Source organism: Micromonospora sp. Mcm103, assembly GCF_024519755.1.
In the GTDB taxonomy this organism is placed as follows: Bacteria; Actinomycetota; Actinomycetes; order Mycobacteriales; family Micromonosporaceae; genus Micromonospora; species Micromonospora aurantiaca.
In genome coordinates this window covers 1-57671 of record NZ_JALJRJ010000027.1, presented here as the reverse complement: position 1 = coordinate 57671, position 57671 = coordinate 1, and the positions used below count along the sequence as shown (strand labels likewise).

Annotated in this window: 51 protein-coding genes (1 of these 51 running past the window's edge); 25 read left to right on the top strand and 26 right to left on the bottom strand. The window is 72.5% G+C overall.

What is annotated here, in order from left to right; genetic code table 11:
- The 5 genes from OC439_RS26825 to valS all read left to right on the top strand — a co-directional run.
- A protein-coding gene (locus OC439_RS26825) for a DNA-3-methyladenine glycosylase 2 family protein (protein ID WP_262015853.1) crosses the window boundary here: on the top strand, positions 1-485 show its 3' portion. Its footprint begins 967 nt before the window's first position; the window shows 485 of its 1452 coding nt (coding positions 968-1452); its start codon lies beyond the left edge, outside the window; the stop codon is at positions 483-485.
- Positions 482-994: a methylated-DNA--[protein]-cysteine S-methyltransferase gene (locus tag OC439_RS26820; protein WP_262015852.1), complete on the top strand. Its 513-nt coding sequence runs from the start codon at positions 482-484 to the stop codon at positions 992-994. Before OC439_RS26825 ends, OC439_RS26820 begins: the two co-directional genes overlap by 4 nt.
- Before the next feature lie 37 nt (positions 995-1031).
- Positions 1032-2852, top strand: a complete 1821-nt coding sequence (locus tag OC439_RS26815; RefSeq protein ID WP_262015851.1) for an ABC transporter ATP-binding protein — start codon at positions 1032-1034, stop codon at positions 2850-2852.
- A complete protein-coding gene (locus OC439_RS26810; protein ID WP_410054962.1) occupies positions 2849-4771 on the top strand; it encodes an ABC transporter ATP-binding protein in 1923 nt (640 codons plus the stop codon). The genes OC439_RS26815 and OC439_RS26810 overlap by 4 nt, the downstream gene beginning before the upstream one ends.
- A gap of 169 nt (positions 4772-4940) precedes the next feature.
- On the top strand, positions 4941-7505 hold the full coding sequence (gene valS, locus OC439_RS26805) for a valine--tRNA ligase (RefSeq protein ID WP_262015850.1): 2565 nt from the start codon (positions 4941-4943) through the stop codon (positions 7503-7505).
- Positions 7506-7566: 61 nt separating this feature from the next.
- On the opposite strand, the gene OC439_RS26800 is transcribed toward valS, so the two are convergent.
- The 5 genes from OC439_RS26800 to OC439_RS26780 form a co-directional block, all read right to left on the bottom strand.
- Positions 7567-7995 (bottom strand): hypothetical protein, encoded by a 429-nt coding sequence (locus OC439_RS26800; protein WP_315985950.1) that lies wholly within the window; start codon positions 7993-7995, stop codon positions 7567-7569.
- A 158-nt stretch (positions 7996-8153) separates the two neighbouring features.
- Positions 8154-8864: an ABC transporter permease subunit gene (locus OC439_RS26795; protein WP_262015876.1), complete on the bottom strand. Its 711-nt coding sequence runs from the start codon at positions 8862-8864 to the stop codon at positions 8154-8156.
- Positions 8864-9823: an ABC transporter ATP-binding protein gene (locus OC439_RS26790; protein ID WP_262015848.1), complete on the bottom strand. Its 960-nt coding sequence runs from the start codon at positions 9821-9823 to the stop codon at positions 8864-8866. The genes OC439_RS26795 and OC439_RS26790 overlap by 1 nt, the downstream gene beginning before the upstream one ends.
- On the bottom strand, positions 9820-10698 hold the full coding sequence (locus tag OC439_RS26785) for an ABC transporter permease (protein ID WP_262015847.1): 879 nt from the start codon (positions 10696-10698) through the stop codon (positions 9820-9822). Before OC439_RS26785 ends, OC439_RS26790 begins: the two co-directional genes overlap by 4 nt.
- Positions 10691-11605, bottom strand: coding sequence for an ABC transporter ATP-binding protein (locus OC439_RS26780; RefSeq protein WP_013288493.1), 915 nt, complete (start codon positions 11603-11605; stop codon positions 10691-10693). Before OC439_RS26780 ends, OC439_RS26785 begins: the two co-directional genes overlap by 8 nt.
- 162 nt (positions 11606-11767) lie before the next feature.
- Between OC439_RS26780 and OC439_RS26775 the strand changes: the two genes are divergently transcribed.
- The 4 genes from OC439_RS26775 (at position 11768) to galT (ending at position 17007) form a co-directional block, all read left to right on the top strand.
- Complete coding sequence (locus tag OC439_RS26775) at positions 11768-13315, top strand: glycosyltransferase family 2 protein (RefSeq protein ID WP_262015846.1); 1548 nt, start codon at positions 11768-11770, stop codon at positions 13313-13315.
- A gap of 128 nt (positions 13316-13443) precedes the next feature.
- Positions 13444-14973, top strand: coding sequence for an adenylyl-sulfate kinase (gene cysC, locus OC439_RS26770; protein WP_194801334.1), 1530 nt, complete (start codon positions 13444-13446; stop codon positions 14971-14973).
- A gap of 175 nt (positions 14974-15148) precedes the next feature.
- The gene (locus tag OC439_RS26765; RefSeq protein WP_262015845.1) at positions 15149-15937 is read left to right on the top strand and encodes a DeoR/GlpR family DNA-binding transcription regulator; all 789 of its coding nucleotides are present in this window, start codon (positions 15149-15151) and stop codon (positions 15935-15937) included.
- Positions 15934-17007 carry a galactose-1-phosphate uridylyltransferase gene (galT, locus tag OC439_RS26760; protein ID WP_262015844.1) on the top strand — a complete coding sequence of 358 codons (1074 nt, stop codon included), beginning with the start codon at positions 15934-15936 and terminating at the stop codon, positions 17005-17007. Before OC439_RS26765 ends, galT begins: the two co-directional genes overlap by 4 nt.
- A gap of 312 nt (positions 17008-17319) precedes the next feature.
- Here the strand turns inward: galT and OC439_RS26755 are convergent, their stop codons facing one another.
- Positions 17320-18537, bottom strand: a complete 1218-nt coding sequence (locus OC439_RS26755; protein ID WP_120573189.1) for an NADP-dependent isocitrate dehydrogenase — start codon at positions 18535-18537, stop codon at positions 17320-17322.
- 138 nt (positions 18538-18675) lie between these two features.
- Here OC439_RS26755 and OC439_RS26750 point away from each other — a divergent pair, with 138 nt between their 5' ends.
- Positions 18676-19473, top strand: a complete 798-nt coding sequence (locus tag OC439_RS26750) for an MBL fold metallo-hydrolase (RefSeq protein WP_262015843.1) — start codon at positions 18676-18678, stop codon at positions 19471-19473.
- Positions 19474-19613: 140 nt separating this feature from the next.
- On the opposite strand, the gene mdh is transcribed toward OC439_RS26750, so the two are convergent.
- Both mdh and OC439_RS26740 read right to left on the bottom strand, forming a co-directional pair.
- The gene (mdh, locus tag OC439_RS26745) at positions 19614-20564 is read right to left on the bottom strand and encodes a malate dehydrogenase (protein ID WP_013288499.1); all 951 of its coding nucleotides are present in this window, start codon (positions 20562-20564) and stop codon (positions 19614-19616) included.
- 98 nt (positions 20565-20662) lie between these two features.
- A complete protein-coding gene (locus OC439_RS26740; protein WP_047894341.1) occupies positions 20663-21526 on the bottom strand; it encodes a bifunctional methylenetetrahydrofolate dehydrogenase/methenyltetrahydrofolate cyclohydrolase in 864 nt (287 codons plus the stop codon).
- Positions 21527-21918: 392 nt separating this feature from the next.
- On the opposite strand from OC439_RS26740, the gene OC439_RS26735 reads away from it, so the two are divergent.
- From OC439_RS26735 to OC439_RS26715, 5 genes are all read left to right on the top strand, one after another.
- Positions 21919-23517 (top strand): ABC transporter substrate-binding protein, encoded by a 1599-nt coding sequence (locus OC439_RS26735; RefSeq protein ID WP_262015842.1) that lies wholly within the window; start codon positions 21919-21921, stop codon positions 23515-23517.
- Between the two features lie 89 nt (positions 23518-23606).
- Complete coding sequence (locus tag OC439_RS26730) at positions 23607-24545, top strand: ABC transporter permease (protein WP_262015841.1); 939 nt, start codon at positions 23607-23609, stop codon at positions 24543-24545.
- Positions 24538-25494 (top strand): ABC transporter permease, encoded by a 957-nt coding sequence (locus OC439_RS26725; protein ID WP_030269431.1) that lies wholly within the window; start codon positions 24538-24540, stop codon positions 25492-25494. Before OC439_RS26730 ends, OC439_RS26725 begins: the two co-directional genes overlap by 8 nt.
- Positions 25495-25557: 63 nt before the next feature.
- A complete protein-coding gene (locus tag OC439_RS26720; RefSeq protein ID WP_262015840.1) occupies positions 25558-26595 on the top strand; it encodes an ABC transporter ATP-binding protein in 1038 nt (345 codons plus the stop codon).
- Positions 26579-27607, top strand: coding sequence for an ABC transporter ATP-binding protein (locus OC439_RS26715; protein WP_120573182.1), 1029 nt, complete (start codon positions 26579-26581; stop codon positions 27605-27607). The genes OC439_RS26720 and OC439_RS26715 overlap by 17 nt, the downstream gene beginning before the upstream one ends.
- Positions 27608-27830: 223 nt before the next feature.
- On the opposite strand, the gene OC439_RS26710 is transcribed toward OC439_RS26715, so the two are convergent.
- From OC439_RS26710 to purN, 3 genes are all read right to left on the bottom strand, one after another.
- On the bottom strand, positions 27831-28208 hold the full coding sequence (locus OC439_RS26710; RefSeq protein ID WP_262015839.1) for a hypothetical protein: 378 nt from the start codon (positions 28206-28208) through the stop codon (positions 27831-27833).
- 152 nt (positions 28209-28360) lie between these two features.
- Positions 28361-29935, bottom strand: coding sequence for a bifunctional phosphoribosylaminoimidazolecarboxamide formyltransferase/IMP cyclohydrolase (gene purH / locus OC439_RS26705; protein WP_262015838.1), 1575 nt, complete (start codon positions 29933-29935; stop codon positions 28361-28363).
- Entirely contained in the window at positions 29932-30552 is a 621-nt protein-coding gene (gene purN, locus OC439_RS26700) for a phosphoribosylglycinamide formyltransferase (RefSeq protein WP_262015837.1), read from the bottom strand. The genes purH and purN overlap by 4 nt, the downstream gene beginning before the upstream one ends.
- 179 nt (positions 30553-30731) lie before the next feature.
- Between purN and OC439_RS26695 the strand changes: the two genes are divergently transcribed.
- Together OC439_RS26695 and OC439_RS26690 are read left to right on the top strand one after the other, a co-directional pair.
- The gene (locus OC439_RS26695; RefSeq protein ID WP_194801347.1) at positions 30732-31025 is read left to right on the top strand and encodes a CD225/dispanin family protein; all 294 of its coding nucleotides are present in this window, start codon (positions 30732-30734) and stop codon (positions 31023-31025) included.
- A gap of 35 nt (positions 31026-31060) precedes the next feature.
- Complete coding sequence (locus OC439_RS26690) at positions 31061-31615, top strand: DUF4190 domain-containing protein (protein WP_262015836.1); 555 nt, start codon at positions 31061-31063, stop codon at positions 31613-31615.
- Positions 31616-31688: 73 nt separating this feature from the next.
- On the opposite strand, the gene OC439_RS26685 is transcribed toward OC439_RS26690, so the two are convergent.
- Positions 31689-32981, bottom strand: coding sequence for a DUF6350 family protein (locus OC439_RS26685; protein ID WP_262015835.1), 1293 nt, complete (start codon positions 32979-32981; stop codon positions 31689-31691).
- Positions 32982-33139: 158 nt separating this feature from the next.
- Here OC439_RS26685 and OC439_RS26680 point away from each other — a divergent pair, with 158 nt between their 5' ends.
- Positions 33140-33409, top strand: coding sequence for a DUF4190 domain-containing protein (locus OC439_RS26680; RefSeq protein WP_135241993.1), 270 nt, complete (start codon positions 33140-33142; stop codon positions 33407-33409).
- A gap of 53 nt (positions 33410-33462) precedes the next feature.
- On the opposite strand, the gene sucD is transcribed toward OC439_RS26680, so the two are convergent.
- From sucD to OC439_RS26665, 3 genes are all read right to left on the bottom strand, one after another.
- Positions 33463-34350 carry a succinate--CoA ligase subunit alpha gene (gene sucD, locus OC439_RS26675; RefSeq protein ID WP_262015834.1) on the bottom strand — a complete coding sequence of 296 codons (888 nt, stop codon included), beginning with the start codon at positions 34348-34350 and terminating at the stop codon, positions 33463-33465.
- A gap of 2 nt (positions 34351-34352) precedes the next feature.
- The gene (gene sucC / locus OC439_RS26670; protein WP_135241995.1) at positions 34353-35531 is read right to left on the bottom strand and encodes an ADP-forming succinate--CoA ligase subunit beta; all 1179 of its coding nucleotides are present in this window, start codon (positions 35529-35531) and stop codon (positions 34353-34355) included.
- A 453-nt stretch (positions 35532-35984) separates the two neighbouring features.
- Positions 35985-36389: a cobalamin B12-binding domain-containing protein gene (locus tag OC439_RS26665; RefSeq protein WP_013288515.1), complete on the bottom strand. Its 405-nt coding sequence runs from the start codon at positions 36387-36389 to the stop codon at positions 35985-35987.
- 403 nt (positions 36390-36792) lie between these two features.
- On the opposite strand from OC439_RS26665, the gene OC439_RS26660 reads away from it, so the two are divergent.
- Together OC439_RS26660 and OC439_RS26655 are read left to right on the top strand one after the other, a co-directional pair.
- Positions 36793-37503, top strand: coding sequence for a M23 family metallopeptidase (locus OC439_RS26660; RefSeq protein ID WP_262015833.1), 711 nt, complete (start codon positions 36793-36795; stop codon positions 37501-37503).
- 251 nt (positions 37504-37754) lie between these two features.
- On the top strand, positions 37755-38522 hold the full coding sequence (locus OC439_RS26655; RefSeq protein ID WP_262015832.1) for a M23 family metallopeptidase: 768 nt from the start codon (positions 37755-37757) through the stop codon (positions 38520-38522).
- Between the two features lie 61 nt (positions 38523-38583).
- Here OC439_RS26655 and pcrA read toward each other — a convergent pair whose 3' ends face one another.
- On the bottom strand, positions 38584-41031 hold the full coding sequence (pcrA, locus tag OC439_RS26650; protein ID WP_262015831.1) for a DNA helicase PcrA: 2448 nt from the start codon (positions 41029-41031) through the stop codon (positions 38584-38586).
- Positions 41032-41320: 289 nt separating this feature from the next.
- Here pcrA and OC439_RS26645 point away from each other — a divergent pair, with 289 nt between their 5' ends.
- Positions 41321-41674, top strand: coding sequence for a chorismate mutase (locus tag OC439_RS26645; protein ID WP_135242001.1), 354 nt, complete (start codon positions 41321-41323; stop codon positions 41672-41674).
- 73 nt (positions 41675-41747) lie between these two features.
- Here OC439_RS26645 and OC439_RS26640 read toward each other — a convergent pair whose 3' ends face one another.
- The 7 genes from OC439_RS26640 to OC439_RS26610 form a co-directional block, all read right to left on the bottom strand.
- A complete protein-coding gene (locus OC439_RS26640; protein WP_135242002.1) occupies positions 41748-42764 on the bottom strand; it encodes an ABC transporter ATP-binding protein in 1017 nt (338 codons plus the stop codon).
- Entirely contained in the window at positions 42757-43785 is a 1029-nt protein-coding gene (locus tag OC439_RS26635) for an ABC transporter ATP-binding protein (RefSeq protein ID WP_262015875.1), read from the bottom strand. The genes OC439_RS26640 and OC439_RS26635 overlap by 8 nt, the downstream gene beginning before the upstream one ends.
- 25 nt (positions 43786-43810) lie before the next feature.
- On the bottom strand, positions 43811-44794 hold the full coding sequence (locus OC439_RS26630) for an ABC transporter permease (protein ID WP_262015830.1): 984 nt from the start codon (positions 44792-44794) through the stop codon (positions 43811-43813).
- Between the two features lie 75 nt (positions 44795-44869).
- On the bottom strand, positions 44870-45796 hold the full coding sequence (locus OC439_RS26625) for an ABC transporter permease (RefSeq protein WP_252449641.1): 927 nt from the start codon (positions 45794-45796) through the stop codon (positions 44870-44872).
- A 144-nt stretch (positions 45797-45940) separates the two neighbouring features.
- Positions 45941-47584, bottom strand: a complete 1644-nt coding sequence (locus tag OC439_RS26620; RefSeq protein WP_262015829.1) for an ABC transporter substrate-binding protein — start codon at positions 47582-47584, stop codon at positions 45941-45943.
- Positions 47585-48169: 585 nt separating this feature from the next.
- Complete coding sequence (locus OC439_RS26615) at positions 48170-48847, bottom strand: response regulator (RefSeq protein WP_030501521.1); 678 nt, start codon at positions 48845-48847, stop codon at positions 48170-48172.
- Between the two features lies 1 nt (position 48848).
- A complete protein-coding gene (locus tag OC439_RS26610) occupies positions 48849-50099 on the bottom strand; it encodes an ATP-binding protein (protein WP_262015874.1) in 1251 nt (416 codons plus the stop codon).
- A 178-nt stretch (positions 50100-50277) separates the two neighbouring features.
- Here OC439_RS26610 and OC439_RS26605 point away from each other — a divergent pair, with 178 nt between their 5' ends.
- The 3 genes from OC439_RS26605 to OC439_RS26595 all read left to right on the top strand — a co-directional run bounded on the left by OC439_RS26605 (position 50278) and on the right by OC439_RS26595 (position 53997).
- On the top strand, positions 50278-52179 hold the full coding sequence (locus tag OC439_RS26605; RefSeq protein WP_262015828.1) for a PspC domain-containing protein: 1902 nt from the start codon (positions 50278-50280) through the stop codon (positions 52177-52179).
- Positions 52176-52595: a hypothetical protein gene (locus OC439_RS26600; protein WP_262015827.1), complete on the top strand. Its 420-nt coding sequence runs from the start codon at positions 52176-52178 to the stop codon at positions 52593-52595. The genes OC439_RS26605 and OC439_RS26600 overlap by 4 nt, the downstream gene beginning before the upstream one ends.
- A gap of 154 nt (positions 52596-52749) precedes the next feature.
- Positions 52750-53997: a phosphatidylserine decarboxylase gene (locus OC439_RS26595; protein WP_262015826.1), complete on the top strand. Its 1248-nt coding sequence runs from the start codon at positions 52750-52752 to the stop codon at positions 53995-53997.
- Between the two features lie 57 nt (positions 53998-54054).
- On the opposite strand, the gene OC439_RS26590 is transcribed toward OC439_RS26595, so the two are convergent.
- The 3 genes from OC439_RS26590 to OC439_RS26580 form a co-directional block, all read right to left on the bottom strand.
- Complete coding sequence (locus OC439_RS26590; RefSeq protein ID WP_262015825.1) at positions 54055-54969, bottom strand: CDP-alcohol phosphatidyltransferase family protein; 915 nt, start codon at positions 54967-54969, stop codon at positions 54055-54057.
- A gap of 345 nt (positions 54970-55314) precedes the next feature.
- Positions 55315-56226 (bottom strand): NUDIX hydrolase, encoded by a 912-nt coding sequence (locus OC439_RS26585; RefSeq protein ID WP_262015824.1) that lies wholly within the window; start codon positions 56224-56226, stop codon positions 55315-55317.
- A gap of 120 nt (positions 56227-56346) precedes the next feature.
- On the bottom strand, positions 56347-57294 hold the full coding sequence (locus OC439_RS26580; protein ID WP_091426217.1) for an NUDIX domain-containing protein: 948 nt from the start codon (positions 57292-57294) through the stop codon (positions 56347-56349).
- A gap of 144 nt (positions 57295-57438) precedes the next feature.
- Here OC439_RS26580 and OC439_RS26575 point away from each other — a divergent pair.
- Positions 57439-57671, top strand: a 233-nt coding sequence (locus OC439_RS26575) for a PspC domain-containing protein (RefSeq protein ID WP_262015823.1), incomplete at its 3' end; no start/stop codon positions are given.

The following is a 57671-nucleotide window of genomic DNA, read 5'->3' as shown; positions in this document are numbered from 1 at the left end:
TCGCCACCCAGCAGGTCTCGCTGGCCTCGGCGCGGACCACGCTCACCCGCCTGCTCTCCGCCACCCGGGCGGCGAGCGGGGCGGCCGCCGACGACCCGGCGGACGGCCTGGTGGCGTTCCCCGGTCCGGCGGAGGTGCTCGCGGCGCCGGACACGGCGTTCCGGATGCCGGCGGCACGCCGGGAGACGCTCCGCGCGCTGGCCCGCGCGGTCGCCGACGGCGAACTCGACCTGGAACCCGGAGGCGACCGGGAGGAGACGGTCCGGCTCCTGGCCGCGGTGCCCGGCATCGGCCCGTGGACCACCGGCTACCTGGCCATGCGCGCACTCGGCGACCCCGATGTCGCACTCACCACCGACCTGGGCGTACGCCGTGGCGCAGCAGCGCTCGGCCTGTCCGACGACCCGAAGACCCTGTCCGCGTACGCCGACCGCTGGCGCCCCTGGCGGTCGTACGCGACCATCCGACTCTGGAGAGCAGCATGAGCACTGTGGACAGCACCGTCATCGACACTCCCGCCGGCCCGTTGAGCGTGCTCGCCGGCCCCGGCGGGGCGGTACGCGCGGCGGGCTTCACCGCCGACCCGGCGGTCCTGCTGCCGCTGATCCACCCGAGCCTGCGCGGCGAGCTGCGGGAACGGGCCGACCTCGGTCCGGTGACCGCCGCTGTTCGGGCCTATCTGGACGGTGACCTGGCCGCCATCGATGCGGTAGCTGTGGAGCAGCACACCGGCGGCGCATTCCTGACGCACGCCTGGCAGGTGCTGCGCGACGTCAAGCCCGGTGATCCGGTCACCTACACGGGGTTCGCCGCGCTGGCCGGACGACCGGCGGCGATCCGGGCCGCCGCGGCGGCCTGCGCGCGCAACGCCGCCGCGCTGTTCGTGCCCTGCCACCGGGTGCTGCGCACCGACGGCACGCTGGGTGGATACCGCTGGGGGCTGGACGTGAAGAAGTGGCTTCTCGGGCATGAGGGACGGGTGACGGCTAGCTGACAGCCGGACTGTCACCCCCGGCGGCTACCGTCGGGTAGTGCCCGCGTCCAGCGACGGCAACCCCGCGGCGCATACCGGCGCCCGGTCCCAGCCGCTGCGCAACCTCTGGCGGCTGCGACCCTACCTGCGCCCGTACGCGATGGAGTTCGCCTGGCTGCTGATCGCGGCGCTTGCGGCCACCGCGGCGAGCCTGGCCGTTCCGCTCGTGGTGCAGCGGGTGGTCGACGGACCGGTGGCCCGGCACGACGAGGCCGGGCTGCTCCGGCTCGGCGCGCTGGCGCTGCTGCTCGGCGTGGCCGAGGCGGTCCTCATCTTCATCCGCCGCTGGACGCAGTCGTCGTCCTCGGTCGGCATGGAGGCCGCCATCCGCGCCGACATCTACGCCCACCTGCAACGGCTTCCGGCCGGCTTCCACGACCGCTGGCAGTCCGGCCAGTTGCTGTCCCGGATCACCAGCGATCTCTCGGTGATCCGGCGGTTCCTCTCCTTCGGGCTGCTGTTCCTGGTGCTCAACCTGGTCACCTACGCGGCGGTGGTGGCGCTGCTGATCCGGCTGCACCAGTGGCTGGGGCTGCTGGTGGCAGCCAGCGCCGTACCGCTGTTCCTGATCAGCCGCCGCTTCGCACGCCACTACCACGCGGCGTCGCGTCGCATGCAGGACCAGCAGGGCGATGTCGCCACACTGGTCGAGGAGACCGCGCTGGGGTTGCGCACCATGCGGGCGTACGGGCGCGGGCCGGAACTGGCGGCCCGGTTCGCCGTCGGCGCGCGCCGGCTGCACGACACCGGGATCGGCAAGGCGCGGCTACTCGCCCGGACCTCCGCGCTGTTCGACCTGGTGCCCAACCTGACGCTCGGCGCGGTGCTGGTGGCCGGCGCCGCGGCGGTCGCCGGCGGCGCGCTGTCCATCGGGGAGCTGGTCGCGTTCGTCAGTCTCCAGCTCATGCTGATCTGGCCGGTGCAGTCGCTGGGCTGGATCATCGCCAACGGCCAGGAGGCCGCGACCGCCGCCGACCGGATCCAGGAGGTGCTGGACACACCTCCGACCATCGTGGATGCCCCGCACGCCCGGTCGCTCGACCGGGGCGAGGTGCGCGGCCGGCTCCGCTTCGAGGCGGTCGGCTTCCGCTACCCCGGCACGTCCGGCCCGGTGCTGCGCGACCTCGACCTGACAGCCGAGCCGGGCGAGACGATGGCGCTGGTCGGCGCCACCGGCTGCGGCAAGAGCACGCTGCTGTCGCTGGTCCCCCGGCTGCACGAGGTGACCGGCGGCCGGATCACGCTCGACGGGTACGACGTGCGTGACCTGCGGCTGGACTCGTTGCGCCGGCTCGTCGCCGTGGCGTTCGAGGAGCCGACGCTGTTCTCCATGTCGATCTGGGAGAACCTCACGCTGGGCCGGCCGGACGCGAGCGAGGACGAGGTCCGCGCCGCGCTGACGCTCGCCCAGGCGGACTTCGCGTACGAGCTGCCGTGGGGGCTCGCCACCCGGGTCGGTGAGCAGGGGCTGTCGCTGTCCGGCGGCCAGCGGCAGCGCCTCGCGCTGGCGCGTGCGGTGCTCGGCCGGCCCGCGGTGCTGGTGCTCGACGACCCGCTCTCCGCGCTCGACGTGCACACCGAGGCGCTCGTCGAGGCGGCTCTGCGCCGAGTGCTGCGGGACACCGCGACCACGACCCTGCTGGTGGCGCACCGTCCGTCGACGGTGGCGCTGGCGGACCGGGTGGCGTTGCTCGACGACGGCCGGATCGTCGCCGTCGGCACCCACTCGGAGCTGCTGGCCCGGGTGCCCGCCTACCGGGCGGTGTTGTCCGCCGAGCCCGAGCGCCGGAGCGACGGCGTCGGCCTGGTGCGCTCGTGACCGGCCGCGCGCCGCGGGTACCCAGGCCCCGCGACGCGCGGAGCGGTGACGGGTCGACCGGCGCGCGGCACGGCGACGGTGACGACCTGTCGCGCTGGCGCGGGCGGGCCACCGACCCGGACGCCGACCGCAGCCGGGCCGAGGACTCGTCCCCGGAGGCGGTGACCCGGCTGCGTGCCCGCAGCCGGCTGCTGCTGCGCCGGCTGCTGCGCCCGCACCGGCGGGCGCTCGGGCTGGCGGTGGCACTGCTGCTGGCGCAGAACGCCGCCGCGATGTCCGGGCCGTACCTGGTCATGCTCGGCATCGACAGGGGTATCGGGCCGCTGCGGGCCGGTGATCCCGGCCCGCTGATCGCCGTCGCCGCCGCGTTCGTGGTCGCCACCGCTGTCGAGTACGCGGCCCGGCGCGCGTTCCTCACCCTCGCCGCCCGGATCGGCCAGGCCGTCCTGCTGGACCTGCGGCGCCGGGTGTACGGGCACTTCCTTCGCCTCGACGTCGGGTTCCACGAGCGCTACACGTCCGGGCGGATGGTGTCCCGGCTGACCAGCGACCTGGAGTCGATCGCCGAGCTGGTCGACGGCGGCATCGACAAGCTGGTGATGGCCGGGCTGTCAGTGCTGTCGGTGGCGGGCATCCTGCTCTGGCTGGACCTGCCGCTGGCGGCGGTGACGCTGCTCGCCTTCCCGTTCCTGTTCGTGCTGTCGCGCTGGTTCGCCCGCGCGTCGGCCGGGGCGTACCGGCGCACCCGGGAGGCGGTGGCGCTCGTCATCGTGCACTTCGTCGAGTCGCTGCGCGGCATCCGGGCCGTGCAGGCGTACCGACGGGAGGACCGCAACGACCACATCTTCGGCGCGGTGAACGACGACTACCGGCGCTCCAGCCTGAGCGCGTTCCGGCTGATCGCGATCTACTCGCCGGGCATCCGGCTGATCGGCAACCTCACCGCGGCGGTGGTGCTCGGGTACGGCGGCTGGCGGGTGCTGGGCGGCGGCGTGGAGGTGGGCGTGCTCGCCGCGTTTCTGCTCTACCTGCGCCGGTTCTTCGAGCCGATGGAGGAGCTGAGCCAGTTCTACAACTCGCTCCAGTCGGCGACCGCCGCACTGGAGAAGCTGGCCGGGGTACTCGACGAGCGCCCGGCGGTGGGCGAACCGGCGCAGCCGGTGCCGCTGCCGGCCGGGCCGCCGCGCGGGGCGGTGACCTTCCGTGCCGTCGACTTCGGCTACCGCCGCCGGACGCCGATCCTGTCCGGCCTCGACCTGACCGTGCCGCCGGGGCAGACAGTGGCGCTGATCGGGCCGACCGGCGCCGGGAAGTCGACAGTCGCGAAGCTGGTGGCCCGCTTCCACGACCCGGACGCGGGCGCGGTCCGGCTGGACGGGGTGGACCTGCGCGACCTGGCCGACGCCGAGCTGCGCCGGGCGGTGGTACTGGTGACCCAGGAGACCCACCTGTTCAGCGGTTCCGTCGCCGACAACATCAGGTTCGGCCGTCCCGACGCCGACGACGAGGCGGTGGTCGCGGCCGCGCGGGCGATCGGCGCGCACGACTTCATCGCGGCGCTGCCCGACGGGTACGCCACGGACGTGCACCGGCGCGGCGGCCGGCTCTCCGCCGGGCAGCGGCAGCTCGTGGCGTTCGCCCGGGCGTTCCTCGCCGATCCCCGGGTGCTGATCCTCGACGAGGCGACCTCGTCGCTCGACGTGCCGACCGAACGCCTGGTGCAGCGGGCCCTGCACAACGTGCTGCGCGACCGCACAGCGCTGGTGATCGCCCATCGCCTCTCCACGGTGGAGACCGCGGACCGGGTCCTGGTGCTCGACGACGGACGGATCGTGGAGGACGGCCCACCGGCCGAGCTGATCGCCGCCGACGGCCGCTACGCCGCCCTGCACCGCCAGTGGCGCGACTCCCTCCTCTAGCCCGTTCGCCCCCGCCGATCTTGCACTTGGCGCCCACGGGATACCCGATAAGCGGCTTACGCCGGGGCAGCAAGCGCAAGATCGACGGGGACAGGGGCGGGGACAGGCGAGGACGCGCGGGGTGGGGAAAGTCGTGGAGTGCGGCAGCCGGGCTGCCTACCATCGGCTGATGACCGACACCACGAGGAGCGCCCGCGGCGGCGTCCCCGAGCGTCCGAGCCTGGACGGCCTCGAGGAGACCTGGGCCCGCCGCTGGCAGTCCGACGGCACGTACGCGTTCGACCGCACGAAGGAGCGGTCGGACGTATACGCGATCGACACTCCCCCGCCGACCGTGTCGGGCGAGCTGCACATGGGACACGTCTTCTCGTACACCCACACCGACACGGTGGCCCGGTTCCAGCGGATGCGCGGGCGCACGGTCTTCTACCCGATGGGCTGGGACGACAACGGGCTGCCCACCGAACGCCGGGTGCAGAACGTGTACGGCGTGCGTCCCGACCCGGCGTTGCCGTACGACGAGGACTGGCGTCCGCCGGCCGCCCCCGTGGACGACGCGGCCCGGAAGAACCCGACGGCGATCTCCCGGCGCAACTTCATCGAGCTGTGCGAACTGCTCACTGTGGAGGACGAGAAGGCGTTCGAGGCGCTGTGGCGGCGGCTCGGGCTGTCGGTGGACTGGTCGCTGACGTACACCACGATCGGGTCGGCGGCCCGCGCGGCCAGCCAGCGCGCGTTCCTGCGCAACCTGGCCCGGGGCGAGGCGTACCAGGCCGAGGCGCCGACGCTGTGGGACGTCGGGTTCGGCACCGCCGTCGCGCAGGCGGAGCTGGAGGACCGGGAGCGGCCCGGCGCGTACCACCGGCTGCGGTTCACCGGCCCGGACGGCCGCGAGGTGCTGATCGACACCACCCGGCCGGAGCTGCTGCCGGCCTGCGTGGCGCTCGTCTGCCACCCCGACGACGAGCGGTACGCGGACCTGGTCGGCGCCGCTGCGCGTACCCCGGTGTTCGGGGTCGAGGTGCCGGTGCGCGCGCACCCGCTGGCGGACCCGGCCAAGGGCACGGGCATCGCGATGGTCTGCACGTTCGGTGACCTGACCGACGTGACCTGGTGGCGTGAGCTGCGGCTGGACACCCGCGTGGTGATCGGCCGGGACGGACGCCTGCTGCCGGAGCCGCCGGCCGGCGTGCCGGCGGAGCCCTACGCGGCGCTGGCCGGGCAGACGGTGAACGGCGCCCGGCGGACGCTGGTGGAGCTACTCGCGGACGCGGGCGACCTGGTCGGCGAGCCGCGGCCGATCACCCACCCGGTGAAGTTCTACGAGCGCGGCGACCGGCCGCTGGAGATCGTCTCGACCCGGCAGTGGTACCTGCGCAACGGCGGCCGGGACACCGACCTGCGGGAGGAACTGCTGGCCCGGGGGCGGGAGCTGCGCTGGGTGCCGGAGCACATGCGGCACCGGTACGAGCACTGGGTGGGTGGTCTCACCGGTGACTGGCTGGTCAGCCGGCAGCGGTTCTTCGGCGTGCCGGTGCCGGTGTGGTACCGGCTCGACGACACTGGCGAGCCGGACTGGTCCCACCCTCTCACGCCGGACGAGGCGGCGCTCCCGATCGACCCGAGCAGCGAGCCGCCGCCCGGATTCGAGGAGTCGCAGCGCGGCGTGCCGGGCGGATTCACCGGTGACCCGGACGTGCTGGACACCTGGGCCACCTCGTCGCTGACCCCGCAGATCGTCGGCGGCTGGGAGACCGACCCGGACCTGTTCGCCCGGGTCTTCCCGATGGACCTGCGCCCGCAGGGGCACGACATCATCCGGACCTGGCTGTTCGCCACGGTGGCCCGCTCCCACCTGGAGCACGGCGCGCTGCCGTGGCACACCGCCGTGCTCTCCGGCTGGATCCTCGACCCGGACCGCAAGAAGATGTCGAAGTCCAAGGGCAACGTGGTCACGCCGATGGCGCTGCTGGAGCAGAACGGGTCCGACGCGGTCCGCTACTGGGCCGCGAACGGCAAGCCGGGCATGGACCTCGCCTTCGACCCGGCCCAGGTCAAGGTGGGGCGCCGGCTGGCCACCAAGCTGCTCAACGCGTCGCGGTTCGCGCTCGGGCTGGGCGCCGCCGACGCGCTGCGGGCCGCGGCGACCCAACCGCTGGACACCGCGATGCTCGCCGAACTGTCCGGCGTGGTCGCGACCGCGACCACCGCCTTCGACGGGTACGACCACACGGCCGCCCTGATGGCGACGGAGGCGTTCTTCTGGCGGTTCTGCGACGACTACATCGAGTTGGTGAAGGAGCGCGCCTACGGCACCGGGCCGGCGGCCGACTCGGCCCGGGCGGCGCTGGCGACCGCGTTGTCGGTGCAGTTGCGCCTGTTCGCGCCGGTGCTGCCGTTCGTCACCGAGGAGGTCTGGTCGTGGTGGCGGTACGGGTCGGTGCACCGCGCGCCGTGGCCGACCACGTACGAGGTGGGCCGCGCGATGGAGGCGCCGGGTGACCCGGAGCTGCTGCGGCTGGCCGCTGACGCGCTGGGCCAGGTGCGACGCGCCAAGTCGGAGCGGAAGCTGTCGATGAAGGCGGACGTGCCGCTGGCCGAGGCGCTCGGACCGGCAGCCGTGCTGGACCAGCTCGGCACGGTCGCCGACGACCTGCGCGCGGCGGGCCGGATCGCGAAGCTGGACCTGCTGCCCGACCGCACCACCGAACTGGTCATCGCCTGCGCGTTCTGATCCGTCAGGTACGCCGAGGGGCGGCCGGCGTGACGCCGGCCGCCCCTCGGCGGTGCATGCCTCAGTCGGCCGCGCAGGCCGCCTTGAGCTTGTCCCGGGCGGTGGTCAGATCCGCCTTGCTCGGCGACTTGCCCGGCGCCTTGGCCCACGTGTCGGCGAGGTCGGTCATCGCGGTGGCGACCCCCTTCACCGCGGCGTTCACCTCATCGCTGCTGGTGAAGGCGTGCGTGTAGAGCGTGGCCGCGCCCGCCGAGTACTGGGCGCTGACCGCCGAGTGGCCGGCCGGCGGGCCGATCTTCTCCGCCTCGGCCACCTCCTTCAGGGCGGCCGTGATGTCCTTCTCCGCCGTCGCGCAGGTCTTCCGGGTGGCCTCGTCGAGGCCCGCCGGCGCCGGGGTCACCGGCGGCACGGAGGTGGCGGCGGGGGCGGAGGGCGCCGCCGGTCCGGCCGAGGGCTTGTCGTCGTCGCCGCAGCCGGACATGACGATCATCGCGACCGCGGCCGGAGCCAGCAGGGCGAGGCGAGCTGAACGCAAGGTGTTCTCCCCGTGTCGGTGTGCGTAGCCGCCGCAAACTAACAGACCGGACACGGCAGGGCAGAACCCGTTTTCCGCCGCTCGTGCCGGAAAACGGGTTCCGCCCCGAGGGTTCAGCTCGTCTCGCCGGCCACGCTGAACGAGCGCAGGCGGTCGATCGCCAGCACGGTGAACCCGACCGCCACCAGCCCGGTGAGCACCGCCGCGACCGGCACCGAGACGGTGGTGCCGAGCAGCGGCGTCGGCGCCATCCGGTCGGCCAGGGCGATCACCCACTGCTGGATCGACAGCACCCGGGTGCCGCCGACGAACCGGCCCAGCAGCCCTTCCCAGATCAGCACGTAGACCAGGCCGAGCAGCACCGGCCGCCGGGTCACCAGGCTGAGCGCCAGGAACAGCGCCGAGTACGCCAGCGCGCCCGCCGCCGAGGCGGCCACCAGCGCGAGTCCGAGGCGTACCGAATCGGCGAGCACGCCCGCGACGTAGATCGGGACGCCGACGGTGACCGCTGTGACGCCGGCCGCGACCGCCAGCTTCGGCAGCACGATCTGCCAGCGCGGCAGCGGCTTGGTGAGGATGTGCACGACGGTGCCGTCGTCGATCTCCGCGCCGAGCACGCCGGTGCCCACGATCAGCGCCACCACCGGCAGCACCACCGCGAGGCCGAGGCCGACGAGCACCGGCGGACCCCACTGGCCCGGGTCGACGCCGAGCGACCGGCAGAGCACCGCCAGGCCGATCAGGACCAGCGGCAACGGCAGCAGCATGAGGAACCGGCTCCGGCCGAACAGCCCGCGCGCGGTGATCCAGGTGACTGTCGACATCATGCCTCCACCAGATACGAGAAGACGCTCTCCAGCGACTCGTCCTCCGGCAGGAGCTGCCGGACCCGGATGCCGTGCCGGAGCGCGATCCGGGGCAGTGCCCGGGTGAACGCGCCGTAGTCGCCGGCCTTGACGGTCAGGCCGGTACGGTCCAGCTCGACGCCGGAGACCGACGCCTCGCCCATCAGCGCCACCGCCAGCGCACGGTCGTCGGTGGAGCGGACCGCGAACACGTGCGGCCGGTTGGTCATCAGGCGGCGGATGGTCCGGTAGTCGCCGGAGGCGGCGAGCCGGCCGGCCACCATCACCTGGACCGTGCCGGAGACCTGCTCGACCTCCTCCAGGATGTGCGAGCTGAACAGGATGGTCCGTCCCGCGTCGCCGAGCCGGTGCAGCAGCGCCATCATGTGCAGCCGCTGGCGCGGGTCCATCCCGTTGAACGGCTCGTCGAGCAGCAGCACCTGCGGGTCGTGCACGAGCGCGGCGGCGACCCGGGTGCGCTGCCGCATGCCCTTTGAGTAGGTGCCGATCCGCCGGGTCTGCGCGTCCTCCATCTCGACCAGCTCGATCGCCCGCTTCGTGGCGACCTCCGGGTCGGGCAGCCGGTGCAGCTTCGCGCTGGCGAGCACGAACTCGTACGCGCTGAGGAACGTGTGCACCGCCTCGCGCTCGCTGACCAGGCCGAGCCGCCGGTAGACGGCGGGGTTGCGCCAGGTCGGCTCCCCGTCCAGCGTCACGGTCCCCCGCGACGGGGACAGGAAGCCCGCCATCATGTGCAGCAGCGTGGTCTTGCCGGCGCCGTTGGGGCCGAGCAGGCCGGTCACGCCGGGGCCGAGCCGCATGGTGACGTCGTTGACCGCCACCACGTTGCCGTACCAGCGGGAGACACCGGCCAGGTCGAGCGTGCTCGTCGCGGCGGCGGGCGTACCGGCCGTCGACTGGGTGCTGATCGCCGTCATCGGGCGGCCACCTTCCGGTATCGCAGGAGCAGCAGGCTGACGCAGGCGGCGACCAGCAGCACGGCGACCACGGCGTAGACCGGCCCGAAGTCTCCGATCGGCATGCCGCCGCGTCCCTGGGTCAGCCGGTCGCCGAGCGCCCAGTTGCCCACGCCGCCGACGAGCGTCGGCGGGGAGGCGAGGAAGGCCAGCTCGTTGACAGTGGACGACGGCAGGATGGACAGCACGCCGACCACCGGCGTGGTCATCAGGAAGACCGCCACGATGCCGCCGGCGGCGAACGCGCGCTTGCCGGTGAGCGAGGCGACCAGCAGGGCGATCGAGGCGAACACCACCGCCCAGAGCCCGGCATAGAGCAGCCCGGGCAGCAGGTCGAGCAGTTCGTCCCACACCCCGCGTACGCCCCGGTTCGTGGTGAACGCGGCGCCGAGGAACATCACCAGCTGCGGGCCGCCGAGCAGCAGCCAGAGCGCGGTCACCAGCGCCAGCAGCTTGGACAGGGCGTAGTCGCCGCGCGGCAGCGGGCGGGAGAAGTACAGCGGCAGCACGCCGCTGCGCAGGTCGCGGGAGACCAGCTCGGGCGCGGCCACCGCGGCGAAGAAGATGACCAGCCAGCTCATCGCGTCGGCGAACTGGGCGTACGTCATCACCACCTCGCCGATCTGGCTGCGCACCGCGGTCACCCCGGCGGCCACCACGGTCACCACGGAGACGACGAGCCACGGGAAGATCTTGGCCTTGGCGCTGCGGCCCAGCCCGAAGACGGTACGCACGCCGTGCAGGTAGAGCGCGCCGAAGACCTGCCGGCGGCCGAGCCGCGGGCCGGTGTAGCGCTGGTAGCCGATGTCGTGGATGACCCCGGTCGCGTCAGACATGGCTGGGCTCCCTCGCGGCGAAGAGTTCGGCCACCCGGTGCCGTCGCTGGTCCAGCCGGTGCAGCGGCAGGTCCAGCTCGGCGACCGCGCCGAGGATCTGGTCGTAGGTGGCGTCGTCGGCGAGCGGGACGAGCAGCAGCCGCCCGTCGCGGGTCACCGGCAGGTCGAGCGCGGTGAGCCGGGCAGCCAGTTCCTCGGTGCCCTCGCTCACCTCGACGGCGAGCACGTCGGTGGCGGTGGTCATGGCGGACACCCGGTCGGCGCGCAGCAGCCGCCCGCCGTCGATGGCGACGAGCGTGTCGCAGATCCGCTCCACCTCGCCGAGCAGGTGCGAGCAGACCACCACCGAGATGCCGAACTCGGTGCCGATCCGGTGGATCAGCGCGAGCATGGCGTCCCGGCCGGCCGGGTCGAGGCCGTTCGTCGGCTCGTCGAGCAACAGCAGATCGGGATCGTGTACGAGCGCCTGGGCGAGCTTGACCCGCTGCTTCATGCCGGTGGAGTAGCCACCGACGGCCCGGTGCCGCTCCTCGTGCAGACCGACGTGGCGCAGCGCCTCGGAGGCCCGTTCCCGGGCGACGGTGCGCGGCAGCCCGCTGATCCGGCCCAGGTGGGTGACCAGCTCGGCGGCGGACAGGTCGGGCGGGAGGGCGTCGTGCTCGGGCATGTAGCCGACCCGGGCACGGACCGCGGCGGGGTCGGTGGTGGGGTCGAGGCCGAGCACCTGCACCCGGCCGCTGGTCGGCGGGAGCAGACCCAGCAGGATCTTGATCAGAGTGGACTTGCCGGCGCCGTTCGCGCCCACCAGCCCGATGATCCCCGGCTCGACCGACACGGTGAGGTCGGCCAACGCGGTGACCCGGCCTCCGTACGTCTTGGTCAGCGACTCGGTCGCGAGCAGTGTCACGCCGTTCAGCGTAGAACTCCGGCGCCTCGCCGGAGCCGCTCCTGACCCCTGCGATCCCCTGATCCTCGGCCCTCGCAGCCCCTAGGTGGCGGGAACGGGGTAGCGGGGTGGCGACCGCTCCGGGATGCTGCCACCGGGTGAGGCGACTCGACGGGGGGCGGCATGACCGACGGTACGGACCGCACGATGGTGAGCGTGGTGGTGCCCACGTACAACTGCGGCGCGAACCTCGATCCGCTCGTCGCGTCGCTGCCGAAGCAGGGGCTGCCGCCCGGTTCGTACGAGGTGATCTTCGCCGACGACGGGTCGACCGACGGCACCCCGCAGCGCCTGGACGAGCTGGCCGCCGCCGACCCGCACGTACGGGTCCTGCACCTGGAGCACTCGGGCTGGCCGTCGCACCCACGCAACCGAGGGCTGGAGCAGGCGCGCGGCGAGTACGTCTTCTTCGCCGACGACGACGACTGGTTCGGCGACGAGGCGCTGGCCCGCCTGCACGCCTGCGCCCGGGAACACGACGCGGACATCGTCATCGGGCGGATGATCGGGCACCGGCGGGGCGTACCGCGGGAGCTGTTCCGGGAGAACCGGTTCGGCGTCACGCTGGCGAACGCGCCGCTGGCCGACAGCATGACCTGCCACAAGCTGTTCCGGCGGTCCTTCCTGGACCGCCACGGGCTGCGGTTCCCGGAGGGCCACCCGCGCCGCCTGGAGGACCACCGGCTGATGGCGGCGGCCTACCTGCTGGCCGGGCGCGTCTGCGTGCTGGCCGATCACCCCTGCTACCACCACATCCGCCGGGCGGACGCGGGCAACGTCACCGCCACCCGGATGGACCCGGCCGAGTACTACGCGGCGCTGCGGGAGGCGCTGGACATCGTGGACGCGAACCGGTCGCCCGCCGCGACCCGCCTCCGCCTGCAGCGGCGCTGGCTGCGCAAGGAGATGCTGAGCCGGCTGCGCGGGCAGACCCTGCTGAGCGCGCCGGAGCAGTGGGCCGACCAGGTGGCCGGCGAGGTCGGCCGGCTCGTCGAGGAGCGCTTCACGCCGGAGGCGGTCGCCGGGTTGCCGCCGATGTTCCAGGTGATCGCGCACCTCGCCGCGCGGGGCCGGGTGGCGGACCTGCGCCGGCTGGCGGAGTGGGAGGTGAGCGTCCGGGCCCACGCCTCGGTCGGCGGATGGCGGGTCCAGGGGCGGACGCTGACCGTCACCGTCGACGCCCACCTGCGCGCCGGTGACGAGCCGCTGCGCTTCGACGAACAGGGGCTACCGGTGCTCCCGGTGGCCGACGCGGCACCGGCCGGGGTCGTGATGCGGGCCGGCGGGGCGCGGACCGACGTCGTCGTCCGCCGCCGGGAGACCCGGGAGGAGTTCTTCCTGCCGGTGGCCGCCACCACCGAGCAGGTCGACACCGGCGAGGTGCGCCACCGCAGCACCGCCACCGTCGACTTCGCGGAACTCAACGGTGGCCGGACCCGGGGCACCTGGGAGGTCCGGGCCCGGGTGATCCAGGCCGGCTGGGCGCCGGACGTCCGCCTGCCGCTCGTGGTGCGCTGCGCAGCCGACGGCGGCCCGCCCCGGGTGGAGGACTCGCGCCGGCTCCCGTCCCGGATCCGTCGCGCGGTCCGTCGGATCCGGGACCGCGCGCTCGGCCGGTCGGCGCGCTCCGGCAGCCGTTCGCACGATCGACCGGCGGCGGCACACCGGTAAGGATTCGGTGACCCCGGTTCGTCCTCGGCGCGGTCGCCGGACACGCGATCACCGGGAGGCGGGTGGCGCTCTCGACCGATCGCCGGTGGGCTGCGAAACTGTGTGCCGACCGGCGAGTTGGGGGTTCGATGAGCAACGGGTGGCTGCTGCCCGAGGACGTTCTGCGGGATGCGCCGTCGTACGCGCCCAGACCCGCTGAGCTGGCCGATCTCCAGTTGTTGCTGAGTGGGGCGTACGCACCGCTCACCGGTTTCATGAGCCGGGCCGACCTGGCCTCGCTGAACCGGCGCGGCCGACTGGCCGACGGCACGCCGTGGCCGGTGCCGGTGACGCTCCAGGTGCCGGCGGCGCTCGCCGACGGGCTGGACCCGGCCGACCCGGCCCGCCGGGCGGTGGTGCTCACCGACGGTGAGGGCGCACCGGTGGCGGCGATGGACGTGACCGACGTCTGGCCGGGCCGCGAGGGCATGGTGGGTGTCGGTGGCGCGGTGCGCCGCCTGGGCGACGGCGGCCACGGGCCGTTCCAGCGGCTCCGGCGCGGCCCCGACGAGGTACGCGGACTGCTGCCGCCGGGCCGGGTGCTCGGCGTGTTCGCCGACCGTCCGCTGCACCGGCCGCAGCTGGCGCAGATCGCGCATGCGGCCCGTACGCTCGGCGCGCACCTGCTGGTGATGATCCCGATCGGCGAGGAGTCGATCGCCGGACTGCCGGCCGAGGCGCTGGTGCGCAGCGTGTTCGCCGCGCGCGACCGGATGCCCCCGGCGACGCTGGTGGCGGTGCCGCTGGCCCGGCGGCGCGACGAGATCAGCGACGCGCTGCTGCGGGCCCGGGTCGCCGCCGCCTACGGGGTGACCCACCTGCTGTCCACCGAGGGCATGCTCTCCGGCGCCGGCCTGCGCGTGCTGGTGCCCCGCGAGCTGGCCTACGACAACCGGGACGGGCAGTGGCGCTGGCGTGAGGACATCCCGCCGCGCAACCGGCGGCTGGCGCTGAGCACGCGGGAGATCGACGACCTGCTGGACCGGGGATTCCCGCTGCCCGAGTGGCACACGCCGCCGGCGGTGGCGAAGGAACTGTCCCGGGCACGCCCGCCGCGGCGGCACCGGGGCCTGGTGATCTTCCTGACCGGCCTGTCCGGCTCGGGCAAGTCGACCATCGCCCGCGGGCTGGCCGACGTGCTCCGCGAGCAGGGCGACCGCACCATCACGCTGCTCGACGGCGACGTGGTGCGGCGGGAACTCTCCGCCGGGCTGGGGTTCAGCAAGGCCGACCGGGATCTCAACGTACGCCGGATCGGCTGGGTGGCGGCGGAGATCGCCCGGCACCGGGGCGTCGGCATCTGCTGCCCGATCGCGCCGTACGCGGCGGCTCGCGCCACCGCCCGGGAGATGGCCGAGACGGCCGGGGCGGGGTTCCTGCTGGTCCACGTGGCGACGCCGCTGGCGGTCTGCGAGCAGCGCGACCGCAAGGGCCTGTACGCCCGCGCCCGGGCCGGCCTGATCACCGGGATGACCGGCATCGACGACCCGTACGAGGAGCCCACCGACGCCGACCTGGTGGTGGACACCTCGGATCTCAGCGTCGAGGAGGCCATCGGGAAGGTGATGGAGCACCTTACCGAGACCGGCTGGGTGGAGCCCCGCCTCCAGCCCGCCTGACCTCCGGCCGCCGGACGTGTCCGGCCCTGCGCGCACCTCGACCGCCGTCGTCCGGCCTTCCGGACGGCGGCGGTTTCGCATCGCCGTCGCTGCGCGGTAGTGTTCGTCTTTGTTGGAACACGTTCGACCGCGTGGAGTGTCCGCGCGGTCGGTGAGGCGCGGAGGTGAGCCGGGGATGCTGGCGCGGCAGCGGCAGACGGCCATCCTGGAACGACTGCGCCGCGCCGGTGGCGTCCGGGTCACCGAGCTGGCGGCCGAGTTCGGCGTCTCCGACATGACCATCCGGCGCGACCTGGACACGCTGCACGAGGCGGGCCTGCTCGCCAAGGTGCACGGCGGCGCGACACCGGCCGGTCCCGGCTCGACCGACGAGCCCGGCTTCCACGCCAAATCCGTCCGCCAGTCCGCCGAGAAGGCCGCGATCGCCGAGCACGCCGCGGGACTGGTCCGGCCCGGCGCCGCCATCGCGCTCTCCGCCGGCACCACCACCGCCGAGCTGGCCCGGCGGCTGGTCGACGTGCCCGGCCTCACTGTGGTCACCAACTCGCTGCCGGTGGCGGAGGCCCTGCACGTCGGCGGCCGGCCGGACCAGACCGTGGTGCTCACCGGCGGCGTCCGCACACCGTCGGACGCGCTCGTCGGTCCGCTCGCCGTGGCCGCGATCGCCGCGCTGCACCTGGACCTGCTCTTCCTGGGCGTGCACGGGATCAGCGAACGGGCCGGTTTCACCACACCCAATCTGATGGAGGCGGACACGAACCGGGCGCTCGTGGCCGCGGCGGACCGGCTCGTGGTGCTCGCCGACCACACCAAGTGGGGCACCGTCGGCATCTCGTCGATCGTGCCGCTGGAGGCGGCGGACGTGCTGGTCACCGACGACCGGTTGGCACCCGAGGCCCGACGGGTACTCGACGACAGGGTGGGTGAGCTGGTGACGGTGCCCACGACGAGGGGGGCGGAGTGAAGCGTACGCAGATCGCGCTGGCCGACGGCCGCGAGCTGATCTACTTCGACGAGCGGGACGACGCGGTCCGCGACCAGCCGGACCGGCGGGATCTGCCCCCTCCCCCGCCCGCCTCGCAGCTGCGGTACGACCCGCTGACCGACGAGTGGGTGGCGGTGGCGGTGCACCGGCAGACCCGCACGTTCCTGCCCCCGGCCGACCAGTGCCCGCTGTGCCCGTCGCGGGGTGAGCGGCACAGCGAGATCCCCGCGTCCGACTACGACGTGGTGGTGTTCGAGAACCGGTTCCCGTCGCTGAGCCAGCGGGTGGCCGACGAGCCGGCCGAGATCACGCCGTTCACCCCGGTACGCCCCGGGCGCGGCAGGTGCGAGGTGGTCTGCTTCACCGACGACCACAACGCCTCGTTCGCCCGGCTCTCCCCGCGCAGGGTACGGACGGTGCTCGACGCGCTCGCCGACCGCACCACGGCGCTGAGCGCGCTACCCGGCGTGGAGCAGGTCTTCCCGTTCGAGAACCGGGGCGTGGAGATCGGGGTGACGCTGCACCACCCGCACGGGCAGATCTACGCGTACCCGTTCGTCACGCCGCGCACCCGGAGCATGCTGGCCGCCGCCCGGCGGTACGCCGACCGCACCGGGGGCAACCTCTACGCCGACGTGCTGGCCACCGAACGCGCCTCCGGGGAGCGGGTGGTGGCGAGCAACGAGCACTGGACCGCGTACGTCCCGGCGGCGGCCCGCTGGCCGTTCGAGGTGCACGTGGCGCCGCACCGGCCGGTGCCGGACATCCCGGCACTCGACGACGCCGAGCGGGACGCGTTCGGGCCGCTCTACCTGGACCTGCTGCGCCGCTTCGACGGGCTGTTCGACCTGCCCATGCCGTACATCGCGGCCTGGCACCAGGCGCCGGTACGGATCGACAGGGAACTGGGCCACCTGCACCTTCAGCTGTTCAGCATCCGGCGGGCCAAGGACAAGCTGAAGTACCTCGCCGGGTCGGAGTCCGGCATGGGCGTGTTCATCAACGACATCGCCCCCGAGCGAGCCGCCGAGTTGCTGCGCGCCGCCTGAAAGGAAGGGCCCCTTATTAACGCCTGCGGTAGAGGAAGGGCCCCTTCTTAACAACCGCGGCCCGAGCATGGGGCGCGGGGGGCCCGGGACAGGACCCCCCGCAGGGAAGGGACGGCTGGCTGCGCTCAGCAGCCTCGAAGGTCGGCCAGCCTGCGCGCGGCCTCGGCCCACCTTCCTGGACGCGACTGGCATCTCGTCCACCCTGTCAACGAGGGCGCACCGAACGAGGTCACGCCGTCCGTACCGGTCTGAGGTGTTAAAAAGGGCCCCTTCTACAACGCGAGGCGTTAAGAAGGGGCCCTTCCTTGCACGTCAGGCGGCGAGCTTGCGCGCCAGGTTCTCGTCGAGCGCGTTCATGAACTCGTCGGTGGTCAGCCACGGGGCGTCCCGCGAGATGAGCAGCGCGAGGTCCTTGGTCATCTGGCCGCCCTCGACGGTGTCCACGATGACCTTCTCCAGCGTGTTCGCGAACTCGGTGACCGCCGGGGTGCCGTCCAGCTTGCCCCGGTGGGCCAGGCCCCGGGTCCAGGCGTAGATCGAGGCGATCGGGTTGGTCGAGGTCTTCTCGCCCTTCTGGTACTGCCGGTAGTGCCGGGTGACGGTGCCGTGCGCCGCCTCGGCCTCGACGGTGCGGCCGTCCGGGGAGAGCAGCACCGAGGTCATCAGGCCGAGCGAGCCGAAGCCCTGCGCCACGGTGTCGGACTGCACGTCACCGTCGTAGTTCTTGCACGCCCAGACGTATCCGCCCTCCCACTTGAGCGCGGCGGCGACCATGTCGTCGATCAGCCGGTGCTCGTAGGTGAGGCCGGCGGCGTCGAACTCGGCCTTGAACTCGTTCTCGAACACCTCGGCGAAGATGTCCTTGAACCGGCCGTCGTACGCCTTGAGGATGGTGTTCTTGGTGGACATGTAGACCGGGTAGTTGCGGTCCAGGCCGTACCGGAACGAGGCGCGGGCGAAGTCCCGGATCGACTCGTCGTAGTTGTACATGCCCATGGCGATGCCGCCGCCGGGGAAGTTGGCGACCTCCATCTCCATCGGGGTGCCGCCGTCGGCCGGGGTGTAGGTGATGGTCACCGTGCCCGGGCCGGGGACGACGAAGTCGGTGGCCTTGTACTGGTCGCCGTGCGCGTGCCGGCCGATGATGATCGGCTTGGTCCAGCCCGGGACGAGCCGCGGCACGTTCGACATGATGATCGGCTCGCGGAAGACCACGCCGCCGAGGATGTTGCGGATGGTGCCGTTCGGCGACCGCCACATCTTCTTCAGGCCGAACTCCTCCACCCGGGCCTCGTCCGGGGTGATGGTGGCGCACTTGACGCCGACGCCGTGCTCCTTGATGGCGTTGGCGGCGTCGACGGTGACCTGGTCGTCGGTGGCGTCACGGTGCTGGATCGACAGGTCGTAGTAGTGCAGGTCGACGTCGAGGTAGGGCAGGATCAGCTGCTCCCGGATCTGCTTCCAGATGATCCGGGTCATCTCGTCGCCGTCGATCTCCACGACCGGGTTGTTTACCTTGATCTTCGCCATCGGCCGGCGCTCCTCTCGGGGGACACGTGCTCAAGCAGTACGAGCGTACTGGAAACTGACCGGCAGTCCCCAGGCGGCCCGGGTGGACCGCCGGAAAGCGGGCTGCGCCGCGCCTCGGCCCGCTGGCATCATCGTCCGATGCCGCGCAGCCGCACCATCGGGTCTATCACGGTCACCGCGCTCTCCGACGGCGAGGGGCCCTTCTTCCAGCCCCGCGGCGAGGCGTTTCCCGGTGCCACCCAGGCGCACTGGGCGGCGGCCGACCGGCTCGATCCGGGCGCCGTCACCGACGACGGCAGGTGGTGGCTACGGTTCCGCGCTTTCGCGGTGCGGTCCGGCGACGGACCGGTCACGCTTGTCGACGCCGGCATCGGCCCGGCCGACTCGCTCGCCGCGAGCTGGGCGCCGGTGCCGGGCCGGCTGCCGGCCGAGCTGGCCGCCGCCGGGGTCGATCCGGCCGACGTCCGCACCGTGGTCCTCACCCACCTGCACACCGACCACGTGGGCTGGGCCGGCGCGCTGTTCCCGAACGCGGACCACCTGATCCAGCGCGCCGAGGTGGACGCGCTGGAGCTGTTCCACCCGGAACTGCCGGCCCGGCTGCTGACGCCGTTGCGCGCCGCCGGCCGGCTGCGGGTGGTCGACGGCGAGACGCCCCTCACCCCGGGGGTACGGCTGCTGCACACGCCCGGCCACACGCCGGGTCACCAGTCGGTGCTGGTCGAGGCGGACGACGAGCGCCTCCTGATCACCGGCGACCTGCTCGTGCACGCGATCCAGTTGGTCGAGCCGGAGCTGGCGTACGCCCACGAGGAGGACCCGGAAACGGCCCGACGCTCCCGCACGAGCCTCCTGACGACCCTCTCCCCCGCCACCCTGGCCACCCCCCACCTGACCGCCCCCTTCACCCTTCACCCCTCACCCCGTCGATCATGAGGTTGACCGCCTGGTCGATCTCCATTTCCGCCGTCAACTTCATGATCGACGGGGTGAGGGGTGAACGGGGAGGACCGCGGGCGGGACGGCAGAAGGCCCGCCGGCGCGTGCCGGCGGGCCTTCGATGCAGTGGTCGGGCGTCACATGCTGGCGACGTCGCCCTGCTTGGCGCGGACGGCCTCGGCGGCCTCCTTCAGCGCGGCCAGCTCGTCGGCGTCCAGGTCGGTCTCGACGACCCGCTTCACGCCCTCGGCGCCGATCTCGGCCTCGACGCCCAGGTAGACGCCGGAGATGCCGTACTCGCCGTCGACCCAGGCGCAGACCGGCATGACGGCGCCGGAGTCCTCGGCCACGGCCTTCGCCATCCGGGCCGCGGCGGCGGACGGGGCGTAGTACGCCGAACCGGTCTTGAGCAGCGCGACGACCTCGGCGCCACCGTTGCGGGTCTTGACGACCAGCTCCTCGATCTGCTCGGCCGGCATGACGTCACGCAGCGGCTTGCCGTTCACGGTGCTCTTCGACGGCACCGGGACCATGGTGTCGCCGTGCGAGCCGAGCGTCAGGGTCCGTACCGACTTCACCGGTACGCTCAGCGCCTCGGCGACGAAGTTGGTGAAGCGGGCGGTGTCCAGCATGCCGGCCTGGCCGAGCACCCGGTTCTTCGGGAACTGGGTGGCGAGCTGGGCCAGCGCGGTCATCTCGTCGAGCGGGTTGGACACCACGATGACGACGGCGTTCGGGGCGTACTTGGCGACGTTCTCGGCGACCTGCCGGACGATCTTGGCGTTGGTCTCCAGCAGGTCCATCCGGCTCATGCCCGGCTTGCGCGGCAGGCCGGCGGTGATGACGACGACGTCCGAGCCCTCGATGGCCTCGTAGCCCTCGCCGTTCGGGCCGGTGGTGACGCCGACGACCTTGGTCTCGAAGCCCTCGACCGCGCGGGACTGGTTGAGGTCGAGCGCGAGACCCGCCGGCTTGCCCTCCACGATGTCGGTGATCACAACGGTGTCGAAGACGTCGTACTCGGCCAGGCGCTGTGCGGTGGTCGAGCCGTAGAAGCCGGCGCCGACGACAGTGACCTTCTTACCCATGGTCGTCCCACTCCCTGATACCAGTCGGTTTTCCGGACCGTATCAGCCATCCTGGCACCGATCAGGTCAGGGGCGGACGGTTATGACCTGGGTGGGTGTCAGGCGGTCCGCTCGGCCCGTTCGACCACGTTCGTCAGCAGCATCGCCCGGGTCATCGGACCGACGCCCCCGGGCATCGGCACCAGCTTGCCGGCGACCTCGGCCACCTCCGGGTCCACGTCGCCGGTGTAGCGGCCCTTGCCGTCCTCGCCGATGACCCGCGTGATCCCGACGTCCACCACCGTCGCGCCCGGGTTGATCATGTCGGCGGTGAGCAGCCCGGGCACGCCGGCGGCGACGATGACGACGTCGGCGGCGCGGGTGTGCGCGGCCAGGTCGAGCGTGCCGGTGTGGCAGAGCGTCACGGTGGCGTTCTCGCTGCGCCGGGTCAGCAGTAGGCCCAGCGGGCGGCCGACCGTGTTGCCCCGGCCGACCACTGCCACGTTCGCGCCGCGCAGCGGCACGTCGTGCCGGCGCAGCAGTTCCACGATGCCGCGCGGGGTGCAGGGCAGCGGCGCGTCGTACCCGAGGACGAGCCGGCCCAGGTTGACCGGGTGCAGCCCGTCGGCGTCCTTGTCCGGGTCGATCGACTCCAGCGCGCGCTGGGTGTCGAGGTGACCGGGGAGCGGGAGCTGGACGATGTAGCCGTGGCAGGCCGGGTCCGCGTTCAGCTCGGCCAGCGCCGCGTCGAGCTGCTCCTGGGTGGCGTCCGCGGGCAGCGCGACCCGCAGCGAGGCGATGCCGACCTCGGCGCAGTCGCGGTGCTTTCCGTTGACGTACGCCTGGGAGCCGGGGTCCTCCCCGACCAGCACGGTGCCCAGGCCGGGGGTGATGCCGCGTTCCGCGAGCGCCTTGACCCGGGCCCGTAGCTCGTCCTTGATCTCCGCCGCGGTGGCCTTGCCGTCCAGGATCGTCGCCGTCACGCCGTGATCGTCTCACGCCCGCGGGCGGGCCGGACGACGACGGCCGACGATCACGCTCCGCAACGTGCCCTAACTCACGGAGAGTGACCAATCACTGCGACACAGCGGCCCGGACACACCCTGACGGGCAGGGACCGGACAGGCGGACCGGACGTCGCAGACGCGCTCGACCGGACCTCGAACGGACCATCAAGGGTGAATAAAAGGCCAGTTAGAAGCGGGGTTTAGCACGCACGGACAGCAGCGACAAGGCTCGCCGAACACGATCCGTCATCAGTTGACCACGCACTAGTTGTCGGCGGGCCGGATCGCGACCTACCGTTACCACTCGTTGCGCAGAGTCACCCAGCGTCGGGACGACCGCGCAGCGTGAGGAGATGAGGAGACCCCCAATGCGTGTTCGTAGGCTCGCGGCCTGGGCCGCGCTCCCGCTCGCGGTGACGCTGGGCCTGACGGCCTGCGGCTCGGGCGGTGGCGGCGGCGGTGCCGGCGACTCCGACGCGGCCGTGCGGATCGAGATCGCCGAGCCGCAGCACCTCGTGCCGACAAACACCAACGAGACGAGCGGCTCCCAGGTCCTGTCGGCCCTGTTCAGCCCGCTCGTCGACTACGACGAGGCGAACAAGCCGCACGAGGTGGCAGCCGAGAAGGTGACGACGTCCGACAACAAGGTCTGGACGATCAAGCTGAAGCCCGGCTACACGTTCCACAACGGCGAGAAGGTCACCGCCGACAACTACATCGACGCCTGGAACTACGGCGCGTACGCGCCGAACGGCCAGAACTCCAGCTACTTCTTCGAGAAGGTGGCCGGCTACGACGACCTCCAGGGCGAGAGCCCGAAGGCGACGACGATGAGCGGGCTGAAGAAGGTCGACGACCTGACCTTCACCGTGACGCTCAGCCAGCCGTACGTGGACTTCAAGTCCATGCTCGGCTACACCGCCTTCTACCCGCTGCCCAAGGCGGCCTTCTCCGCGCCGGGCGTGCTCGCCGAGGGCTACGAGCAGGCACCGATCGGCCAGGGCCCGTTCAAGATGAAGGGCAGCTGGCAGCACGACGCCAAGGTCGAGGTGGAGCGCTACGACGCGTTCCCGGGTCAGCAGCCCAAGGTCGGCGGCGTCGAGTTCCGCATCTACCAGCAGCCGACCGCGGCGTACGCGGACGTGCTGTCGGACAACCTCGACGTGATCAAGACGATCCCGACCGAGAACCTGTCGACCGCCGCGACCGACCTGGGCGACCGCTTCCAGCAGAGCCCGGCGTCGTCGCTGCAGGTGCTGGCCTTCCCGACGTTCCAGGAGGAGTTCAGCAAGCCCGAGGTGCGCAAGGCGATCTCGATGGCGATCGACCGGGACGAGATCACCAAGTCGATCTTCAAGGACTCGCAGCAGCCGGCCCGCTCGTTCGTCTCGCCGGTGGTCGCCGGTTACCGGGAGAACACCATCGGCACGGCGGGCGCGTTCGACCCGGTCAAGGCCAAGGCCATGTACGAGGCCGCGGGCGGCCCGAAGAAGATCGAGCTGTCCTACAACGGCGACGGCGGCCACAAGGACTGGATCGACGCCACCTGCAACCAGCTCAAGGCCAACCTGGGCGTGGAGTGCGTCGGCACCGCCGAGCCGAAGTTCGCGGACCTGCTGACCAAGCTCAAGCAGAAGCAGCCGGTCGGCCTGTTCCGGATGGGCTGGGTCATGGACTACCCGTCCATGGAGAACTACCTCGGCCCGCTGTACAGCACCACCGGCTCGTCGAACTACTACGGCTACAGCAACCCGGAGTTCGACAAGCTGCTCGCCGAGGGCGCCCGCGCGGCGACCGAGGACGAGGCGATCAAGAAGTACCAGGCGGCGGAGGACCTGCTCGCGCAGGACATGCCGGTGATCCCGCTGCGGTACGGGCAGAACAACTTCGGCCACTCGACCAAGGTCAAGAACGTCCACGTGGACCTCTTCGACCGGGTGGACCTGCTGAAGATCGAACGCGCCTGACACCCCGCTGACGGGCCGGGCCACCCCCACCGGGTGGCCCGGCCCTCGCATTGGCACGCATTTCGCCCGGTTTCGGCAAACTTGCCAGCATGCTCCGCTTCATCCTGCGGCGACTGCTCCAGATGGTCCTCGCCTTCTTCGGGACCACGCTGATCGTCTACGCGCTGATGTTCGCCGGGCAGGGCGACCCGATCCAGGCCCTCGCCGGGGAGCGGCCGGTGACCGCCGCGCAGCGGGCCTACCTGACCGAGAAGTACCACCTGGACGCGACGGGTGTCGGCGGCTTCTTCTACCGCTACTTCGACTACCTGGGCGGCCTGGTCCAGGGTGACCTCGGGCAGTCGCTGACCGGACGGCAGATCAGCGACATCCTCGCCGCCGCCTGGCCGGTCACCGTGAAGCTCGCCGTGATCGCGATGGCCGTGACGGTGATCTTCGGGGTCACCGCCGGCGTGATCGCGGCGATCCGCCGCTCCGGCGTGTTCGACCACGCCACGCTCGTGCTCACGCTGCTGGTGCTCGGCATCCCCACCATCGTGCTGGCCCCGCTGGCGCAGTACTTCCTCGGCGTACGCTGGCCGGTCTTCCCGCCCACCGCCGGAGCGCAACCCTCCTTCTACGCGCTGCTGCTCCCCGGCCTCGTGCTCGGCTCGTTGTCGCTGGCCACCGCGCTGCGGCTGACCCGTACCTCGGTGACCGAGAACCTGCGCGCCGACTACGTCCGCACCGCCCGCTCCAAGGGCCTGCGGCGGCGCCGCATCGTCGGCGTGCACGTGCTGCGCAACTCGCTCATCCCGGTGGTCACCTTCCTCGGCGTCGAGCTGGGCAACCTGATGGGCGGCGCGATCATCACCGAGGGCGTGTTCAACGTCCCGGGCGTCGGCTTCAACCTGTTCCGCGGCATCCGCACCGAGGACGGCCCCCTGGTGGTCGGCATCGTGAGCGTGCTCGTCGTGGTCTACCTGCTGTCCAACCTGGTGGTGGACGTGCTCTACGCCGTATTCGACCCGAGGATCCGCTATGAGTGACTTCGAGACGGTGGCGGCGACGGAGAACCAGGCCGCGCGGCGCGGCGTCTCCGGCGAACCGGGCACGCCCGGCCGGGCCGGACGGCCGGACCGGGCCCGCAGCCTGGCCGGTGACGCCTGGCGGGACCTGCGCCGCAACCCGGTCTTCTGGATCAGCCTGCTCCTGGTGGTGCTGGTCGCCGCGATGGCAGTGGCGCCGGGGCTGTTCGCCGCCAACGACCCGCGCGACTGCGTGCTGTCGCGGCAGCACGCCGGGCCGTCCGGCGGAGCGATCTTCGGGTACGACTTCCAGGGCTGCGACACGTTCGCCCGGGCGGTCTACGGCGCCCGCGCCTCGCTGCTCGTGGGCGCGTTCTCCGCGCTGATCACCGGCGTGATCGCCCTCGTCGTCGGCATGCTCGCCGGCTACTTCGGCGGGTGGGTCGACGCGGTGCTGTCCCGGGTGATCGACATCGTGCTCGGCATCCCGCTGCTGCTCGCCGCGATCGTGCTGCTCAAGCGGGTGAGCACGAGCGGCGAGACGGTACGCCTGTTCGCGGTGATCCTCGTCCTGGCGCTGCTCGGGTGGACCACCGCGGCCCGGGTGGTCCGCTCCTCGGTGATCACCGCCCGGGAGCAGGACTACGTGGCCGCGGCCCGGATGCTCGGGGCCGGAAACGGCCGGATCATGTGGCGGCACATCCTGCCGAACGCGCTCGCCCCGGCCATCGTGGTGCTCACCATCGCGCTCGGGTCGTTCATCGCGGCCGAGGCGACGCTGAGCTTCCTCGGCATCGGCCTGAAGGCGCCGACCATCTCCTGGGGCATCGACATCGACGCCGGCCGGGTGCACATGCGGGAGTCGGCGACGCCGCTGATCGTGCCGTCGACGTTCCTCGCCCTGACCGTGCTCGCCTTCATCATGCTCGGCGACGCGATCCGCGACGCCTTCGACCCGAAGCTCCGGTGACATGCGAGCGCGAGGAGTGAGCGCAGCGAGCCCCGCAGTCGCGAGCGAAAGGCAGGCACAGCCATGACCCAGTCGTCGGTCCGGCCCACGCCGGCCTCACCCACGCCGCCCGGCGGGCACCTGCTGGAGGTACGGGACCTGCACGTCGAGTTCCGTACCCGCGAGGGCGTGGCGCGCGTGATCAACGGGGTGACGTACCACCTGGACGCCGGTGAGACGCTCGCGGTGCTGGGCGAGTCCGGCTCCGGCAAGTCCGTCACCGCCCAGGCGATCATGGGCATCCTGGACACCCCGCCCGCGTACGTGCGCGCCGGGCAGATCCTCTACCAGGGGCGGGACCTGCTCACCCGCCCGGAGGAGGAACGCCGGCAGATCCGTGGCGCCGAGATCGCGATGATCTTCCAGGACGCGTTGTCGGCGTTGAACCCGGTCTTCCCGGTCGGCTGGCAGATCGGCGAGTCGCTGCGCGAGCGGGCCGGGATGTCGCGGGCCGACGCGCGCAGGCGCACCGTCGAGCTGATGGACCTGGTGCGGATCCCGGCCGCGGCGAAGCGGCTCGGCGACTACCCGCACCAGTTCTCCGGCGGCATGCGGCAACGCGTCATGATCGCGATGGCGCTGGCGCTCGACCCGAAGGTGCTGATCGCCGACGAACCCACCACGGCGCTGGACGTGACCGTGCAGGCCCAGATCATGGACCTCCTGGCCGACCTGCGCCGGGATCTCGGCATGGCGCTCGTCCTCATCACCCACGACCTGGGCGTGGTCGCCGGTGTGGCGGACCGGATCGCGGTCATGTACGCGGGCCGGATCGTCGAGCACGCCGACGTGCACGCGCTGTACCGGGCGCCGGCCCACCCGTACACGAAGGGGTTGCTGGAGTCGATCCCGCGCCTGGACGTGCGCGGCCAGGCGTTGTCCAGCATCCGCGGCCTGCCGCCGAACCTGATGGCGATCCCGTCCGGCTGCCCGTTCCACCCCCGGTGCCCGTACGTCCAGCCGGTCTGCGTGGACGAGGTGCCGCACGACCTGGTGCTCGCCGACGGGCGGACCAGCGCGTGCCACTTCGCCCAGGAGGTGCACGATGACCGCGACGGCTGAACCCGCCAAGGTGCGCGGCGAGACGATCCTCGCCGTCGACCAGCTGGTCAAGCACTTCCCGATCAGCCAGGGCGTGCTGTTCAAGAAGACCATCGGCCAGGTCAAGGCCGTCGACGGCGTCTCGTTCGAACTGCGGCGCGGTGAGACGCTCGGTGTGGTCGGCGAGTCCGGGTGCGGCAAGTCCACGCTGGCGCGGCTGCTCATGCGCCTGGAGACGCCCACCGCCGGGCGGGTCACGCTGGAGGGGCGCGACCTGCTCCGGGCCACCGGTGCCGACCTGCGGCGGCTGCGGCGGAACATGCAGATGGTGATGCAGGACCCGTACACCTCGCTGAACCCGCGCATGACGGTCGGCGACATCATCGGCGAGCCGTTCGAGATCCACCCGGAGGCGGCACCGAAGCGCAGCCGGCGGCAGCGGGTGCAGGAGCTGCTGGACGTGGTCGGGCTCAACCCGGAGCACGTCAACCGCTACCCGCACCAGTTCTCCGGCGGTCAGCGGCAGCGCATCGGCATCGCCCGGGCGCTCGCGCTGCGGCCCGAGATCATCGTCTGCGACGAGCCGGTGTCCGCCCTGGACGTGTCCATCCAGGCCCAGGTGATCAACCTGCTCGAACAGCTCCAGGACGAGCTGGGGCTGTCGTACATCTTCATCGCCCACGACCTGTCGGTGGTGCGGCACATCTCCGACCGGGTCGCGGTGATGTACCTGGGCCGGATCGTGGAGATCGGCACCGAGGAGCAGATCTACCAGCGCGCGACCCACCCGTACACCCAGGCGCTGCTGTCGGCGGTGCCGGTGCCCGACCCGGAGGCGCGCGACCGGCGGACCATCATCCGGCTCACCGGCGACGTGCCCAGCCCGGCCGAGCCGCCGTCCGGCTGCCACTTCCGGACCCGCTGCTGGAAGGCCGAGGAGGTCTGCGCGACCCAGGACCCGCAGGCGGTACCCCGCGCGGCGGACCCGCACCCCAGCGCCTGCCACTTCGCCGAGGTGCGCACCGAGGCGTGAGCGTGACGAAGGCCCCGTCCCCCGGAGGAAGAGGGGGCGGGGCCTCCGATGCGGGCACGCGTGCGGACGGCGGACCCGGGACGAACCCGAGGCGGCCCGGCGGCGTGAGGCGCGCCGCCGTACCGGTGGACGGCAGCTCGCGGCGGAGACCGCCGGGTCGACGCGGCGGTGTCCGGTGCGGCGCGAGCGCGCGTGCCGGTGCGGGCTGCGGGTTCGGTGCGGCTCAGGCGGCCGGCGGGGCGCGCGCGGCGAGCGGGCCGCGCGGCGGCAGCGGCACGACCGGCGGCCGGGGCGCTGGTACGACGGGCCCCGGCACGGCCGGGCCGGCCACGCGCGGGAGCGCGGCCGGGGCCAGGTCGTCCGGCCCGTCGGCGTAGCCGAGGCCGCCGCCGTGGTCGTGCCACGGCCCGGCGGCAAGCTCCGACCAGGAGATTCCGGGGTACGCGGTACGCAGCGCGGCCGGGCTCGTCCCGCTCGCTGAGGCGGCGGTCGGCGCGGCGGCGGCCGGTACGACGACGGCGGGTGCGGCTGCCGCTCCGAGTCCGGCCAGGACGAACGCCAGCGTGACGACGACGGCGGTCAACCGGTCGCGAACGCGCATGGCACACCTGCCGGGCTCACAGACAGCGGAGACGCTCGATCGTCGCCGCGCACACGCTAGCAACCGCCTCCCGCGGCGGGCAACGGCCCGGCGTCCGGGTGCGCCGGTCGTGTGGACGACTGACGCACCCGGACGGTCGCGGGCCGGACTCGTCAGTGGAAGAAGTGCCGGGTGCCGGTGAGGTACATGGTCACGCCGGCCGCCTTGCAGGCCGCGATGGTCTCCTCGTCCCGGATCGAGCCGCCCGGCTGCACGATCGCCCGTACCCCGGCGTCGATGAGGATCTGCGGGCCGTCGGCGAACGGGAAGAACGCGTCCGAGGCGCAGACCGAGCCGCGGGCCCGCTCGTCACCGGCCCGGCTGACCGCCAGCCGCGCCGAGTCCACCCGGTTCACCTGCCCCATGCCGACACCGACTGTGGCGCCGTCGCGGGCCAGCAGGATCGCGTTGCTCTTGACCGCGCGGACCGCCCGCCAGGCGAACGCCAGGTCGCGCAGAGTCGCCTCGTCGGCCGGGTCGCCGGTCGCGAGCGTCCAGCCGGACGGGTCGTCGCCCGGCGCGTCGACGGCGTCCCGCGTCTGCACCAGCACGCCGCCGCTGACCTGCCGCCACTCGGCGGGCCGGGTGGCGAACGCGGGCGCCCGCAGCAGGCGGAGGTTCTTCTTGGCCCGCAGCAGCTCCAGCGCGTCCTCGTCGAAGCCGGGCGCCACCAGCACCTCGGTGAAGATCTCCGCGACCTGGCCGGCCATCGCCGCGTCGACCGGCCGGTTCACCGCGATCACGCCGCCGAACGCGGAGACCGGGTCGCAGGCGTGCGCCTTGCGGTGCGCCTCGGCCACGTCCGCGCCGACGGCGATGCCGCACGGGTTGGCGTGCTTGATGATCGCCACCGCCGGCTGGTCCGGGAAGTCGTTCGCGGCCCGCCAGGCGGCGTCGGCGTCGACGTAGTTGTTGTAGGACATCTCCTTGCCGTGCAGCTGCTCGGCCTGGGCCAGCCCGGCCGGCGCGCCCGGATCGGTGTAGAGCGCCGCCGCCTGGTGCGGGTTCTCGCCGTACCGCAGCACCGCCTGGCGGCGCAGCGCCAGCCCGGCGAACTCCGGCCAGCCGTCCTCGGCCGGCGACACGGTGCCGGCGAACCAGTCGGCCACCGCGACGTCGTAGTCGGCGATGTCGGCGAACGCGCGGGCCGCCAGCGCGCGGCGCCGGGCCAGCGTGAAGCCGCCCTCGGCGAGCGCCGCCACCACCGCCGGGTACGCCGCCGGGTCGGTCACCACCGCCACCGAGGCGTGGTTCTTCGCCGCGGCCCGCACCATCGCCGGACCGCCGATGTCGATCTGCTCGACGCACTCGTCGGTGTCGGCGCCGGAGGCGACGGTGGCCTGGAACGGGTACAGGTTGGAGACCAGCAGGTCGATGCCGGCGATGCCGTGCTCGTCGAGCTGGGCGGCGTGCGCGTCCTTGCGCAGGTCGGCGAGGAGGCCGCCGTGGATCTTCGGGTGCAGCGTCTTGACCCGCCCGTCGAGGATCTCCGGGAAGCCGGTGACCTGCTCGACCGGCGTCACCGGCACCCCGGCGCCGGAGATCGTCGACGCGGTGCTCCCGGTCGACACGATCTCCACGCCGGCCTCGTGCAGGGCGCGGGCCAGCTCGGCCAGGCCGGTCTTGTCGTAGACGCTGACCAGCGCGCGCCGGATCGGGCGGCGGCCGGCGTCCTCAGTGGCGTTCACGGGATGGTGACCTTTCTGCCGGTGATCGTCCAACCTTCACGGACCAGGCGGCCGACCTGCTCGACGAGCTGGCGCCGCTCGGCGGACTTGATGCGCTCGGTGAGCGTGTCCTCGTCGTCGTCGTCGTGCACCGGCACGGCGACCTGGGCCACGATCGGGCCGGTGTCCATGCCCGCGTCGACGAAGAACAGGGTGGCCCCGGTGACCTTCACGCCGTACGCCAGCGCGTCGCGGGGGCCGTGGATGCCGGGGAACGCCGGCAGCAGCGTGTTGTGCGTGTTGAGGTAGCGGTCGCCGAACGCGGCCAGGAACTCCGGGCCGACCAGCTTGAGGAAGCCGGCGCTGATGACCAGGTCGGGCCGGTGCTCGGCGACCCGCGCGGTGAGCGCCTTGTCCCAGTCGGCGCGGGTGGGGTGGTCCTTGACCCGCTCGACGAAGGACGGCACGCTCGCGGCGGCGGCCCGGTCCAGGCCGGCGATCCCGTCCCGGTCGGCGCCGACCGCGACCACCCGGGCGCCGTACCCGGGGTCGGCGGTGGCGTCCAGCAGCGCCTGGAGGTTGCTGCCGGAGCCGGAGACGAGGACGACGAGGCGGGCGACGGACGCGGGCTCGGTCACCGGGCAACCCTATCGGGCAGGTCAGGCGGCCCGGCCGCGGGGCGGCGGCTCATCGGTTGACCTCCCGGGTGGCGTGATCGCGGTACGCTGCCGGTCGCCCGGTGTCCGGCCTCGCGCCCGGCCCGCACCCCCACGAAGAATCCGGCACGCCGCGTGCCGTCGGACCGAGGAGTACCTCCATGCAGCCCGGATACCCCCCGCAGCAGCCGCAGCAGATCGACAACAACATGACGATGTCCATCGTCGCGATCTTCCTGTTCTGGCCGCTCGCGATCCCGGCCATCATCAACGCGTCGAAGGTCAACCCGCTGATCCAGCAGGGTGACTACGCCGGCGCCCAGGCCGCCGCGGCCGAGTCCAAGAAGTGGTCCAAGTGGGCCCTCATCGTCGGCCTGGTCTGGATCGGCCTCATCGTGGTGTGTTGCCTCTTCGGCGGCCTGGCTGGTCTCGTCGGCGGCAGCAGCACAAACTGACGGACAACCCGAACCGATCTGAGGAGCACCCAGACATGCAGCCCGGTTACCCCGGACAGGACCCGTACGGCCAGCAGCCGAACCAGGACCCGACCGCGCAGCCGCACGACCCGTACGCCCAGCCGCCGCAGGCCCCGCAGTACGGCCAGCCGCCGCAGTACGGGCAGCAGCCGCAGTACGGCCAGCAGCCCACCTCGGGCCAGCCGTACGGCCAGCCCACCTCGGGTCAGCCCGCCTACGGCCAGGACCCGTACGCGCAGCAGCAGCCGTACGGTGCCGCGCCGCAGTACCCGGGTGCCGGCTACCCGGCCGGGGCGGGCCAGGCCCCGAACAACACGCTGGGCCTCGTGTCCATGATCCTCGGTATCGCCTCGATCCCGATGGTCTGCTGCTTCTACCTCGGCATCCCGCTGGGTATCGCGGCGGCGGTCACCGGCTACCTGGGCCGCCAGAAGGCCGCGCAGGGGCTCGCCAACAACGACGGTCAGGCCAAGACCGGTCTGATCTGCGGCGCGATCGGCGCCGGCCTGGGCATCATCCTGATCATCCTGGGCATCGTCGCAAACGTCAGCCTGCCCGCCCAGCCCTGATCGTCCGTCGTCCAGGGGCGTCCACCTTCCGGTGGGCGCCCCTGACGCGTCTGCGGGCCCCGGAGGCGGCGCGTCAGCGGGTGCGGGTGCGGGTCAGCGTGCGGGTGGCGGCGGCGCCGAGCACCGCGCCCACCCCGGTCACGAGCGTGGCCACCGCGGCCACCGCCCACGGTGACGGCCCGACCTCGGCCAGCCGGCCGCCGCCCAGCGACCCGCCGGAGGCCGCCGCGAACAGCCCCAGCAGCGCGCCCGCGACCGGTCCGGCGAGCGCGGCCGGCAGCAGCAGCGCCGGCCAGCCCACCTCGGCCCGTTCCTCGGCCGCCGCGCGCAGCAGCCGCCGGGCGAGCAGCCAGCCGGCCGCCATCGCGGCCAGCACCGGCACTGCGAGCAGCGCGCCACCCAGCCCGTCCATCGGGCCCCGCGGCAGGCCGGCCAGCAGCGGTACGGCCGGCAGCGCACCCACGGAGACCTCGCTCGTCCGGACGGCGGTGTCGGTGCCGACCGCGAACCCGGGCCCGAGCAGATAGCTCGCCGACCAGGCGGTCGCGTTCGGCGCGTAGGCGAGGCTGACCAGTGTGATGCCCGCCTGACCGGCCACCCCGGTCCGGTACGCCCCGATCATGTCGGCCGCGTCGCCGCCACCGGTGGCCACCGCCAGCCCGGCCGCACCGGCACCCGCGCCGCACAGCAGCAGCGCCGCCACCAGTCCGGTACGCAGACCGTCGCGCACCGGCGGTGGGCAGCGCTCGGCCAGCACCGCCCAGACACCCGTGGTGCGCAGCGCGCCGACCAGGGCGGCGGACACGCCGAACGCGGCGAACGTGAGCGCGGCGGTGACCGGGGAGACCCGCAGGCCGCCGGCGTCGACGGCGAACGCGGCGAGTGCGCCGAGCAGCGCGTACGCGATGCCGACGGCGACCGCGACGGTGAGCGCCTGGCGCGGCGAGCCCGCGCCGCGCGCGCCGACGGCCCGGCTGACGTGCACCCCGGCGCGGGTGAGCCGCCAGACGGCGAGCGCGCTGAGCGCGAGCGGCGCCAGGCCGAGCGGACCGGCGGTGGTCTGCAGCGGCACCCCGTGGCCGAGCAGCCAGCCGGCCAGGCCGGCGCGGAGCGCGCCGCCGAGCGATCCGGCGTCCTCGCTGAGCTGGGCGAGGCCCAGCACGGCGGAGACCGGCAGCCAGGAGGTCAGCGCCGCCCAGAGCGCGGCCACCCCGGCGGCGACCGGCAGCGGCGCCCGGCTGCGGGGCTCGGCACCCGATCGGGGCGCGGGCACGCGCGCGGCCGGGCGGGCACGGCCGGGCGGCCGGGCACCGGCGGGGGGACCGGTGGCCGGACGGCGGGGCTGGTCAGGGGTGACGCGTGACATCGTGTCTACTCTGGCACGCCGCGGGAAGGACGGCAGTCCGATACCGGGCCGGTTGCCTGGCGAGTTCGCCGAACCCCGGCCCGGCGGCGGTGATCCGGTCTAGCCTCGGCCTCAGACGCGACCGTTCCCGTCGCGGTGCCGACCGCTCGGAGGAAGCCGTGCACGCTCCGTATCCGCCGCCCCCGCCACCACCGGCCGTCGGCCGGGACCGGACCACGCTCTGGGGCGTCCTCGGCATCGTCTTCGGCCTGTTCTGCTGCGGCATCCTGGGCATCGTCTTCGGCGCGCTGTCGATCCGCGACGCCCGGCGCAACGGCAGGTCGCAGTTGCTCGGCTGGCTGGGCATCGCGTTCGGTGTGATCAACATCGTCGCCAGCGCCATCGTGCGCGCCCGGGGCAACTCGTACTACCCGTACTGGTACCGCTGAACGCGAGGGGCCGACCGGTTGCCCGGTCGGCCCCTCGCGTGTCGCTCGGCCGCTCAGCGGCCGGACATGAGCTCCCGCATCAGGTTGGCGGTCTCGGTCGGGGTCTTGCCGACCTTGACGCCCACCGCCTCCAGCGCCGCCTTCTTGGCGTCGGCGGTGCCCGCCGAGCCCGAGATGATCGCGCCGGCGTGACCCATGGTCTTGCCGGGCGGGGCGGTGAAGCCGGCGATGTAGCCGACCACCGGCTTGGTGACGTTGGCCTTGATGAACTCGGCCGCCCGCTCCTCGGCGTCGCCACCGATCTCACCGATCATGACGATCGCGTCGGTCTCCGGGTCCGCCTCGAAGGCGGCCAGGGCGTCGATGTGGGTGGTGCCGATGATCGGGTCACCGCCGATGCCGACGCAGGTGGAGAAGCCGATGTCGCGCAGCTCGTACATCATCTGGTAGGTCAGCGTGCCGCTCTTGCTGACCAGGCCGATCCGGCCGGAGCCGGTGATGTCGGCCGGGATGATGCCGGCGTTCGACGCGCCCGGTGAGGCGATGCCCGGGCAGTTCGGGCCGATGATCCGGGTGCGCTCGCCCTTGGCCTTGTTGTACGCCCAGAACGCGGCGGTGTCGTGCACCGGCACGCCCTCGGTGATCACCACGGCCAGGTCGATGCCGGCGTCGATCGCCTCGACCACGGCGGCCTTGGTGAACTGCGGCGGCACGAAGATGACAGTGACGTCGGCACCGGTCTCCTTCATCGCGTCCGCGACGGAGGCGAAGACGGGCAGCTCGGTGCCGTCGAAGTCGACAGTGGTGCCGGCCTTGCGCGGGTTCACGCCGCCGACCACGTTGGTGCCGGCGGCGAGCATCCGCCGGGTGTGCTTGGAACCCTCGGAACCGGTCATCCCCTGCACGATGACCTTGGAGTCCTTGGTCAGCCAGATAGCCATTGTCAGACCCCCGCAGCTGCCAGCTCGGCGGCCCGCTCGGCCGCGCCGTCCATGGTGTCGACCCGCTGGATCAGCGGGTTGGCCGCGCCGTCGAGGATCGCCCGGCCGGCCTCGGCGTTGTTGCCGTCGAGGCGCACGACGAGCGGCTTGGTGGCCTTCTCGCCGCGCTGCTCCAGCAGCGCCAGCGCCTGCACGATGCCGTTGGCGACCGCGTCGCAGGCGGTGATGCCGCCGAAGACGTTGACGAAGACGCTCTTGACCGACGGGTCGGACAGGACGATCTCCAGGCCGTTCGCCATCACCTCGGCGCTCGCGCCGCCGCCGATGTCGAGGAAGTTGGCCGGCTTGACGCCGCCGTGCCGCTCGCCCGCGTACGCGACCACGTCGAGCGTGGACATGACCAGGCCCGCGCCGTTGCCGATGATGCCGACCTCGCCGTCGAGCTTGACGTAGTTGAGGTCCTTGGCCTTCGCGGCCTGCTCCAGCGGGTCCACCGACGCCTGGTCGACCAGGGCCTCGTGGTCCGGGTGCCGGAACCCGGCGTTCTCGTCCAGGGTGACCTTGGCGTCCAGGAGCAGCAGCTTGCCGTCCTTGGTGGTCGCCAGCGGGTTCACCTCGACGAGCGTGGCGTCCTCGGCCACGAACGCCTGCCACAGCTTGACCGCGACCTCGACCACCTGGTCGGCGACCTCGGCCGGGAAACCGGCCGCGGTGACGATCTCGCGCGCCTTGGCCTCGTCCACGCCGGTGTTGGCGTCGATCGGCGCCTTCACGACCCGCTCCGGGGTCTCGGCCGCGACCTGCTCGATGTCCATACCGCCGGCCACGCTGGCGATGCAGAGGAAGGTGCGGTTCGCCCGGTCGAGCAGGTACGAGAAGTAGTACTCCTCGGCCACGTCCGCGGTCACGGTGATCATGACCTTGTGGACGGTGTGACCCTTGATGTCCATGCCGAGGATGTCGGTGGCCCGGGCCACCGTCTCCTCCGCGCCCTCGGCCAGCTTCACGCCGCCGGCCTTGCCGCGGCCACCGACCTTCACCTGCGCCTTGACGACCACCCGGCCGCCGAGGCGTTCGGCGATCGCGCGGGCCTCCTCCGGGGTAGTGGCGACGCCGCCGGCGAGCACGGGCAAGCCGTGCCGCTCGAACAGGTCCCGCCCCTGGTACTCGTACAGGTCCACGATTGCGCGTCCCGTCCCGTCTCCGCGGCGCGCCGTCGCGCCGCCACCAGCTTCGGAAAATCAGTTTGACGCCTGTCATCAGATGAGACAGGCCATTTGCCGCAGCCTAACGAGATGGGAACGGGCGGCAACCGAGCGGGTGCGGGGTGTGCGGTAATGCACAGGCCGTCGTCCGGCCGGTCCGGGCACGGCCGCACCGGCGGGCGCGGGCGTAAGCCGTCCGGGGGATCTCCGGACCGGGGCGTAACCGCCCGTCGGGGGCGTCGTTGAGTGTGATGTCGGCGCGCTGGTCAAGCGCGGCGACGGGAGCGGCCGATGCCCTGTCGGTCGAGGGGTGGCGGCGGGGCATCGTGCATAGAGGGGCCGGGCGTGTGAGGGGTGCGTCCGGCCCCTCCCCCGTGCCCGGAGCCGGGAACGCGGGGGCCGGACAGCGAGCGCCGACGACGCGGCGGGTCAGCCGACCGGCTGGGCGACGTTCTCCCGTACCCACTCGACGATCGACCCGGTGGTGGCACCCGGGGTGAAGATCTTCGCGACGCCGAGCCGCTCCAGCTCCGGGATGTCGGCCTCGGGGATGATGCCGCCGCCGAACACCACGATGTCGGTCGCGTCGCGCTCGGTCAGCAGTTCGACGACGCGCTTGAACAGCGTCATGTGCGCGCCGGAGAGCACCGACAGGCCGACCGCGTCCGCGTCCTCCTGGATGGCGGTCTCGACGATCTGCTCGGGCGTCTGGTGCAGGCCGGTGTAGATGACCTCCATCCCCGCGTCACGCAGGGCACGGGCGACCACCTTCGCTCCCCGGTCGTGGCCGTCCAGGCCGGGCTTCGCGACGACGACCCGGATACGAGAGCTCATCTGCGCACACCTTTCACCGGCACTCCTGACCTGAACGAACGGTAACCCGGCCGGACCGGAGGCGGGAAGCGGGGCCGGACCTTCCCACATACGAGCCGTCCCCCCTACCGCCCGCTCGGGTACGCGGAAAGCCGGACACCTCCGCCGTTCGGTCACTGTCCGCGACGAATGGGCAGTCGACGGACCATCCGACTGGCGGCACGAGATATGACAAGGCCGGATGGAATCGGACATAAAGAATCAGCATTTCGGCGCTTCGGCTTGTGACAGGAGTGGCTGTTGGCTAACGTGTCCACGGTTGTCATCAGGTCCACGGACGGGTGATGACGCGACACCGGAGGTTCGACAGAGCTTCACCGAACGGTCCGGAGTCGCATCGGATCCCCGACAACGGAGGGTGTGCGTGCGCCAGCGCCTGTCGTCTGAGCCCGATCGCTATCGCGGCCGCCGCCGCGTACCCACCCCCCCGCGGAGCCGCTACGCCGCGGTGGTCACCACCGCGTTCGTCGGCGCCGGCATCGTCGCCATCGGCGCGAACGCCCTCCCCGACGCCAAGAGCGTCAACCCGTCGGTCCTGGACGAACTCCGGCAGGCCTCGGTCGCCAGCCAGGACGCCGCCGCCCGTGCCGACAGCGCGGACGCCCCCTCCCGTTCGGACCGCTCCGACCGCAAGGCCGCCGAGCAGGACCCGTGGCTCCTGCCACTGCACGGCTACGACTTCAAGTCCCCCTACGGCATGCGCTGGGGCAAGCTGCACACCGGCATCGACCTGGTCGCCCCGGAAGGCACGCCCTACAAGGCGGTCCACGCCGGCACCGTCACCAAGGCCGGATGGTTCGGCGGCTACGGCTACGCCGTCATCGTCCAGCACTCCGACGGCAGCGAGGCCATCTACGGCCACTCCTCCGCGGTGACGGTCAAGGAGGGCCAAGAGGTGAAGGCCGGCGACCAGCTCGGCCTGGTCGGCAACACCGGCCACTCCTACGGCTCCCACCTGCACCTGGAGATCCATGTCAAGGGCCAGCCGCAGGACCCGGTGGCGTTCCTCAAGGATCGCGGAGTGGACATTCAGCTCGAAGTCGAGGCGGTTTACAGCGACGCAGCCGCGTCCTGACGCTCCGTAACGCCTCTTAACCGCCCGGACCGCACGGTCCGGGCGGTTTCGTCTGTGCCGATGTCTGCCACGTCACACCGACGAGTGTGACCGGGAGCACACGCACCGAAGATCGTCTCTTCGCCCGAACCGGCCGGCCGGTGGAAAACCGGACGCGCCGCGACGGCCACGCGCCACCGCCTCCGCACCCCCATACCCGCTGCGACCTGCACCGACACCAGTATTTCGAGGTCACGTGCCCCTCGAAACCGATGAAGGATCCCGTGCAGCACAGCAGCCCCACCCCGGACAACGCTCCCGCCCGGCACCGGCGCCCGCGCCGCGCCCGGCGCACCGTCTACGTGGTCACCGGCGCGGTGGCAGTGCTCGGCCTCGGCATCGGTGGCGTGGTCGTCACCACCGCCCCGTCCGACCCCACCCCGGCCGCCGTCGACCTCGGCGTGGCGGCCCGCGCCGACGACGCCGCCCGCGCCGACCGTTCGGCCCGTGAGCCGGTCACCCCGTCCGCCGTACCGGCCAGCCCGTCGCCGAGCCCGAGCGCGACCACCCCGGCGCCGAAGAAGACGGCGACCGCGAAGCCCAAGCCGAAGCCGAAGAAGACGACTGTGGCGAAGAAGCCCACCTGGGTCGTCCCGATGAAGGGCGCCGACATCACGTCCTGCTACGGGCCCCGCTGGGGCACCCAGCACGCCGGCATCGACTTCGCCATGCCGGCCGGCACGCCGATCCACGCCGCCGCGGCGGGCACCGTGGTCAAGGCCGGTGACGTGGGCGACGGCTACGGCATCTCGGTCTTCATCGACCACCACAACGGCTACCTGACCCACTACGCCCACCAGAGCCGGCTCGCAGTCGCCGTGGGCGACAAGGTCAAGGCCGGTCAGGTCATCGGGTACGAGGGCTCCACCGGCGACTCCACCGGCCCGCACCTGCACTTCGAGGTGCACCAGGGCGCGATGTGGAACCAGATCGACCCGGCGCCGTTCCTGCGCGCCCGGGGCATCGACGTGGCCTGCTGAGGGCGCCACGACAGGAGGAGGGCCCGGCCCGGCCACGAGCCGGACCGGGCCCGCCCGGCGTTCAGAGTTTGTCGATCGGGGCGTGCCGCAGCACCAGCCACATGGTCTGGTCGCCGAAGTCGATCTGGGCGCGGGCGCCCGGCCCGGCACCCTCCACCGCCAGCACCCGGCCCAGGCCGTACCGCTGGTGGTTGACCCGGTCGCCCACCGAGACCTTCGGGGCCTGCTTCAGCTCGCTCGCGGTGGCCAGGCGGCTGGCGTCCACGCCCAGCCGCTTCGCCAGCTCGGTCGCCTTCGGCGTGCCGCCGGCGAAGCCGCCGCGGCCCACGCGGTCCGCCCGGCCGCCGACGCCGCCGCCCCCGCCACCCCACGAGGTGTACGACCCCTCGGTGCGCTCCCAGCGGACCAGCTCCGGCGGCAGCTCCTCCAGGAACCGCGACGGCGGGTTGTAGGCGGGCGCGCCCCAGGCGGACCGGGTCACCGCGCGGGACAGGTAGAGGCGCTGGCGGGCCCGGGTGATGCCCACGTACGCCAGCCGCCGCTCCTCCTCCAGCTCGCGGGTGTCGCCGAGCGAGCGCAGGTGCGGGAAGACGCCGTCCTCCAGGCCGGTCAGGAAGACCACCGGGAACTCCAGGCCCTTGGCCGTGTGCAGCGTCATCAGCGTGACCACGCCCTGATGAGGCGCGGCGTCGTCTGCCTCGGCGCCGTCAGGCGCCGAGCCCGGTGACGCAGGGATCTGGTCGGCGTCGGCGACCAGCGCCACCTGCTCCAGGAAACCGGCGAGCGTGGCCCGCTCGTCGTCGGCGCCGAGCGCCTCGATCCGCTCGGTGTACTCCCGGGCGACGCTCACCAGTTCCTGGAGGTTGTCCACCCGGCCGGCGTCCTGCGGGTCGAGGCTCTCCTCCAGCTCGGCGAGGTAGCCCGAGCGGGTCAGCACCGCCTCCAGCACCTCCTCCGGGGTGCCGGTGTCGGCCAGCTCCCGCGCCGCGTCGAGCAGCGCGACGAACTCGGCGATGCCGTTCGCCGCCCGGGTCGAGATGCCCGGCGCGTCCTTGGCCCGGCGCAGCGCGGCGCCGAAGGAGATGCGGTCCCGGGCACTCAGCGCCTCCACGCACGCCTCGGCCCGCTCGCCGATGCCCCGGCGCGGGGTGTTGAGGACCCGGCGCAGGCTCACCGTGTCGTCGTCGTTCACCACCGCGCGCAGGTACGCGAGCGCGTCGCGGACCTCCTTGCGCTCGTAGAAGCGCACCCCGCCGACCACCTTGTAGGGCAGGCCGACCCGGATGAACACCTCCTCGAACACGCGGGACATGGCGTTGGTGCGGTAGAACACCGCCACGTCGCCCGGGCGGGTCTCGCCGTCGTCGACCAGCCGGTCGATCTCCCGGGCCACCCAGTCGGCCTCGGCGTGCTCGGTGTCGGCGACGTACCCGACGATCTGCTCGCCGGACCCGGCGTCGCTCCACAGCCGCTTCGGCTTGCGCGAGGTGTTGCGGTCGATCACCGCGTTGGCCGCGTTGAGGATGGTCTGGGTCGAGCGGTAGTTCTGCTCCAGCAGGATCGTGCGGGCGTCGGTGAAGTCCCGCTCGAACTCCAGGATGTTGCGGATGGTCGCGCCGCGGAACGCGTAGATCGACTGGTCGGCGTCACCGACCACGCACAGCTCGGCCGGCGGGATCCCCTCGGTGCCGGAGACCAGCTCCTTGATCAGCACGTACTGGGCGTGGTTGGTGTCCTGGTATTCGTCGACGAGCACGTGCCGGAACCGCCGCCGGTAGCTCTCCGCGACGTGCGGGTGCGACTGGAGCAGGTGCACCGTCGTCATGATCAGGTCGTCGAAGTCCAGCGCGTGCGCCTCGCGCAGCCGCCGCTGGTAGAGCGTGTACGCCTCGGCCAGCGCCCGCTCGTTCGGCCCTTTGGCCCGGCCGGCGAACTCCTCCGGGTCGACCAGCTCGTTCTTCAGGTTCGACACCTGGGCGGCAAGGCCCCGGGCCGGGTAGCGCTTCGGGTCCAGGTCCAGCTCGCGGGCGACCATCTGCATCAACCGGCGCGAGTCGTCCGCGTCGTAGATCGAGAACGTCGACTTCAGGCCGGCGTGCTCGTGCTCGGCCCGCAGGATGCGTACGCAGGCGGAGTGGAACGTGGAGACCCACATGAGCCGGGCTCGCGGGCCGACCAGCGCGGCCACCCGCTCCTTCATCTCGCCTGCGGCCTTGTTGGTGAACGTGATCGCGATGATCTCGCCGGGGTGCACGTCGCGGGCGGCGAGCAGGTAGGCGATCCGGTTGGTCAGCACCCGGGTCTTGCCGGAGCCGGCACCGGCCACGATCAGCAGCGGGGAGCCGGCGTGGGTCACCGCGTCCCGTTGGGGGCCGTTGAGGCCGTCGAGGAGGGCGGCCGGATCCGACCCGGCGCCCCCGGGACGGCGCGGCGGGGTCGGCCGGGACTCCGGCGCGGGCGAGGACTCCGGCGCGGGCGGGGATGTGGGAATGTCGAAGAGAGGATGCATCGCAGCCCGAGTCTATGCCGCCGGGCGGACACTTCCCCGCCCGCGCCGCCGCTGCGCGCACGCCGTCACGTCTCACCTGTTGGTGCGTCTTCTTGCGCGCCCGCCCGGGTGGTCGGCATACTCGACGACGTGTTCGATCAGCGCTCCTTTTTTTACTACGGCACCGGGAGTCCGGCAGCCGTGGGTCGCGCCTGATCACAGACCTACGAAACGCCCCGGGCTCCTCAGAGCCCGGGGCGTTTTCGTTCCGGGATCCGGGTACCGGGCCCGAGCCCCGAGAGGGACGACGATGATGACTGACGTGGTGGAGTCCAGCGGCAGCCCGGCGCGCAACGGCCGGCCGGCCGGCGGCGACCCGACCGGTGCCGCGGCGGCCCGGACCGGCACCGACGACGCGGCGGCGGCGGAGCGGATCGGTGAGATCCGGCGGCGCATCGACGAGATCGACCGCACCCTCATCGCGCTCTGGCAGGAGCGGGCCGCGCTCTCCCAGGAGGTCGGCGCGACCCGGATGGCCTCCGGCGGCACCCGGCTGGTGCTCTCCCGCGAGCGGGAGATCCTGGAGCGGTTCCGCTCCGAGCTCGGCGCCGACGGCACGCAGCTCGCGCTCCTGCTGCTGCGCGCCGGCCGCGGCCCGCTGTGACGCGGTGACGTCCCCGGATACGACGAACCGCCTGCCGGCGTCGAGCTGACGCCGGCAGGCGGTCCGGAACGGATCAGGCCACCTCGTGGGTGACGACGATCTCCCGCTTCTCCGCGAAGTGGCAGGCGCTCGGGTGGTCCGAGCCCGGCCGGATCTGGAGCAGCGGCACCTCCTGGGCGCAGACGTCCTGCGCCTTCCAGCACCGGGTGCGGAACCGGCAGCCCGAGGGCGGGCTGACCGGCGACGGCACGTCGCCTTGGAGCCGGATGATCGCCTTGCTCTCGCGCACGGTCGGGTCCGGCACCGGCACCGCCGACAGCAGCGCCTGGGTGTACGGGTGGGTCGGCCGCTCGTAGATCTCGTCCTCGGTGCCGATCTCCACCATCTTGCCCAGGTACATCACGGCGACCCGGTCGGAGAGGTGCCGCACCACGGACAGGTCGTGGGCGATGAAGACGTACGACAGCCCGAACTCGGCCTGGAGCTTCTCCAGCAGGTTCATCACCTGGGCCTGGATCGAGACGTCCAGGGCCGAAACCGGCTCGTCGCAGACGATCACCTCGGGCCGCAGCGCCAGCGCCCGGGCGATGCCGATGCGCTGCCGCTGGCCGCCGGAGAACTGGTGCGGGTAGCGGTTGATGTGCTCCGGGTTGAGGCCGACCAGGTCGAGCAGCTCCTTGACCTTGCCGCGTCGGCTGCCGCGCGGAGCCACCTCGGGGTGGATCTCGAACGGCTCGCCGATCAGGTCACCCACAGTCATCCGGGGGTTCAGCGAGGTGTACGGGTCCTGCATCACCAGCTGGATCTGCCGGCGCAGCCGCCGCAGCGCGCCACCGGAGAGCTTGGAGATGTCCTGGCCCTTGTAGAGCACCTGACCGGAGGTCGGCTTCTCCAGGTTCATCAGCACCCGGGCGAGCGTCGACTTGCCGCAGCCGGACTCGCCGACCACGCCGAGCGTCTCGCCGGCCTTGAGCTCGAAGGAGACGCCGTCGACCGCCTTGACCTGACCGATGGTCTTCTTGAACACCACACCCCGGGTCACGGGGTAGTGCTTGACCAGGTCACGGACCTCGATGATGTGTTCAGTCACGGTTCACCAGCTCCTCGGCGAAGTGGCAGGCGCTGGCCCGGCCGCTGCCCAGTTGCAGCAGCGGCGGGACCTTCTCCCGGCACACCGGCTGCGCCATCGGGCAGCGCGGGTTGAACGCGCAGCCCGGGGGGATGTTCATCAGGTTCGGCGGGAGGCCCTTGATGGTGCGGAGCTCCTGCCCCTTCTCGTCCATCCGCGGGATCGAGTTGAGCAGGCCGAGCGTGTACGGGTGTCCCGGCTTGCGGTACAGGTCGTAGACGTCGGCTTCCTCGACGATCCGGCCGGCGTACATGACCGCGATCCGGTCCGCGACGTCGGCGACCACGCCGAGGTCGTGGGTGATCAGGATCATGCCCATCTGCCGTTCCCGCTGGAGTTCACCCAGCAGGTCCATGATCTGGGCCTGCACCGTCACGTCCAGCGCGGTGGTCGGCTCGTCGGCGATCAGCACCTCGGGGTCCAGCGCCAGCGACATGGCGATCATGGCGCGCTGCCGCATACCGCCGGAGAACTGGTGCGGGTAGTTGCTGAACCGGCCCTTGGCGTTGGGGATCTTCACCTGGTCGAGCATCTCGATCGCGCGCTTCTTGGCGTCCGACCGGCTCATGCCGCGCCGGATGCGGAACTGCTCGGCGATCTGGAAGCCGACCGTGAAAACCGGGTTGAGGGCCGAGAGCGAGTCCTGGAAGATCATGGCGATGCCCTCGCCACGGATCCGCCGCCGCTGCTCGGGGGACATGGTGAGCATGTCCTTGCCGTGGAAGCGGACCTTGCCGCCGGTGACGAAGCCGGGCGGGGTGTCCAGGATGCCCATGATGGTCTGCGCGGTGACGCTCTTGCCGGAGCCGGACTCGCCGAGCACGGCGAGGGTCTCCCCCGCGTCGACGTGGTACGTGACTCCGTTGATGACCTTGGCGACGCCGTCCCGGGTGCGGAACTCCACCCGAAGGTCGTCGACCTCGAGCAGGCGGCCCGAGGGGCGGCCGGATCCGTCGGCGCCCGGCGAGGACTGCTCGGACACGAGAATGTCGGACAACTCAGTTCCCCTATCGGAGCTTCGGGTCGAGGGCCTCGCGGACCGCCTCGCCGAGCATGACGAAGCTCAGCACTGCGGTGACGAGGAACGCGGAGGGGAAGAACAGCAGGAACGGCGAGACCCGGATGTAGTTCTGCGCCTCGCTGATCATGATGCCCCAGGAGACCACCGGGCTCTTCAGGCCGATGCCCAGGAACGAGAGCGTGGCCTCGGCGCCGATGAACGAGCCGACCATGATCGTGCCGTAGACCAGCAGCGGGGCCAGGCAGTTCGGCAGCAGGTGCTTGAGGATGATCCGGCCGGTGCCGGCGCCGAGCGCGCGGGCCGCGACGATGTAGTCGGCCTCCTTGGTGGCGAGCACCGAGGAGCGCATCAGCCGCATCACGACCGGCCAGCTCAGCACGCTCAGGGACAGGATGACCAGGCCCATGATCGTCCACTCGCCGTTGTCGCTGCCGGACCCGTTGAACGTGGTCAGGATGACGATCGAGCCGAGCACGAACGGCAGGCCGAAGAAGATGTCCGCCACGCGGGACAGCAGCGCGTCCACCCAGCCGCCGCGGTAGCCGGCGATGATGCCCATCGCGCCACCGACGAGAAGCGTCAGGACGGTGGAGACCACCGCGACCACGATCGAGGCACGGGCGCCGTAGATGACCCGGGCGTAGACGTCACGGCCCTGCACGTCGTAACCGAACCAGGCGGAGGACGACGGCTCGACCCGGCTGCGCTCCAGCGTGCCGTTCACGGCGTCGCCGGACGTGAACAGCGACGGGAAGGCCGCCATCACGAGGAACAGCACGATGAACGTCGCCGAGATCCAGAACAGCGGCTTGCGACGCAGGTCGATCCAGGCGTCGCCGAGCAGGCCACGGGGCTTCTGCTGCTTCGCGCTCTCCGGCAGGCCGGCGTTTGTGGGAGCGCCCGAACCGGCCTCGGTGGGCATGGTCGCGGGCGGCGTCGACACGATCGACGCGGTACTCGGGTCACTCATGCCCGCACCTCGCTGCGCTCGTCGCGGGCGTGGTTGCCCGCGCAGACTGCTGGGACGATTCGTTCGCTGCGACGGTCACTCATAGCGGATCCTCGGGTCGAGGGCGGCGTAGAGCAGGTCGACCACCAGGTTCATGACGAGATAGACGAGCACCAGCACCACCACGATGCCGACAACGGTAGCGCTCTCCTTCGTCACGATCGAGCGGAGCACCTGGCGGCCGATGCCGTTGATACCGAAGATGCCCTCCGTCACGATCGCGCCGCCCATCAGGGCGCCGAGGTCGGTGCCGAGCAGGGTGACGACCGGGATGAGCGAGTTGCGCAGCAGGTGCACGCCGACCACGCGGCGCATGGGCAGGCCCTTGGCGATCGCGGTGCGGACGTAGTCGGCACGCCGGTTCTCGGCGATGCTCGTACGCGCCACCCGGGCGATGTACGCCATCGATGCGCTTCCGAGCACGAAGCCCGGCACGATCAGTTCGCTGAACCGCATCTCGTTGGACACGGTCGGGTTGATGATGCCCCACTTCACACCGAGCAGCCACTGCAGCACGAAGCCGATGACGAAGACGGGCAGGGCGATCAGGAAGAGGGTGGAGACCAGGACCAGGTTGTCCAGGAAGCCGTTGCGCCGGAGACCGGTGAGGATGCCCGCGCCGAGACCGATCACGGCCTCGATGGCGAGGGCGACCACCGCCAGCTTCAGGGTGTTCGGGTACGACGTGGCGATGATGTCGCTGATCTCGCGACCGCCGAACGTGATACCGAAGTCCCCCTGCACGAGGTTCTTCATGTAGCTCGCGTACTGCACCCAGATCGACTCGTCGAGGTTGTACTTCTCGGTCATCATGGCCCGGTAGTTCGGGGGGCAACCGCGGTCGCCGCACTTGCCGGCGAAGGGGTCACCGGGCACGGACCAGACGAGCCAGTAGATCAGGAACGTCGTACCGATGAACACCGGCACGAGTTGCAGCAGCCGTCTCAAGAGATAACGGCCCATGGGGTGGTCCTCCAGACAGGGAGCGCCGGGTGAGCCGGCGCGGCGGCGACAACGTGCGAGGGGTTCGTTGTACACCCCCTCGCGGAACGGCCCCGGGTCGGGCTCACCGGTAGGCGAGCCCGACCCGGGGTCAGACCGTTCGGATCAGAGCTCGACCGAGGTGATGTCGAGCTCACCGACGTTGGACAGCTCCAGCTTCTTGATCTTCTCCGAGTGGCCGGACTGCTGGCCACCGAAGTAGATCGGCATGGAGGGGACGTCCTGGTCGATCAGCTTGACGGCCTCAGCGAACTTCTTGTGGGCCTCCTCGAGGCTGGGGGCCGCGGAGGCCTCCTTGGCGAGGGCGTCCACCTGCGGGTTGCTGTACTTGCCGTCGTTCGAGGAACCACCGGAGACGTAGAGCGGGTTGATCCAGTTCTCGACGTCCGGGTAGTCCTGCTGCCAACCGGCCCGGTAGGCACCGGTCATCTTGTAGGCGTTGATGTTGGCGCGGAAGACCGCGAAGGTCGGCACGCCGACGGCAACCGCGTCGATGCCCAGGTTGGTCTTGATCTGCTGGGCGACGGCCTCCATCCACTCCTTGTGGCTGGCGTCCGCGTTGTACGACAGGGTCAGCTTGCCCTGGAAGCCACCGGCCTCGGCGAGCAGCGCCTTGGCCTGGGCCACGTCGAACTTGCAGGCGGTGCAGTTGCCCGGCTCGGCGCCCGGGGTCAGCGGGTTGGCCCAGCTGTCGGCCGGCTTGCGGTTACCGAAGAAGATCTTGTCGGTGATCGACTGCCGGTCGATGGACAGCGAGATCGCCTTGCGCAGCTTCGGGTTCTGGAAGCGCTTGTCGTAGATCGGGAAGGCGATGATGCCGGTCGACGGGGTGGTCGAGGCCATGGCCCGGTCGCCCAGGTCGGTCTTCCACTTCTCGCCGGCCAGCGCGGAGACCGGAACCTGCTGCTGGAAGTCCAGGTTGCCGGCGAGCAGGTCGTTGTACGCCGCCGTGTCGTCCTGGTAGATCTTGACGGTGACGTCCTTGATCTTCATCTTGTCGCGCAGGCTGTAGTCGTCGAAGCGGGTCAGCTTGATCTCGACGTCGTCCTGCCAGGAGACCAGGCTCACCGGGCCGTTACCGATCGGCTTCTTGCCGAACGTCGCCGGGTCGGACGAGAAGAACGCGTCCGGCAGCGGCATGAAGGCGCTGTAGCCCAGCTTGGTCGGGAACACGGCGGTCGGCGCGGAGAGCGTGACCTCGAAGTTCCAGTCGTCGACGACCTTCAGGCCGGACATCTCCTTGGCCTTCGGCTCCGGGGCCTTCTTCGGGCCGTCCGGGCCGTCCGGGTCCTCGGTGTAGACCTCGTCGAAGCCCTGGATGTCGGAGAAGAAGGAGGCGTTCTGCGCGCCGTTCGGGCCGTAGGCAGCCCAGTTCCAGGCCTTGACGAAGCTCTCGGCCTTGACGGTGGTGCCGTCGTGGAACTTGGTGTTCTGCTTGATCTTGATCTTGAAGACCTTCGAGTCGCTCGTGTCGATCGACTCGGCGAGCAGGTTCTGCGGCGCCCCACCGTTGTTGGGGTACTCGACCAGGCCGCTCCACACCCAGTCGATGATCTTGCCGCCACCGGTCTCGGTGGTGTTCGCCGGAACCAGGGGGTTCTCCGGCTGGGTGCCGTCGATGACGATGGCGCCGTCCTTGCTGGCGCCGGCGTCGCCACCGTCGTTGTTCCCGCTGGAGCAGCCGGACGCGACGAGCGCGAATGCCGCGCCCACCGCGAGCGCGCCGCTCGCCCGCTTCGAGACTCTCATTCCGAGGGGCCTCCTCTTTCTAACCTGGTTCCGTCGTGAGTTTCACGCACGTCTTTGGGGGTGACACCACCGGCGACCCGAACCGCAGGACGCCGGTTTACCGCAGAGGAATTCGGGACACCCCAGGGGTACCGATCCGCCGGGCGCCACACCCTGGACGAGACATCGCGCAGGGCCGTCGGCCACGTAGCGGCGCTGATGGCGGCGTCACGTGGTCGGCAGGCCCGTCGAGATGCCTCACACCGGGGGGTGAGGTGCTGCCACTGTGACACCAACCGGCCCTTTCCGTGAAGGTGCCGTTATCAAGCCGTTAGTTGGTCGCCACGTTGCCGATACTTGAGAAAAGATCACAAAGCGTACGGACGATAGGGCCCTGAACAGGCAAGACGGGCATAGAAGGGTCGACAAGCATCCCTGCGCCAGGGAGGTTGTGACGTTCACCGCGCCGACCTCGGCGCCTCCCACGGGCAGGCGACTGTCGCGTTTTCTGTCCGTCCGGATGATGCCACGCCGACTGAGCGGGCGACAGGGCCACCCGGGGGTACGAGGCCGCCGAGGCCCCGCCCCCGGGCGGACGTGGGATTCCTAGACCAGCCGGCGGTCGGCGGCCCAGCGGGACAGCTCGTACCGGTTCGACATCTGGAGCTTGCGCAACACGTTGGAGACGTGCGTCTCGACCGTCTTGATCGAGATGTACAGCTCCTTGGCGATCTCCTTGTACGCGTACCCCCGGGCGAGCAGCCGCAGCACCTCGCGCTCGCGGTTGGTGAGCTGGTCCAGCTCGGGATCGGCCACCGGCGCGTCCGGCCGGGACGCGAACGCGTCGAGCACGAACCCGGCCAGCCGCGGGCTGAACACGGCGTCGCCGTCGGCCACCCGCCGGATCGCGTCGGTCAGCTCCTCCGGCGAGATCGTCTTCGTGACGTACCCCCGCGCGCCGGCGCGGATCAGGCCGATCACGTCCTCGGCCGCGTCGGACACGCTCAGCGCCAGGAACCGCACCTGCGGGTGGGTACGCCGCATCGCCTCCAGCACCGCGCGGCCGCCGCCGTCGGGCATGTGCACGTCGAGCAGCACCACGTCCGGCGCGGTGGCCGCGATCCGGGTCACCGCCTCGGCCACCGAGCTGGCCTCGCCGACCACCTCCACCCGCGCCCCCAGCTCGGCGCGGACGCCGGCCCGGAACATCGCGTGGTCGTCGACGAGGAACACCCGCAGCGGCCCGCGCGGCGCCGTACCCTCGACCGGTTCCTGCTCGGACATGTCACTTGTCCCTTTCCGCCGTGGAGCCGGAGCCGCTGATCGGCAGGATCAGCCGGACCTCGGTCCCTTCCCCCGGCTCGGACCGGATCTCCGCCCGGCCGCCGTGCCGCTTCATCCGTCCGATGATCGAGCCCCGGACGCCGTGCCGGTGATTCTCCACCGTATCCGGGTCGAAGCCCTTGCCCCGGTCCCGGACGAACACGCTCACCTGCTCCGGCTCCACCTCGGCGTACAGCGAGACGGTCTGCACACCGGCGTGCCGGGCCGCATTGACCAGGGCCTCCCGGCCGGCGGCCACGATCGCGCCCACCCGCTCGTCGGTCTCCCGGTCGCCGACCACCACCACCTCGACGGTGATGGCGAACGTGTCCTCCACCTCGGCGGCTGCCTGCTCCAGCGCGGCCGCGAAGCGCTCGGTGGGCGAGGCGGTCGGCTTGTAGAGCCAGTTGCGCAGCGAGCGCTCCTGACCGCGGGCCAGCCGCTGCACCGTCTTGACGTCGCTGGCGTTGCGCTGGATCAGGGCCAGCGTGTGCAGCACCTGGTCGTGCACCATCGCGGCCAGTTCGGCGCGCTCCTGCTCCCGGATGCGGCCCTCCCGCTCGGAGCGGAGCTGGTTCCAGGTGCGCCAGAGCACCGGACCGGTGACCACACCCACGCCGGCCAGCCCGACCAGCGCGAAGATCACGCCGTTGAGCACCGCGTCGAAGTTCTGTGACGGCGAGTAGACGGCGGCCACGCCGATGATGCCGACCGCGACGAGCACGCCGCCGCCGATGAAGCGCAGCACGAACGCGCGCCTGTCGCTCTCCTCCACCACCGCGCCCAGCCAGGGCACCGCCGAGTCGCCCCACTGCCGGCGGCGCTCCGGGGCGGCCTGGTGCCAGATGACGCCCGCGCCGACCGCGATGATCGCGACCAGCCAGCCGGCGGTACCGGCCGCGCCCACCGAGTTGAACGCCACCACCTGGAGCAGCAGCACGCCGAGCCCGATCACCACGAACGGCAGCAGCTGGGCCAGGTCGCGGCGGGGCGGGGCGGCGGTGTCGCCGGGGCGGGGCGGGACCACCGCCCAGAAGGCGGCGTAGAGCAGCAGCCCGAGCCCGCTCAGCCCGAGCAGCACCATGAACGCCACGCGGACCCGCAGCACCGGGATGCCCAGGTGCTCGGCGATGCCCGCGGCCACGCCGGCGGCCAGCCGGTGCTCGGTGGCCCGGTAGAGACGCGGGGCGTGCGGGGCGGGGGTGCTGCTGATCGGAGGCTCCCAGGTCGAGGCGGATGTGCCGACGGCGCGCCGACGCTCAGATCGTCACACGGTTACGACGCCGCGGACCACGGGGACGCCCCGGAGTTTCACCGGCGGTGGATCTCAGGGTGGGGTCAGGGTCGGGTCCGGAGGCTGCTCGGGCGGCCGGGGCAGCAGTATCGAAGGCATGAACGAGGACGCTGCCCGTCCGCCCCGCCCCTGGGCGGCAGCACAGGACGCCCCGCCGCCGCCCCCGCCGGGAGCGGCGCCCACCACCGACCAGGCGAGCCCGCCGCCCGGCGGCGGCACGCCGTTCGCCGGTCCACCACCCGGTGGGTACGCCCCACCGCCCGGCGCCGCCGGCTTCACCACCCGGTACGGCCTGGTACGCCCCCGCGAGGGCCGCTACCTGGCCGGGGTGTGCGCCGCCATCGGCCGGGCCACGAACACCGATCCGGTGCTGTGGCGCGTGCTGCTGGCCGTGCTCGGCTTCTTCGGCGGCATCGGCATCATCGTGTACGTCGCGGGCTGGCTGATCATCCCGGGTGAGGGCGACACCGCCTCCCCGGTGGAGGCCATGCTCGGCCGGGGCCGGTCCAGCATGTCGCCGATCACGGTGATCGTGCTCGGCATCGTGGTGGCGCTCGGCTTCGCCTACGTCGTCACGGACGGGTTCCGGGCGATCCTGCTCGGCGCGGTGATCCTGGTCGGCGGCGCGCTCCTGCTCAACCGCGAGCAGCGCGGCCCGGGGCAGCAGCCGGCTCAGCCGGTGCCGCCGCACGGTCCCCCGCCGGGTCCGGTGCCGCCGGTGGCCTGGCCCGCACCGCAGGCCCCGGCGCCGGGTACGTGGACCGCGGCTCCCCCCGCGGCGCCGTGGACCGGCACGCCCGCCGGACCGGCACACCCCGGGGCGGCGCCGTCCGGCGTCCTGCCCGCCGAGCCCGGCTACCCCCCGCCCGGCCGGCCCGAGCCGGGCTATCCCCCGGTGCCCGCCTCCCCGGCGCCCGCCGCCGAGCCGGGCTACCCGCCGGCGTCCTCGCCCGAGCCCGGTTACCCCCCGGCGTCCTCGCCCGAGCCCGGTTCCGAGCCGGGGCACCCGGTCACATCCGACGCGGAGCGCGAGCCGGGCCCCTCCGGGCCCGCTACCGGCTACCCGACGCTGCCGGCGCCGGGCTGGCCCGCCGCGGCAGGCACCCGGCCGGGCCCGTCCGAGCCGACGACGGTGGGGATGCGGCACGTGACCGGGCCGGTCGCCGACACCGCCGCCTGGCCCGCGTACGGCGGAGACCCGGCCTGGCCGGGCGCGCGCGACGCCGGTGCCCGGCTGGACGAGCCGGCCGCCGTGCCGCCGCCCGCGCCGGTGGGCGCACCGCTGCCGCCCGGCGGGTACCGGCCGCCGTTCGCCCCGCACGGCCCCTACGCCGGATCGCCGCCCGTCCCGCCACCGGTACGGCCGCCGCGACCGCCGAAGCGGCCCAAGGAGCGCTCGGCGCTCGGCGCGATCACGTTCTCGCTGATCTTCCTGGCGCTCGGCTTGGTGGCGATGCTCGACCTGCTCGACGTCTTCCCGGTCGGTGCCGCCGGCTACTTCGCCGCGGTGCTCGCGACCATCGGCCTCGGCCTGCTCGTCGGCACCTGGTTCGGCCGGGCGCGCTGGCTGATCGCCCTGGGCCTGGTGACCGCGGCGGCGCTCGGCATCGCCACGGTCGCCGAGTCCTACGACCGGGTACGCGGCATCGACGGCAACGTCACCTGGGCCCCGACCGACCTGCGCGACCTGGCGAACCGGTACGAGAACAACCTCGGTGACGCCACGCTCGACCTGCGCGGGATCGACTTCGACAAGCAGGACGTGCAGGTGACGGTCGACGTGAACCTCGGCAACGCGACAGTGGTCGTACCGCCGGACGTCGACGTGACCACGGTGGCCGACGTGAACGCCGGCGACGCCACCGTCTTCGGCCGGAGCAGCGGCGGGCTCGGCGGTCGTCAGTGGGAGACCACCGACGTCGGCGCCGACGGTCCCGGTGGGGGCAAGCTGCGCCTCTTCGTCCACGTGAACGCCGGCAAGCTGGAGGTGACCCGGTGAAGGCACACCGTACCGACGTCGTGTCGTTCGCTTTCGGACTCGTCTTCCTCGGTCTGTCCGTCTGGTGGCTGCTGGCCCGGATCCTCGGTCTCTCCGTACCCCCGGTCGGCTGGTTCCTGGCCGGTGGGCTGGTGCTGATCGGCCTGCTCGGACTGATCGGCGCGCTGCGCTCGGGTCGCGCACCGGAGCAACCCGCGACGCCGCCCACGCCGGACGTCACGGTCTCGGCGCCGTACGGCTCCCCCGCCGCCGGCCCGGAGACGCCCGACGGCACGGGGACGACCGACGGCGCCGACGAGTGGGCCACCGAGGCCACCACGGACTCCGCGGAACCGGCCACCCGCGAACTGCCGGCGCTCGATCCACCGGCCGACGAGGCGGCTCCACAACGCCGTACACCGGGGGATCCGGCCTGACCGCGCCACTGCGGCGCCCTTCGGACGCGGCCTATGCTGGTCGGCGGAGATCTCGCCTCCGCCGGCCGGCCCCGCCCCCGACCATGCCGGAGCCGCCGGTCGGGTCGCCGGAGCCGCCCCGTCCGTTCGCTATCTCGTCAGGAGCCCGTCCGACATGACCCAGTCCCCCGCCGTGCGTGTCACCGGTCCCACCGGTGCGGTCCGCATCGGCGAGCGCGCCGCCCGCACTTTCGTCAGCGAGTTCGCCCGGCGTAACGACCCGAAGGCCGGCCTGCTGGTCGGCGCGACCCCGGAGTCCGCAGTGCTGGCCGCCGCGATCGAGGCACTGCTGCCCGGCGACCGGCTCACCGTGGTGCCGGCGGAGGGCGCCGCGGCGGCCGCGCTGCGCGACCACGTCACCGCGCAGGGCCGCTGGGTCGCCGACCGGGTACGCGTGGTCGACACCCTCGCCGAGGCGGACGCCGCCGCGGTGGTGGTCGTCGCCGAGCCGTTCACCGGCACCGCGGACGAGGCGCGCGTCGCGATCGACGGGCTGGCGAAATACCTGGCCGAGGGCGCGGTGCTGAGCGTCGCCGCGCCGCTGTTCCGCACCGGGGGCGCCGACGGCGAACTGGACCGGCAGGGCGTGCTGCACGGCGTACGCAGCGACCTGGTGCTGCGCAACACCCCGCCGGTACGCGTGCACCACCTGCGGTTCACCCCGGCGCCGGTGGCGCTCGCGGCCTCGCTGTCCCCGGCGTACCGGCCGTCGAGCGTGCCGCTGACCCGGGGCATGCACATCGACTCCAACGGCGTGGCCGCGGCGGGCATCACGCTCGGCCTGGCCGCCCTGGCCCGGGCCGCGCGGCCGAAGTCGAAGCTCTGGCTGCTGCCGGCGCTGGCCGCCGCGCCGGTGGCCGCGTTCTTCCGCGACCCGGAGCGGGACGTGCCGGAGGACCCGTCGGCGGTGGTCGCCTCGGCGGACGGTCAGGTGCTGTCCGTGCAGCGCCTGCAGGACGAGCGCTTCGGTGACGGCGAGTGGCTGCGGATCGCGGTGTTCCTGTCGGTGCTGGACGTGCACGTCAACCGCTCCCCGGTGGCCGGCAAGGTGGTCGACTACTTCGTCGCCGACGGCGGCTTCGTCAACGCCATGAAGCCGGACGCCGAGCACAACGTGGCGGCGTACACGGTGCTGGACACCGACCACGGCACCGTCGTGGTGGCGCAGCGCACCGGGCTGATCGCCCGCCGGATCGTGCAGCGGGCGCCAGTCGGCTCGCTGCTGGCCCGGGGTGAGCGCTTCGGCCTGATCCGGTTCGGCTCGCGTACCGACGTCTACCTGCCGGCCGACGCCGCGGACCCGCTGGTCGGTCCGGGCGACAAGGTGGTCGGCGGCGCGACGGTGATCGCCCGCTGGCGCTGAGCGCCGGACACGAAGAAGGGGCGCCGCTGCAGCGGCGCCCCTTCTGTCGTTCTCGGATCAGGCGGTACGGCGCTGGTGCAGCCAGAGCAGCGGCCCGCTGACCAGGTAGCCCACCACCACGAACGCGAAGGTGAGCCGGATGTCGACGAGCGCGCCGATCACCGGGGCCAGCCAGAGCCACGGCGGCAGCTTCAGCAGCCGGGCGAGCTTCGCGTACGGGAAGCTGGACACCATGGCGAAGGCGAGCAGCGCCACGCCGGCCACCATGACCAGGCCGGGGACCGGCACGCCGATCGCCACGGTCAGGGCGAGCACCGCCGCCGCCATGGTGGTCGGCACGCCGCAGAAGAAGCGGCCGTCCTTCGGCGAGACGTTGAACCGGGCGAGCCGGATCGCCGCGCAGGCGGCGACGAGCGCGCAGGAGACCGCGGCGGCCGCCGGGGGCACCGAACCGGCCAGCGAGGCGTAGACCACGACCGGCGCGGCGAGGCCGAACGAGCACATGTCGGCGAGCGAGTCCATCTGCGCGCCGAACGGGCTGGCCACGCCGAGCTTGCGGGCCAGCGCACCGTCGAGGCCGTCGAACGCGACGCACGCGATCAGGCAGATCGCGGCGAGCTGCACGTCACCGCGCATGGCCAGGAAGATGGCCAGCATGCCGAGCATGAGGCTGCTCAGCGTGCACGCGTTGACGAGCGCGAACTTGGCCCGGCGGGCGGCGGTGCGCTCACCCGGCAGGAGCGGGATCGACATCGCCGGGGACTCGTCGTCGACCGGGGCGGCGGGGGCGAGCGCCGGGCTCACCGGGCGTACCGCTTCGATGTCGGTGTCGAGCCGGCCGTAGCGGATGCGCTGGCGGTCGGAGTAACGGTGGTCGGGGGTGACCAGGTCGGTCCCCGAGACGGCCGCGCCGTCCCGGCGGCCCACCCGGACCAGCAGCACCTGGCGGGCGAACGTGCTGCTGCGGCGCAACCTGCCCGCCCAGCGACGCCCTGCGGGGCGCGGACTGTCAGTCGTACGACGCCGGCGCCATGGGGCTCTCGGCACGTTTCCTCCATCACCGGATCGGCTGGCCGCCCACGGCGGGGCGGGGGTCCGGCTGTCTCGTGCCGGACCTTTCGGGTCCGGCAGCCCTTTTGCGGAGTACACCATTGCACAGGGGACAGGGGCTTGGCGATAGCTGCCGGCGGTACTTATATCTCCCTTAACCGCGCGAACCGCCCACTCATTCCCATCTCGGGCCACAACGCCCGTTTTCGTCGGTCAGCCGTACTTCCGACTGTACCGGAGGTCACCCAGGGCGGCTCGGCGAGCGATTCAGCTCACCCGCTGCCCGGTGGCCCGGGCCGCCACGTCGGTCATCGACAGACCGGTGACCTGCTCCCTGGCGAACCAGGCGGCCCGCGCGGTCGAGCCGCCGGCCAGCTCGGTCACCACCGCGTCGGTCGGCGCGTCCACCCGTACCCGGTAGATCACCCGGACGCCGTGCCAGTCCAGCGGGCGGCCCTCCGGGCCGAGCGCGGCCGGGTTGTGCAGGTTGTCCACGGCGATCAGGTCGACCACCCGGCCCAGCTGCCCGGCCTCCTCGACCAGCTCGCGCAGCAGCCCGGCGGCCGGCTGCTCGCCGTGGTCGGTGCCGCCTCCGGGCAGGTGCCAGCGGCCCGCGCCCGGGTACCCGTCGGCGATCATGGTGAGCAGCACCCGGTCGGCCGGGTCGGTGACCAGCCCGTACGCGGCGAAGCGCTGCCGGCGGTCGACGGACGGCCCGGCCGGTCCGGCGGGCAGTGCCCGGGGCAGGCCGGCCGGCAGCGGAGTCACCGGCAGGCCGAGCAGCTCGGCGGTGAACGGCATCAGCGGCCGGGCGGCGGCCTCCTCGGGGGCGAACCAGCCGACCTCGTCGCTGCCACCGGCCGGCTCGGGCCGCAGCCGCCCGCCGCGCGCCTCCACCTCGAAGATCAGCCGATCGGTGTGCAGCGCGATCCCCAGGTCGGCGAACGCGGCCACGTCGGCCACCGCGGCCCGGATCGCGCCGGGCGCCACGGTCAGGCCGGTCTCCTCGGCGAACTCGCGTACCACGGTGTCGGCCGGGTGCTCCGCGTGCTCGACGCTGCCACCGGGCAGCTGCCACACCCCCGGGTACGGGCACTTCGCCGAGCCACGCGCCAGCAACACCCGCCCCTCGGAGTCCCGCAGCACCCCGTAGGCCCCGACCCGCCGCAGCTGTTCCACCCGCACCACTCCCCCGCACCCGAGCGCCCCACTCCGTCGATCATGAGGTTAGCGGTACCGAGGCGGACATTTCGCGCCGTCAACTTCATGATCGCCGGGGTGGAGGCCCGGGGTGGGAGGTTAGAGGAGGTGGGCGGCCTGGACTGCTTCGGCCGTCACCTCGGTGAGGCGGTCGGTGGGGAGGGCGCCGAGTTCCTCGCGGCGGAACCAGCGGGCCTCGCAGGTGGAGCCGCCGACGTCGGCCACGGTGGGCGGCGCGGGCTGGTCGACCACCACTCGGTAGAAGGCGCGTACGCCGTGCCAGTCGATCGGGTAGCCCTCCGGGCCGAGCGAGGCGGCGTCCCGGTGACTGGCCACCCCGAGCAGCTCGACCAGGCGGCCGGTCTGACCGGTCTCCTCGACCAGTTCGCGGATCAGCGCCGCGCCCGGCTGCTCGCCGTAGTCGGTGCCGCCGCCGGGCAGGTGCCAGCAGCCGGCGCCCGGATAGCCGTCGGACACCCGGGTCAGCAGTACGCGCTCCTCCGGGTCTGTCACCACCGCGTACGCGGCGAAGCGCTGCGCCCGGTGCAGCCCGTCCGGGCCGGGGACGGCGTAGAACGAGGGGAACTCGGGCACCTCCTCCGGCACGATGTCGTCGGTGGAGGTGGGCAGGCCCAGGGCACGTGCGGTGAACGACCGCAGCGGAAGCTCCCGGGCCTCGTCGAGGGTGAACCAGCGGGCCAGGTCGGTCGGCCGGTCGACCCGCTCGGTGAGCGTCCCGCCCCGGACCGACACGGTGTAGAGCAGCCGGTCGGTGTGGATCGTGATGCGCCGCTCGGGCAGCGCCCGCATGTCGGCGAGCACGTCCTGGAGGCCGGCGACCGCCACCGAGAGCCCGGTCTCGGCCGCGGTCTCCCGGACGACTGTGTGTTTGGGGTCCTCACCGTGGTCGACCGCGCCTCCGGGGAGCGACCAGGTGCCGGGGGTGCCGGAGCGCTCCGATGCGCGGACCAGCAACACTCGGCCGTTTGAATCAGCACAAACTGCGTATGCCGCGATCCTGCGGAGCGGCTCCAGCGAGGTGGTCACGGGAGCAAATTCTCCCCGGAGCGGGTTACCGACATCGAAAAGAGTCAGATTCCTGACTCTTCGCTGGCGTCTCAGGGACGGTTCAGGGTAGGCGTCCGGGCGGTCACCGAGGTCGGCCGCCGCAGCGCGCGGGACCGTTGACACATGACCTTCCCGAACCCCTCCCAGGCCCCGTACAAGCAGCTCCGCCGACCGGTCAGCGACCGCATGATCGCCGGTGTGGCGAGCGGCCTCGGCCGCTACTTCGCCGCCGACCCCACGCTGATCCGGGTGATCTTCGCGGCCGCCACGGTGCTCACCGGCGGGCTCGCCGCGCTCGCGTACCCGATCATGTGGTTCCTGATGCCCGAGGAGCCGGCCGGCGCGCCCGCCTGGCC

Excerpts from the sequence above, each read along its gene's own strand:
- OC439_RS26820 (WP_262015852.1), top strand. The coding sequence starts at position 482 with ATGAGCACTGTGGACAGCACCGTCATCGACACTCCCGCCGGCCCGTTG.
- valS (WP_262015850.1), top strand. The coding sequence starts at position 4,941 with ATGACCGACACCACGAGGAGCGCCCGCGGCGGCGTCCCCGAGCGTCCG.
- OC439_RS26800 (WP_315985950.1), bottom strand. The coding sequence starts at position 7,995 with ATGATCGTCATGTCCGGCTGCGGCGACGACGACAAGCCCTCGGCCGGA.
- OC439_RS26795 (WP_262015876.1), bottom strand. The coding sequence starts at position 8,864 with ATGTCGACAGTCACCTGGATCACCGCGCGCGGGCTGTTCGGCCGGAGC.
- OC439_RS26790 (WP_262015848.1), bottom strand. The coding sequence starts at position 9,823 with ATGACGGCGATCAGCACCCAGTCGACGGCCGGTACGCCCGCCGCCGCG.
- OC439_RS26785 (WP_262015847.1), bottom strand. The coding sequence starts at position 10,698 with ATGTCTGACGCGACCGGGGTCATCCACGACATCGGCTACCAGCGCTAC.
- OC439_RS26775 (WP_262015846.1), top strand. The coding sequence starts at position 11,768 with ATGACCGACGGTACGGACCGCACGATGGTGAGCGTGGTGGTGCCCACG.
- cysC (WP_194801334.1), top strand. The coding sequence starts at position 13,444 with ATGAGCAACGGGTGGCTGCTGCCCGAGGACGTTCTGCGGGATGCGCCG.
- OC439_RS26765 (WP_262015845.1), top strand. The coding sequence starts at position 15,149 with ATGCTGGCGCGGCAGCGGCAGACGGCCATCCTGGAACGACTGCGCCGC.
- OC439_RS26755 (WP_120573189.1), bottom strand. The coding sequence starts at position 18,537 with ATGGCGAAGATCAAGGTAAACAACCCGGTCGTGGAGATCGACGGCGAC.
- OC439_RS26750 (WP_262015843.1), top strand. The coding sequence starts at position 18,676 with ATGCCGCGCAGCCGCACCATCGGGTCTATCACGGTCACCGCGCTCTCC.
- mdh (WP_013288499.1), bottom strand. The coding sequence starts at position 20,564 with ATGGGTAAGAAGGTCACTGTCGTCGGCGCCGGCTTCTACGGCTCGACC.
- OC439_RS26735 (WP_262015842.1), top strand. The coding sequence starts at position 21,919 with ATGCGTGTTCGTAGGCTCGCGGCCTGGGCCGCGCTCCCGCTCGCGGTG.
- OC439_RS26730 (WP_262015841.1), top strand. The coding sequence starts at position 23,607 with ATGCTCCGCTTCATCCTGCGGCGACTGCTCCAGATGGTCCTCGCCTTC.
- OC439_RS26725 (WP_030269431.1), top strand. The coding sequence starts at position 24,538 with ATGAGTGACTTCGAGACGGTGGCGGCGACGGAGAACCAGGCCGCGCGG.
- OC439_RS26720 (WP_262015840.1), top strand. The coding sequence starts at position 25,558 with ATGACCCAGTCGTCGGTCCGGCCCACGCCGGCCTCACCCACGCCGCCC.
- OC439_RS26715 (WP_120573182.1), top strand. The coding sequence starts at position 26,579 with ATGACCGCGACGGCTGAACCCGCCAAGGTGCGCGGCGAGACGATCCTC.
- OC439_RS26710 (WP_262015839.1), bottom strand. The coding sequence starts at position 28,208 with ATGCGCGTTCGCGACCGGTTGACCGCCGTCGTCGTCACGCTGGCGTTC.
- OC439_RS26695 (WP_194801347.1), top strand. The coding sequence starts at position 30,732 with ATGCAGCCCGGATACCCCCCGCAGCAGCCGCAGCAGATCGACAACAAC.
- OC439_RS26690 (WP_262015836.1), top strand. The coding sequence starts at position 31,061 with ATGCAGCCCGGTTACCCCGGACAGGACCCGTACGGCCAGCAGCCGAAC.
- OC439_RS26685 (WP_262015835.1), bottom strand. The coding sequence starts at position 32,981 with ATGTCACGCGTCACCCCTGACCAGCCCCGCCGTCCGGCCACCGGTCCC.
- sucD (WP_262015834.1), bottom strand. The coding sequence starts at position 34,350 with ATGGCTATCTGGCTGACCAAGGACTCCAAGGTCATCGTGCAGGGGATG.
- OC439_RS26665 (WP_013288515.1), bottom strand. The coding sequence starts at position 36,389 with ATGAGCTCTCGTATCCGGGTCGTCGTCGCGAAGCCCGGCCTGGACGGC.
- OC439_RS26655 (WP_262015832.1), top strand. The coding sequence starts at position 37,755 with ATGAAGGATCCCGTGCAGCACAGCAGCCCCACCCCGGACAACGCTCCC.
- pcrA (WP_262015831.1), bottom strand. The coding sequence starts at position 41,031 with ATGCATCCTCTCTTCGACATTCCCACATCCCCGCCCGCGCCGGAGTCC.
- OC439_RS26645 (WP_135242001.1), top strand. The coding sequence starts at position 41,321 with ATGATGACTGACGTGGTGGAGTCCAGCGGCAGCCCGGCGCGCAACGGC.
- OC439_RS26630 (WP_262015830.1), bottom strand. The coding sequence starts at position 44,794 with ATGAGTGACCCGAGTACCGCGTCGATCGTGTCGACGCCGCCCGCGACC.
- OC439_RS26625 (WP_252449641.1), bottom strand. The coding sequence starts at position 45,796 with ATGGGCCGTTATCTCTTGAGACGGCTGCTGCAACTCGTGCCGGTGTTC.
- OC439_RS26620 (WP_262015829.1), bottom strand. The coding sequence starts at position 47,584 with ATGAGAGTCTCGAAGCGGGCGAGCGGCGCGCTCGCGGTGGGCGCGGCA.
- OC439_RS26615 (WP_030501521.1), bottom strand. The coding sequence starts at position 48,847 with ATGTCCGAGCAGGAACCGGTCGAGGGTACGGCGCCGCGCGGGCCGCTG.
- OC439_RS26605 (WP_262015828.1), top strand. The coding sequence starts at position 50,278 with ATGAACGAGGACGCTGCCCGTCCGCCCCGCCCCTGGGCGGCAGCACAG.
- OC439_RS26595 (WP_262015826.1), top strand. The coding sequence starts at position 52,750 with ATGACCCAGTCCCCCGCCGTGCGTGTCACCGGTCCCACCGGTGCGGTC.